Genomic DNA, 41,728 nt, shown 5'->3' with positions numbered 1-41,728 from the left:
GGAGGATCAGTCGCGACTGCGACGGGGGCACGGCGCCCAGAACATGGCCCTCGTGCGCCGCTTCGCCTTCAATATCATCCGCGCCGGACGCGGCAAGCGATCCATCAAGACTACCCGCAAGGTCGCAGGCTGGGACCCCGCCGTCATTGCCCAGCTCATTGCAGACCCGGTTCATTAACCTGGACTCGTTGCCGTGGTCGCGATCCGGTCGCAGCCCTTGGCCGACCCCGCCGCCGACGAGGGGGTGGGATGGGGTACGTCTTCGCAGGGATCGTGTGATACGCTGCCCCGCCGGCCTGTCCGTCGCCGGGTACAGCACGGACACACGGGAGAGGGAAATGGGGTCATGCTGACGCATACCGTCAAGAAAGTTGAAATGTTCATCGAAAAGCCGCAGCTCAAGCAGGTGGTCCAACTCATCCAGGAGTGCGGAGCCAAACGCTATACCGTCATCCCAACCCTGGAGGGGCGGGGCCTGGACGGCGCCTGGCAGGACGACATGCCGGTCGACGCCCAGCACATGGTGCAGGTCGTGGTGCTGACCCGCCCGAAGAAGGCGGAGGCCCTGCTGGAGGGATTGGCGCCGATTCTGGAAAGCTGGCCCGGGGTGGTTTGTGTCTCCGACATCCAGGTGATTCGTCTGGAGCGGTTCTGATCGAGGTCTGTGGACCGGGTGTCTGATCCAGCGAAGACCCGCGTCGGTCCCGCTGGGTCTGCTCCGTCCACGCGATGAACCGCCGGATGTCGTCCTCGCGATACCCCAGCAAGCGACCAAGCTGTGCGCAGACCTCGGCGGCCTCGTCGCACCAGGAGTCGAAGTGTTTCGACGCGAGGGCATGGGCCTCGTCGATCCGCCAGGCCTCTTGGGGCGGGGCGTAGTAGAGATGCCGGACGGTGTGACGGCCATCCGGTGTCTCTGCCAGCATGTCTTTCTGGACCAGTCGGCCCGATGACACATGCGGTTCGAACAGCGCGTCCGGCCATTCATAAGGCGACGGAACGATGTCGCAGAACAGGGCCAGCGGCTTCTCGCCGGACAGCATGAAGTCCAGTTCTCGCCCCTCATGCGGGCCGATCACCTGCGGCAAGGCGGGTGTGGAGGTCATTCCGTCATCCCGGGGGACGGCCCCGCCCCTTCAAGAACGAAACTGGCGCCTGTTGTAGGGCGGCTGGCCGAAGGATAGCCGCCGGGATGTCGATGGGCGGCAGGCGTCCTGGGGCCACCTGTTTCATCGATCAGAGTCGGCGACGTCGGCGGCACCTCTTCCGAGAGATCTTGGATGGGTTCGCGCGCGTCGGTCGCCGCTCCGTGGGTTGGGGCGAGGGGCAACACCCCGAACCCCAACGGATCCGGCCAACGGAGTCGAACGATGTTGGGGTTCGCTCCGCTCACCCCAACCTACGAGCCAGTTTGCCGGATTGCGCACGTTTCAATGGGGCTCCGCGTCAGGCCGAATCCAGGGAGTTTGTCGGCAGGGCCGCCTCCATGCCCCTGGATTCCGTGAAGTCCACGGCCAGAAGGGCCTTGAGGTAATTGTGATCGCGCTGCCAGCGGTTGAGAACCTTGCGGCAGACCTCGGCCGTCATGCGGTCGTACAGGGCCATCACGGACTGATGTTCGTCGCGCAGCACCGTCGCCGAGACCGGCCGAGCCTTGCGCGAGAACAGGAAGATCACCGAGAAGTCCTCGCGCGCCAACCCCAGGGCCTTGCAGGCGATGGCCAGCCCCTCGCCGCCCGGCTCGAACAGCATCCGCTGCACCAGAATCTCCCGCATGCGGGCGGCGCGCGCAAACAGGGTGACAAACAGCGACACCTCGCCGTTCTGCAACGCCGAGATCATCAAGTCGGCGTCGTTGCGCCCGGCCGCGCTCAGTTCGTCCGCCAGACGCTCGGCGGCCGTGGTCGCCCCCGTTTCCGAGTCGGCATCCGCTGAGTCGGGTTCGAGCACCGCCTTTTCGATCATCTCATCGACCTCGATCGGGTCCAGATCGAACCGATCCACGATGGTCTTGCGCAGCGCGGCCGAGACCCACAGCACCATGCGCTTGGCCAAATCCTCCGGCAGTTCACGGCGCGACAGGATGGGCTCCCGATATCCGCCGACCCGCCGCGACTGTTCCACCAGATAGCCCAGGGTGGCCCGGGAGATACGCGCGTCCGGGTTCTTCAGCAGTTCCGTGATGACGGTCTCGTTGCCGGTGTTGACCAGTTCGTCCGACACCGCCTCGCTGACCTCGAAGCGCACGGCGACGGCCAGTTGGTGTTCCAGGGTGCGGTTGCGGATGACCTCGATCAGGTCCGCGTCGCGCAGCACCGGGCTTTGGCTGAGCACCGGATAGGCCACGTCGATCTCGTCGTTGGCCAGGAAGGTCAACAGATCGCGCGGGACGTCCGGCCGGCTGGCGAAGCCGGCGGCGATGCGCCGCCGCACCGAGATCTCGATTTCCTTGAGCACACGGCGCAGGATATCCGCCATCAGCGCGAATTCGCGGTCATTGAGGGTGTCGGCGCCCTTGCCGAACAGGCCGGCGATCACCTCCGCCAGGGCATTGCGTGAGGCCACCGTCTTCTGTCGGGCCAGCGCCAGAAGATAGGGGGCGTCGATCGCCTCGGTCTGCGTTTGCTCGTCGTCGGACGGCGCCATTCCGCGCACCTGTTGTGGGTCAGGGGACGAGACAGTGGGAGCGAAAAGGGGTCGCGCCATGCCTCCGAACCATCGACTATGCCAAAAGATATACGCGAAACCATACTGAAATTTTAACGGCGTGTCGAATGAAGTGCTCCATCGCCCCCGTTCGATCACACCAGTGTCACGAACCCGGGATCGGTTGTGTTGAACTGAACCCCGATCACTCCTATTGTCCGTCCGCTGGCAGTTGGCGGCACAACTCTTCCTTGGGCTCAACCATCCATGACCGACCTTTCGCACATCCGCAACTTCGCCATCATCGCGCACATCGACCACGGCAAATCCACGCTGGCGGATCGCATGATCCAGATGTGCGGCGGGCTGGACGACCGCGAGATGAAGGAGCAGGTGCTCGACAGCATGGACATCGAGCGCGAGCGCGGTATCACCATCAAGGCGCAGACGGTTCGCCTGACCTATCAGGCCGGCGACGGAAAGACCTACGCCATCAACCTGATGGACACGCCGGGACACGTGGACTTCTCATACGAAGTCTCGCGCTCGCTGGCCGCGTGCGAGGGTGCGCTGCTGGTGGTGGACGCCTCACAGGGGGTGGAGGCGCAGACCCTCGCCAACGTCTATCTGGCGCTTGAGAACGATCTTGAGATTGTCCCCGTCCTCAACAAAATCGACCTGCCGGCGGCCGAGCCCGACCGCATCAAGGAGCAGATCGAGGACGTGATCGGCATCGACGCTTCGGAGGCGCTGCCCATCTCCGCCAAGACCGGCCAGGGCGTGACCGACGTGCTGGAGGCGCTGGTCAAGCGCCTGCCGCCGCCCCAGGGCGAGGTGGAAAACCCGCCCAAGGCGCTGTTGGTCGATTCCTGGTACGACCCCTATCTGGGCGTCATCACGCTGGTCCGCGTGATCGACGGCACGTTCCGCAAGGGCATGAAGATGCGCATGATGCGCACCGGCGCGGTGCACCCCATCGACAAGGTCGGCATGTTCACGCCCAAGCTGGTCGAGACGGAGACCCTGTCGGCCGGCGAGATGGGCTTCATCATGGCCGGCATCAAGTCGGTGGCCGACACCCAGGTGGGCGATACGCTCACCGACGACCGCCGGCCGTGCGAGACGCCGTTGCCGGGTTTCCGGCCGTCGGTGCCGGTGGTGTGGTGCGGCCTGTTCCCGGTGGACACCTCGGACTTCGAGACCCTGCGCGACAGCCTCGGCAAGCTGCGCCTGAACGATGCCAGCTTCGAATACCAGATGGAGACCTCGGCGGCGCTCGGCTTCGGCTTCCGCTGCGGCTTCCTGGGTCTGCTGCACATGGAGATCATCCAGGAGCGCCTGAGCCGCGAGTTCGACCTCGACCTGATCACCACCGCGCCCAGCGTGGTCTACAAGATGCACCTGACCAACGGGGATTACCTGGAGCTTCACAACCCGGCCGACATGCCGGACCCGGTGACCATCGACTCCATCGAGGAACCGTGGGTCAAGGCCACCATCATCGTCCCGGACGAGTACCTCGGACCGGTTCTGAAGCTGTGTACCGAGCGGCGCGGCGAGCAACTCGATCTGACCTATGCCGGCGCGCGGGCCATGGCGGTCTACAAGCTGCCGCTGAACGAGATCGTGTTCGACTTTTATGATCGGCTGAAGTCGATCTCGCGCGGTTACGCCAGCTTCGACTACGAGATGTCGGAATACACACCGTCGGACCTCGTCAAGGTCTCCATCCTGGTCAACAACGAGCCGGTGGACGCGCTGTCGTTCGTCGCCCACCGCACCCAGTCGGAGTTCCGCGGCCGCCAGATCTGCGAGCGGTTGAAGGACCTGATCCCCCGGCACATGTTCAAGATCCCGCTGCAGGCCGCCATCGGCGGGCGCGTGATCGCGCGCGAGACCATCTCCGCCATGCGCAAGGACGTGACCGCCAAGTGCTACGGCGGCGACGTGACGCGGAAGCGGAAGCTGTTGGAGAAGCAGAAAGAGGGCAAGAAGCGCATGCGCCAGTTCGGCAAGGTGGAGATCCCCCAGTCCGCCTTCATCGAGGCCCTGCGCATGAAGGAGGGGTGAGGGGCGGACGTCCCTGCGCATTTCACCGCGCGCTCTTGCCACGCGCGGCCGGTCATGTACAAGGTGGGACCGATGTTTACCGGCCAATGAGGGGGTCCCGCCATGCCCGAGCTTCGTTCCCGCACCAGCACGCACGGCCGCACCATGGCCGGAGCGCGCGGCCTGTGGCGCGCGACGGGCATGACCGACGATGATTTCGGCAAGCCGATCGTCGCCATTGCCAACTCGTTTACCCAGTTCGTACCGGGTCACGTTCACCTGAAGGACATGGGCCAGATGGTGGCCCGCGAGATCGAGGCCGCCGGGGCCGTCGCCAAGGAATTCAACACCATCGCCGTTGATGACGGCATCGCCATGGGCCATGGCGGCATGCTGTACAGCCTGCCGTCGCGCGAGCTGATCGCCGACTCCGTCGAATACATGGTCAACGCCCACTGCGCCGACGCGCTGGTGTGCATCTCCAACTGCGACAAGATCACCCCGGGTATGCTGATGGCGGCCATGCGCCTGAACATCCCGGTGGTGTTCGTCTCTGGCGGGCCGATGGAGGCCGGCAAGGTGGTGGTGGACGGCCAGGAGCGCGCGGTCGATCTGGTCGACGCCATGGTGCATGCCGCCGACGCCACGGCCAGCGACGAGGCGGTGGCGGCGTACGAGCGCTCCGCCTGCCCGACCTGCGGATCGTGCTCCGGCATGTTCACCGCCAACTCGATGAACTGTCTGGCTGAGGCGCTGGGCCTGGGCCTGCCCGGCAACGGCACCCTGGTGGCCACGCACGCGCGGCGGCGCAACGTGTTCCTGGAGGCCGGCCGGCGCATCGTCGATCTGTGCCGGCGCTGGTACGACGAGGACGACGCCAGCGTGCTGCCGCGCTCCATCGCCTGCCGCGCCGCGTTCGAGAACGCCATGCGCCTGGACATTTCCATGGGCGGGTCCACCAACACCGTCCTGCATCTGCTGGCGGCGGCGCGCGAGGGGGAGATCCCCTTCACCATGGACGACATCGACCGCCTGTCGCGCTCGACGCCGAACCTGTGCAAGGTCGCACCCTCGGTGCCCGACGTGCATGTGGAGGACGTTCACCGCGCCGGCGGCATCATGGCCATCCTGGGCGAGTTGGGCCGGCTGGGCCTGCTCGACACCACCGTGCCGACCGTGCACAGCGCGACCCTGGGTGAGGCGCTGGCGCATTGGGACATCCGCGTCAGCAACGACGCCGAGGTCCGCGACTTCTTCAAGGCCGCGCCGGGCGGCGTGCGCACCGTCGAGGCGTTCTCGCAGAACCGGTCCTATGACGACCTGGACCTCGACCGCAGCAGCGGCGCGATCCGCGAGGGCGCGCACGCGTTTTCCGCCGACGGCGGACTGGCGGTCCTGTACGGCAACGTGGCCGAGCGCGGCTGCATCGTGAAGACCGCCGGGGTGGATGCCTCCATCCTGCGCTTCTCCGGCCCGGCCGTGATCTGTGAAAGCCAGGAGGAGGCGGTGGCCAAAATCCTGGGCGGCGAGGTCAAGGCCGGCGACGTGGTGGTGATCCGCTACGAGGGCCCCAAGGGCGGCCCCGGCATGCAGGAAATGCTGTATCCGACCAGCTATCTGAAATCGATGGGCCTGGGCAAGAGCTGCGCCCTGGTCACCGACGGGCGTTTTTCCGGCGGCACGTCGGGGCTGTCCATCGGTCACGCCTCGCCCGAGGCGGCGGCCGGCGGCGGGCTGGCCCTGGTGGAGCCGGGTGACATCATCGACATCGACATTCCGGGGCGGACCATCGGCGCGCGCGTCGAAGAGGCCGAATGGGCGCGGCGCCGCGCGGCCATGGAGTCGAAGGGAAGCGCCGCATGGCGCCCGGCGGCACGGACGCGCGCGGTCTCGCCGGCGCTGCGGGCCTACGCGGCCCTAACCACCAGCGCCGATATGGGCGCGGTGCGCGATGTGACGCAAGTGGAGCCGTGAACCGGCGCAAGGCCGAAACCTTTAGGGGCGGAACACTCAGCCATGGCTTATGTGAATTGGGGCAAGGACCTCGAAACCGGAATCGACCTCATCGACCGAGACCACAGGGTTCTGGTGGACCTGCTGAATCAGGCCTACGACTGTATCGGGGCGGAGGAGGAGGCCTCCACCCTGGGGAGCGTTCTGAACACCCTCGTCGATTACACGCAGTACCATTTCGCGCGCGAGGAAAGGCTGATGCAGGCCGCCGGCTTCCCGGAACTGGCCCTGCACCGCGAGATGCACCAGAAACTGTCCCAGCGCGCCCGCGAGAGTCGCAGCGAGTATCTCCGTAATCCCGGTTCGGTGAACGCCCGCGAGGTCATGGAGTTCCTGCGCTCCTGGTTGATCGATCACATCCTGAAGCAGGACTTCCGCTACCGCTCGGCCGTCATCGAACATCCCGAGGCGATGCGCGAGGCCGCCGCCATTTCCTTTGACGCCGTGCCCGACTCCATGGCGCCGCCGGCCAACCAGGATCAGGCCCCTGGGCCGGCGCCGTTGGATTTCTCCTCCATGTCGGTGCTGGTCTTGGATGACAACCAGAACTTCCAGGTCATTCTGCGCACCATCCTGAAGGGGCTGGGCTGCCCTTCCATCACCCTGGTGGACGACGCCCATCAGGGCCTTGCGGCCCTGGCGGAGGCGGTCCCGACGCTGATCCTGGTGGACTGGCGCATGGACGGCATGGACGGGCTGGAGTTCGTGCGCGAGGCGCGCGGACGCGGGGTGACCACGCCCATCGTGATGATCAGCGGGTACGGCGAACCGGGATTCAGTGAGATGGCGAAGGCCGCCGGCGTCGATGCCTTCCTTGAGAAGCCCATCACCGCGCTCAAACTGGTCCAGACAGCAGCGCGGGCGTTGGCGGAACGCTAGTACACTGATCCAGACAAAAGATGCAGCCTGCATTCTTTTGTCTGGATCGAAAGTGCACGAGAAACAATGTTTTGTGCAGCGACGTCTGCATTCTAGGGGAATCCCTTGAATGCGTCGCTGCACTAGAGTGCAATCCAAACGATTTGACTCGGCTGGGTTTCCCCTGGCGGCGCGGATGTGATTCAAGAGTCCTGCGGGGGGGAAGGAGGCCAGCAGGCATGGCGGGATCGCTTTCCGAGGATGGCCGCGTCCGGGTTATCCGTGCCGTTGAAGACGGAGCATCACGACGCCAGACGGCGGCCCGGTTTGGGGTCAGCGTCTCCAGCGCGACCCGATGGGCCCGTGCATGACGGGTGTCCGGCCGGCGGCCAGCACCCTGTGGCGGTTGTTCGCGCGTCACGGCCTGACACTGAAGAAAAGACGGCGCGCGCAGCCGAACAGGGGCGCGAGGACGTAATGGGCCGGCACCTCGCCTGGTTCGAGGCGCACCCCGATCTGGACACGGCCCGCCGCCACGGCCGGTCCCCGCGCGGAGAGCGGTGCCGGGCGGCGGTCCCGCATGGTCACTGGAAAACCACCACCCTGGTCGCGGCGCTCCGGCTGGAGAGCATGACGGCGCCGAAGCCCTCGACGCCGTATCCCCTGCCGAATGCGCCAACGACTTCGTCAAGGCCGGGTATGATCCAGAGTGAACGGAAAGCGCCCTAAAGGCGAGACTGATGCCAGAGACAATGCCGACAGCAACCAGCATGCTTCGGATCAGTTCCTCGAGAGAGAATATGGCTGCCGTTTTTCCTGTTTTTTAGGCTCTCTCACGAAACAACAGGTGCACTGGGGTTTTTCGCCGCGCGAAACTCAGAAAAAAGCTCGGCAATTCAATACCCTTTGCACCGAGTTCCTCTGGTCCACGCTGTACGCCGAACCCGCGTTCAGAACAGTTCGATCGCCGGCGGATCCTCCACGGTGGTGTCCGAGAGGGCTGTCCCGCCATGATGCGCCGCCCGTTCCGCCTCCATGACGTAGGAATGGAACATCGTATCCAGAACCGTGTGCAGCCGGGGGGCGTAGGCGCGCCCGCGATCCGGGCGGTCCAGGGCCGTCGCGATGTCGCCCAGCAGACCTTCAACCGCGACCACGCCCTTGCCGACGTTCTCGAGCTGCTGGCGGGTGATGTCCTGGAACTGGATGGATCCGATCAGGTTGACCACGCTGGGCGCGAGACGCTCGCCTTTTTGCTGGGCCGTCAGCAGGGTTTCCCGTTGGTGGGCGATCAGGTCCTCCAGGGTCGCGGTCAGGTCCGTAATGCCCTCGCTGAGGGTATCCAGCATCGCCTGTTCGGTCGCGATCCGATCAAACACGATGTCGCGGAACGACGCATCCAACTGGGATTCCAGCGTGCGCAGGCCCTCGGAGATGGCCTTGGCCAAATCCGCCGAGCGATGGGCGAGCTCGCGGACTTCGGATGCGATGACATTGAACCCCGCACCGCGTTCACCGGCCCGCGTGGCCTCGATGGCCGCATTGATCGACAGCATGCGGGTTGACTGAGCAATGCCCCGGATGCCCTCGAGATGCGTGTCCAGGCTGGACACCTCGGACCTGATCTCCTCGACGCGGCGCTCCGCCATGTGATTGAGCTCGCTCTCCTTGTCCTGGAAACGGGCAATGTCGTCGCGGTTGGCGGCGGCTTGTTGCTCTGTCTTGCGCAGAACGTCCTCAACGGAATGGGTCGCATCGGTGTTCTGCAGGTGAGCCAGCAGATCGTTGACCTCCGTCTCAATGGCGCGAAGATCCGCAAGGATGTCCATCGCGGCGGTATCGGTGTTGCCGTTGATCCGGTCGATATGCGTCGAGATGATACGGCGGAATTCCTCGAAGCCCGTCAGGTCGGTAATGATCCCACGCGGAGGATCCTGGGTCTCAACCGGCGGACGGACGGCGTCCACGGGAGAAGGGCCCGCATTCCCGACACGAGGCGCGATCCCCCCGGCAGCGCTCCCGGTTGTCAGGCTCTCTGCCGGATCACCGGCCCGCTCCTGGTGTCGCGCGGCCATCCATACCGCGCCCGCGATCAGGGCTGTCGCCGGCAGGGACAGCCAAGCCATCCAGGATGACGCGGCGAGGACCGCCAGAACCTGCAACACCAGACCGGCCACGGCGGCCAGGATCGCGCCGACGGAAACCCGGAGGCCGGCTCCGCCGTTGAGGGCATCGCGAGTCGTCATGCCCCGGGCACCACTTTTCGCACCACGGCCATCAGGTCATCGGGCTTGACCGGCTTGACCAGCCAACCGGTCGCGCCGGCGGCGCGGGCCTCATCCCGTTTGGCCTGTTGCGATTCGGTCGTCAGCATCAGCACCGGCGTGAAGCGGTATGCAGGCAGCTTCCGGATCTCCTTGATCAGCGCCAGGCCGTCCATGACCGGCATGTTGAGGTCGGTGATGATCAGATCAGCCTTGAACCCGTTTAGCTTCCCAAGCGCGTCCTTGCCATCCTTGGCGGTTTCGGCCTTCAGGCCGTTGCGGGTCAGGATATCCGAAACACTGGCCCGGATCGTGTCGGAGTCATCGACCAGGAGAACCGATTTCATGAACAGCATCCTTCTTTATGGCGGGCGCCCAGGACCAGGCGGCGTCAAGTTCCTCGGCCAGCAGGTGATAGTCCAGACCACCCCGGCTGCGGCGGTTGAACACCTGGATCGGTTGTCCGGCACCGAACGCCTCGGCCAGTTTGATGTCCGTTCGAATACCGCGCAGCATCCGCGTTCGTCCGAACTGCCGCTCCAGATCCTGCATCACGGTCCTATGCATGCGCAAACGCGGGTCATGCATGACCGGCAGGATGGCGAAGCGGGTCAGGTCCGGGTTGTGGCGGGTGGCCACCGTATAGAAGAGCTGGCTGAGCTGGCGGATGCCCTCGGCGGCGAGGAAGTCCGGGGGCGACGGGACCAGAATGCCGGTCGCCGCCACGAAGGCGATGAGCAGCGCGGCACCACTGGTTGGCGGCGTGTCGATCACCACGCGGTCAAAGCGAGGCGCGTCCGCCTGTTCCAGGCAGCGTCGGAGGAGGAACGGATCGACGGCGCCCGCGATCTGGCCATCGAAGCCGGGGTCGGCCGGACAGACCGTCAGCCCCTCCACCTCCGTCCGCGAACACAGGGTTTCCAGGGGCACAGCGGGGTCTCGAAACAGATGATGCACCGTCGCCGCCGGGTTGGCCGCACCGTCCACGCCCAGCCCCAGGCCGGTGTGCCCCTGAGAATCCAGGTCGATCACCAACGTGCGCCATCCTTGCCGCGCCCACTCAACGGACAGATTGACGGTCGTGGTGGTCTTGCCGGTCCCCCCTTTCCGGTTTGCCACGGCGACGATGGCTTTGTCCGAGGCCGTCATAACGCGCCCGCGCTCTTCAGCCATGTCGTCAGGTCCGGATCGGTTGGTTCCTTCTGGATCGTTGCCCCGGTGCGCAGGATCACCTGGAGCACAGCCGCGTGAAGATGCTCGCAGTCGGCAAGGTTCAGCTTGCCCTTCGGCGTGGCTTGCAGCCATTCCAGAAGCGGTTCCGCCTCCTGCACCGTGACAGTGCCGGAAAGGTTGGCCACGGTCTTTTTCAGGTCTAGGGCCATTTCAGGATTTCCCGCAGGTTGAGCACGAGGAGGACCCGTCCATCCCCCAGCAGCGCCGTGCCAGAGTAGTGACCGAAGCGGGCCATGATCCCTTCCATGGGCTTGAGGATGACCTCGACGTTCTCCTCGAAGTCATCGACCACCAAGCCCGTGTGACCTGACCCGTCGTTGACCACCAGAACGGCCTCTTCCAGGACGCCGCCGCTATCCCACACGTCGATGACCGTTTCGATGCCAAGCAGGGAGCGCAAGCGCCGCAAGGGCACCACCCGTCCCCGCAGAACGGTGGCTTCGCGGTCCTTGATGTGGTGGATATCGGAGCGGCGGATCCGCACGGTTTCGACCACATAATCCATGGGAATGCCGAACGGCTGATCGGCCAGCGTGGTCATCATCACGCGGCTGATGGCCATGGCGAGCGGCAGGCTGAGACGGACCCGGGTCCCCTGACCAAGCGTGCTGGACACCTTGATGGTCCCCCCGGCCCGTTCCAGCGCCACCCGGACCACATCCATGCCCACGCCCCGCCCGGACAGGTCCGAGACCTTCTCGGCGGTGGAGAAGCCAGGGGCGAAGATGAGATTGAGGGCGTCGGTCTCCGACAGGTCGGCGGCCGCCTCGGCGGTGATGACGCCCTTCTCGATGGCCTTGGCCTTCAGCTTGTCCGCGTCGATGCCGCGACCGTCGTCGTTGACCTCGATCACCACGCGGTCTTCTTCCTGATAGGCGCGCAGTTCAATGGTGCCTTCCTCGGACTTCCCCGCCGCAACGCGTTCGTCGGCCGGTTCCAGGCCGTGGTCGATGCTGTTGCGGATCAGGTGGATCAGGGGGTCCGACAGGTCCTCGATCACGTTCTTGTCGGCTTCGGTATCCTCGCCCTCGACCACCAGGCGGATCTTCTTGTCCAGCTTGCGGGCGTAGTCGCGCACCAAGCGCGGGAAGGCGCCGAACACGGCCGAGACGGGCACCATGCGCACTTGCATGACGGCGCCCTGGAGGTCCTCGACGATGCGGTTGAGGGTCTGGTGCTGTCCCTTGATTTCGCGCGCCAGATCGCGCACGCCGAACTCGACGTCCGCCCGGCGGGCCAGGAACGGCAGCGCGTTCTTGGCCACCACCAATTCGCCGGCGAGATCCATCAAACTGTCGATGCGCTCCTGGTCGACCTTGATTTCCCGCAGTTTCGGCTTCGTGCTACGACCGCGCCGGTCGGCGGTTGACGGCGCCTCGGCCGGCTTGCGGGCGGTCGGCGCCCCCCCGGATGGAACGTTGGCGGGGGCGACGCTGGCGGTCTCAGCGTCCGGTTCGAGCACGCCGAGATCCATCAGCATGTCCCGCGCCACCTCGGCCAGCAGGACCGCATCCTCCTCGCGTCGCGCCTGGTGAACAATCGCTGTCAGCTTTTCCACCGCCTCCATGTTGTCCAGGGCGGTCAGGACCCGCACGAGGGTCTCCTTACGGGACGGCAACTGGGCTAGGCGCTGGTCCGGCGGCATGGGCATCGCCAGCGCCTCCAACTGAGCCATCAGGATATCGGCGGCGGCGGCGGTGGTCGGATCCAGCGCCGGAGCCGGGCGCGGTTCCCCTGGTGGACCGGCCGGCGTGTCGGTGGACGGGTGCATCGGCGCGGGACCGGTCTCGCCCCCCTCGTCGCGCCCGGTGGCGATGGCCATCACCAGACGGTTCACCAGGGCGGGATCGATGGGCCCGCTGTTCAGAACCAGGTCGAGCCAGTCCAGGGCCTGGCCCTCGAACCCGTCCGTTCCGCCGGCGACACTGCGCATCGTCGCCACGGCCGCTCGCAGCCCGTCCCAGTCGGCGGCCTTCACGAGGCCCCTCGCATCCTCCGAGAAGGGCTCGAACACCTTGGCGCCGGCCACCGGCCCGTCCAGGGTCACCAACTCCGCCCGGGCCACCGGGAGCAGGCGCACGTCGTTGATGACATAGGCGAAATGCCGGTCGTAGGCATCGAGCGACGCGGTGCCAAGGCCGCGCATGCGGAGATTGCAGGCAAACGGGTCGAATGCCGCGAGATCATCGTCCCAGGGTTTCGCCGGCTCGACGCCGCGCCACACCAGATCGGGCGCGGTCCGCGCCGTCAACAGCGGGTCGTCACCGACGAAGAAGCACTGCGGATCCGGGACGTATTCGAACGCGATCAGCGCGGCGTCGGGCGCGCTCAGCGCGATATACATGTCGCGGCGGACGCCATGATCAACCAGCCGAAGCCAGTCGCAGTGATCGGCCGACGCGACTGGCGCGGGTGTATCGGCCGCCGCCGCCTCCGGGCTGTCGGCGCGCAATCCGCGCAGGGTGTTCGCGAGCGCGGCGCCGACCCGGCCGGCGTCGTCCGGCAACGCGCCGGTGTCGCCAAGGGCATCCAGCCACTCCCCCACCAGATCCACAGTGTCGAACAGCGGATCCGCGAGATTGGCGGAAAACGAGAGCTTACCCCCCCGGCAGTCATCCAGCAGATCCTCGCCGGCATGAACGGCGCGGGTCAGCGGGTCCAGTCCCTCGACCACGCCCGACGACCCCTTGAGGGTATGCATGCAGCGGAACAGGCTGTTGAGAACCTCCTGGTCGTCCGGTGCCTTTTCCAGCGCCAGCAGATCGGCCGAGGCTTGCTCCAGCAGCCCCCGCGCTTCGCTGATGAATCGGGTCAGAAGCGAGGTCATGCGGCCCTCCGTCCCAACATGACAGCGACGCGGCTTCGAAACACGTCGGGATCCACCGGTTTGACGAGGAAGAGATTGGCTCCGTTCTCCAGTGCCTGGGTCTTGTCGCGAAGTTCGGATTCCGTGGTGATCATGATCGCCGGCACGTCCCGGATGCGGTCATTCTGGCGCGCCATGAACAGGAATCGGATCCCATCCATGGTGGGCATGTTGACGTCTACAAGCCACAGGTCAAAGGGCTGGCGGAGGGCCTTTTCCAGACCCTCCACACCGTTCACCGCCTCGTCCACCTCAAGGTCCATGCCTTCCAGTAGGTGTCGGTGGAAGGCGCGCACCGTCGCGGCATCGTCAATGATCAGGACCCGGGGTTTCGCCATGATCGTCTCCTCCAGGCCGCCTCAGGACAGCGGACGTTGATAGGCAAGGGAATCGGCGAACGTCCGCACCGTGAAAACGGACGAAACCCGGCTCATGGACTCGGAATGCCCCAGAAACAGAAACCCCCCAGGGCGCAGCGCAGAGAAAATATTCTCGACAGCCCTTTTTTGTGACAGGGTGTCAAAATAAATCAACATGTTGCGGCAGAAGACGATATCAAAATTTGACAGTGTAGGAGGTATAAATTTGTCGCATATATTACAGAGCACGAAGTCCACGGCATCCCGAATGTCCTGCTTAATTTCAAGCGTTTCGCCGTCCTTCGGGGTGAAATAGCGATTCAGGATGGACGCCGGCAGGTTCTGCACCGCGCGTGGCCCGTAGAGTCCCCGGCGCGCCTGCAGCAGGGCCGTTTCGTTGATGTCGGCACCGACCAACTCCACGTCTATCTCCCTGAGTTTCGGCCAGCGCTCCAGCAGATAGAGCGCGATGGAATAGATCTCTTCGCCCGTCGAACAGGGCATGGACCAGATGCGCAGGGGACCATGACCCCTGCGATTGACAAGGCACTCCCCAAGTACGTCCTGGACCATGCAATCAAACTGAAAGGCCTCCCGGTAGAAATAGGTTTCATTCACGGTCATGATGTCGACGAGGCGCTGGAACTCGTGCTGACCGACTTCGAACTTCACGAAGGTGAGGTAGGATCGGAACGTCGTACTCCCCGTTTCGTGCATCCTTTGCGCGACGCGCCGGTCTACGAAATAGCGTTTGTTCTCTCCGAACTGGATTCCCGTTTTCCGATAAAAGAACTCCTGGAACCGCTCAAAGTCCACGTCCGAAAGGTGGATGTCTGCAGTAGGCCGGGCATCATGATCCATCAGGCTCGGACCTCCCTTCGATCAGGCGGCGCACCTGGGCAACAGCGGCCGCGACGAAGGGCTGGTCGGGAAACCGGTCCACCAATCGATCAAGGTCCTCCACCATGTCCGGCGTGCCCGTTTCGGCGAGGGCTTCCACCGCCGCCATGCAGACGTTGACATGCGTGTCCGTGCGCAGGAGGGCGCGCAACCATGCGTGGGTGTCGGGATGGGCGAAGTCTTGCAGCAGGTTGGCCGTCAAGATGCGGACGTTGGGGTCGGGATCGGACATCAGAGCCGGCACGAACGCGGCGGTCTCGTCCGGCACCTGTTGAAGCGCCGAGACCGTCTGCACCCGAACCGAAGCATTCTTTGACCGCATCAGGGAAATCAGCGCCTCGACCGTGTCCCGTCGGGCGGCGGAGTCACCGTCCGAGCCCGTCGCGGCGTCCACAAGGGCCGTCATGGCCAACTCGATCACGGCGAGGTTGTCCTCGTCTTCGAGACGGCGACACAGCACCGCCGGGTCCCCCCCGAAATCGACAAACGCCCTGGCCGCGCGGCGCCGCGCGTTGGAGTCCGAATCGCCCAGGTGCTCGCGGGCCTGATCGACGGTGCCGATGCTCTCGGGCGCCTCCGCGCCGGGCGCTTGGCCGCTGTCCGTTCGGCTGAGGGGCATGCGATCTCCTCCAGTCAGGCCGGCGGTCAGAATGACGCCCGGGTCATGCACCAGTCCCGCACACGGCGGGCGATGCGAGGATTGGGCAGGACTTCGGTGGCGCCGCCCTGAGCGACCAGTTCGGCGGGCATACCGTAGACGATGGCCGTTTCCTCGGACTCGGCGATGGTTCGGCCGCCCCGGCCTTTCAGGTCGGTCATGGCCCGCGCGCCGTCGTCGCCCATGCCCGTCAGCAGAACGCCGACCATGTTGGCGGGATCGACATGCTCAAGGGCCGTATCCACCATGCGATCAACGCTGGGGTGCCATGGTACTGATGCGTCAGGCGGCATCGACAGGACCGTTAGGCGACCGGCGCGACGGGTCAGGACGACGTCGCTGCCGCCGCGTCCGATGTAGACGGTGCCGGGTTCCACCGCGCGCGGCCGATCAACCTCGATGACGGTCAGGTCGCAGACGTCGTTCATGCGCCGGGCGTAGGTGTTGGTGAACTGCGGCGGCATGTGCTGGGCGACGACGATGGGCCACGGCAGATCCAGAGGCAACGAGCGGATGATGTCCTCGACCACCGACGGGCCACCGGTCGATGACCCGATCAGGATCAATCCCTCGGCCCGTTGGCGGGCAACGGTCGGGGCCGGTCGCGTCGCCGGGGCGGATCGACGACGAGTCAGGGTCGTGGCCGTGCGGCGCATCAACGCGGACGGCGCCCGGTTTCTGGCCGGACGTGAGCGCATGGCGGCGTGGATCTTGGCGATCAACTCCCGTTCCATGACCTGGGCATTCAGCGACACCGTGCCGTCTGGCTTCGGGATGTAGTCCACGGCACCCATCTCCAAGGCTTCGAAGGTCGCCAGCGCGCCCTTTTCGGTCAGGGACGACACCATCACCACGGGACGCGGGAAGCGCGTCATGATGTGGCTGAGGCAGGTCAGCCCGTCCATGACCGGCATGTTGATGTCCAGGGTCACGACGTCGGGGTCGAACTTCTCGATCTCTTCCAGACCGTCCGCTCCATTGCGGGCGGTCTGGACTTCGGCATCCGGGATTTTGCCTAGGATCTTCCGGAGTTCCCGCCGCATCAGGGCAGAGTCTTCAATCACCAGGACTTTCATGGGCTCAACCGGTTCTAGCTGGTGCGTCCACCCGCATCGTCCTCAACAGGCGTTTTGCGGACCGGGTCGGCTGGCGGGGTCTGCTGCCCACCCGGATCGGCCGGAGCTGCCGTGGGTGACGCCTGGGTTGGAAGGACCACCGGCGCGGGTGGCGGCGCGGGCGGTGGCGTCTTGTCAAGCTGATGGAGGTGTTCGATCTCCCCCTTGTCCAGCAGGCAACGCGGGTCGATCAGCAGGATCATGCGGCCCTGCTTTTTCAGGTTGGCGACCGACCCCATCATGCGGGCCTGCTCGGCCGACATTCTTGGCGCCTCCTCGATCTCCGATCCTTGCAGCCGCAACACTTCAGACACGGAGTCGACCACGAACCCGGTCTGTGCCCCTCCCAGATTGAGAACCATGATCCGTTGTCGGTCATCACGGTCGGCCCGGCGATCCATACCCAGGCGAACCCGCAGATCGACCACCGGCAACACGGCGCCGCGCAGGTTGACCATGCCGTCGATGAAGGCGGCCGTCTTGGGGACCTTGCTGAACTGATCGGGCAGGCGAATGATCTCCTGCACCGAGTTGATCTCGACGCCGTATTCTTCCTCGGCCAACCGGAAGACGACCAACTGGATGTCGTCCTGCGTTGCCCCCGCGGCTTGGTCGGCCGCGTCGTCGGCTTCGATCACCGCCGTGTCTCCCGTCTGCGTCTGCGTCTGCGTCTGAGCCAGTCCCTGCTGCACGGCCGGGTGATGAAACATGGCCTCGACCGACAGGATGGAGACCAACCGCTTTCCCTCATCCAGACGGCAGACCGCCTCGAACTCCCCGTCCGTGCCACCCTGGAAGAGAAGCGGCGGCACCTCATCCAAATCGGCCTGTCGGACACGCAGAACCTCGCGCACCTTGTCGACGATCATTCCCACGGTCTGGGTCGCCGACAATCGAACGACCACGATACGGGTATCCTCGCCGAGTTCGGTATCCGCCAGCCCGAACATACGCCGCAGGCCGAGCAGGGGCAGCAGTCGCTGACGGAGATTGATCAGGCCGAACACGTCCTGATCCGCGTTCGGGACCTGGCTGATGCTGTCGGGCACCCGCACGATCTCCTCGACCCGGGCAATCGGGAAGGCGTACTCCTGGCCGTCCACCAGGAAGCTGACCAGTTGCCGGGTGCTGTCGTCGGCGGCGTCCTCGTCGCCGCGATCCTCGGCCTTGCGGGCCGAACCGGTGTCGTTCGCGGCCTCGGACGAGGCCGCGATGGCGCCGAACTCACCGTCCAGAACCTTGGACGCATCCAGCAGCAGCACAAGGTCCCATCCCTGCTGGTTCTTGACGGCGCCGGCCAGGACATCGGTGTCAAGCGTGGTCTTGATGTTGGTCGCGTCCTCGACATCCGTCCGATCGACATTCATCACGCTGGCGACGCGATCCACGACAAGACCGACCGGACGGCCATGGTCGATGACCAAGACCCGGCTGGCGTCGGTGGCCTCTTTTTCGGTCAGGCCCAACAGGCCGCGCAGGCTGAGCACGGGGATGACGGATCCGCGCAGGTTGGCGAGCCCCATGAGACTGCGGCTTGTCAGGGGAACGGCCACCGTCTCCGGCACGCGAATGATTTCCTGGACCGTTTGCATCGGAAACGCGAAGCATTCCGCGTCAATCGTGAAGTTCACGTACTGTCCGCGTTCGCCATCGTCCGTCCGTTCAGACGCAACGTCGATGGCTTCGGCAGCCTGGGTCATGATCGCCTCCACATCCAAGCCTCAACGAAACATCGCCCCATGCCTTGGGCGGGGTTCCGGGCGGCGGTCATGAATTGCTCTGGAGTTCGTCGGCGATGGAGGCGATCTCCTCGATCGCGGCGGCCAACTCGTCGGCGCCCTGGGACTGCTGTTTGGCGGCGGTGCTGGCCTGCTCCGAGCTCTTGAGCGCCTGTTCGGCGGCGGCGGCGATCTGCTCCGACCCCTTCAGGGCCTGTTCGACGGCCGTGGCGATTTCGGCGGAGGCCTTCTGGATCTCCTGGTTGCCGCGCATCACCGTCTCGGCATCCTGGCCGATGGTCACCAGGGCGTTAGTGGTGGCCTTGGCCTTCTCCACCTCCTGCAGGGAATCATCGGTAATGGACTGAAGGTCGGTGCGCACGGTCTGGATCTGGATCTGGATGGCCTTGACCATGTCCTTGATCTGTTCGGCGTTCTCCATGGCTTCGTTGGCTAGGTTCTCGATATCGGTGGAGACCACCGCGAAGCCCTTGCCGAACTCGCCGGCCCGGGCAGCCTCGACCGCGCCGGTGACGGCCAGCATGCTGGTCTGGATGGCGACGTTGGAGATGCTGTCCACCACCTTGTCGATGCGCTGGCTGATCTCCTCCATCTCCCTCATGGTGGCGAGGTTCTTGCGCCCGTCCTCCAGCGCCTCGTTGATCGTATTGATCATGCCATCGACGCTGGCCTTGTTCTCGGACAACGCGGCGATGACGCGCTGGCCGATGTCGGTGGCCTGCTGGGCACGATCATTGGTCTGGACAGCGGAATCGCGCACACGGGTCAGTACGCGCGACGACTGCTCCGACGCGCTTGCCGCCTGCGACGCGCCGTTATTGATCTGGCCCAGGGCCGTCTGGATCATCGAGGCCGACTTGCTCATTTCCTCCACGGTCGAGGACAATTCCTCGGCGCTGCTGGCGACGTCCTCGGCGCTCTTGGTGATGTTGGACGAATTCTTCAGGTCCTCGGCCAGGGCCTCCAGCGCCTCCGCCGCCTGAACGCAGGCATCCAGGGCCTGGGTCTGTTCCTCCAGGGCCTTCAGGGACTCCTCGCAGGCCGCCGACTGTTCTTCGGCGGCCGAGGCGATCGTCTCAGAGCCCTTCTGCGCTTCCATGGACGCTTCGGCTGAATCGGACGCCACCGCGCTGATGGCGTCGGCACCCTCCTTGAGGGTCTCCATCTCCGCGCGGACCGTGGACAGTTGGCCGATGACCTCCTGCCCCTTTTCCGCCTCCTTCGCCGCGATGTCGGCCGAGCGGGTGATGCCCTCCGTGACGGTCTTCACATTCTCCTGAATGCGGCCGATCTGGTCCTGGATGTTGCCAGCGTTCTTTTCCGAGTTCTCGGCCAGGGTCCGCACCGCATCGGCGACCACGGCGAAGCCCTTGCCGTGCTGGCCGGCCCGGGCCGCCTCGATGGCCGCGTTCAGGGCCAGCAGGCTGGTCTGATCGGCGATGCGAATCACCGAACTGACGGCCTCGTTCACTTCCTGAGCGCGGGTTTCCAACTGGGCAATGATCTTGACGGACTGATTCTGACGGTCGCTGGCCGCGCTGACATTATCAACCATGGCCCCGACTTCGTCCGCGACCGATCCGATCAGGTCCTGTAGCTGGACGGTCTTGGTCCGGGCGGACTCAGAGGTGCGGCCCTGCTCGTCCAGGCTGGCCGAGATCTGGGTGACGGCGCTCAGGCTTTCCTGGGCGGCGCTGCTGGCCTCCTCCGCGCCGGAAGCGATCTGCTCCATGCTGGCGCGCAGTTCCGTGGCGGCGCCGGATTGTTCGTTCAGACCGGCGAGCAGCTCTGTTGAGGCGGACGCGATCTTCTCGGCCGCCTGCTGTTGGCGGGCGAGGGTCCGGGCCTGGCGGCGCTTGGCGTCGGCGTCCTTATTGGCCCGCGCTTGATCGCGCCCGGCTAAGGCGTTTGAAGCGTTTGGTGCGATCTGTGCCAAGGAGTCCCGGGGGGCATGGTCTGTGTCCGCCCCAGAAGCCTGTTTCCGCAACGCCATAACCGCTTCTCCTTATGAACGAAGAAAAAGGGCAAGGCTGAGCATTTTCGATCCGCACAGGTCACACAGTCCACAGACCATGCCTCCTCGCAGGCATGGCGTTCCGTGGCACTTCGCATGAAGGATCGAAAACGACAGGATGCCCCGGATGCCCGCGAACATGATGGCGGTTTTGGGTCTTGGAGTCATTAAATATCGGTCGTCGCATGGCAGCCATTCAATGCCGCAAGAGCCGGAAAAAGGAACAATTGGAGCGGACCCGCACCAATTGTTCTGCATGACAGTTTGGCACACCTTCCCCGATTGCGGCGTTGTTCGCTACCGGGCTGCGCCACGCCGTGATCTGGTTCGGGTGGACGTTGAACTGCTGCGCCAATTCGGCCAGCGTCTTCTCGCCTTTGATCGCCGCAAGGGCCACTTTCGCGTTGAAAGGCGGCGCGTCACGGCCCCGCTCTGCGGGGCCGCTTGGTCAAAGGGGCCGGCGCGGTCGTCTCTCCTCCTGTCTCGGCATCTACGCCGGTCTCAGGCAGACGATCCACGGATCGCCCTGTCCATATGTCCCCGGCGGCCAGTTCTCTTTGGTCGTCCGCATCACATCTTTGTCGATTTGTGAAGCCGCCGATCAACGAACGACTTGAACGTTCGGGCTTCGCTATCGGTCATGTCCAAGCGGATGTGAGTGGCCTGGGCGGTGGTGGCGACGATGATCCCGTTCAGGCGGCCGACGTCGGGAATATCCATAAGGAAAGTTTGGCCGCGTTCGCCGGAGATGGAGCGATCCAGGGTGCCCACCCCGCTGAGAGCGGCATCCTGCAGCAAGCCGGCCTGAAGGGTGCCGGTTCCCATATCCACGGTCACCGCGATGTTGACGGTATGCAGGGCGTTGGCCTCGCGGTCTTCGGCGCTGCCGGCGCGGATGATCCGTTCCAGTGATCGTTGCATCGCCTGGACCCGTTCGAGGACGTCTCCGGCGGCTTGCTGCACCGCCCCGGCGTGCTGCCCGGTGTCAACGGCGTTGGAGGTGACCGCCGCGATGTTGTCGGAGGCATTCTGGGTGCTTTCCGCAGCATGCTGGGCGTTCTCGCTGATTTCGCCGGTGGCCGCCGTCTGTTCCTCCACCGCCGAGGACACCGTGACGGTGATCTCGTTGATCTCGCCAATGACGGCGACGATGCCCTTGATGGCGTCCACCGCATCCCGGGTGGCGGCCTGCATGTCGCCGATCTGGGTGGCGATGTCCTCGGTAGCCTTGGCGGTCTGGTTGGCCAGCGTCTTGACCTCGTTGGCGACCACGGCAAAGCCCTTGCCCGCGTCGCCGGCCCGCGCCGCCTCAATGGTGGCGTTGAGCGCCAACAGGTTCGTTTGCTTGGCGATGTCGCTGATCAGGTTGACCACTTCGCCGATCTTGTTGGCGACATCGGCCAGGCCTTCGATATGGGCGTTGGTGCCCTCGGCTTGCTGCGAGGCCCGGTTGGCGATCTGCGTGGCGCCGACGACCTGACGGCTAATTTCACTGATGGACGCGGCCATTTCCTCAGCGGCCGCGGCCACGGCGTCGACACTGGAGGAGGAGGCTTGCGATGCCGCTGAGGCCGCTTCCGCGCCCATCTCGGTATGCTTGACGGCCTGGGCCATATCGTTGGCGACCTTCTGCATCGTGGTGGATTGCCGATGCACGATATCGATGGCGCTGTGCACTTCTTGTTCGAGCGCGTTGGTCAGGGCGAACATTTCGGTTTGCACGCGGCGAGCGTTGCGGCGATGCGCAGCCTCCTGCTCGGATTGCATGCCCTCGATTTTCTTGCTGTTTTCCCTGAAAACCTCGACTGCGGCGGCCATAGCGCCGATCTCGTCCTTACGATGGGTGTCGGGCACGGTCACCGTCAGATCGCCGGAGGCCAAGCGTTTCATGATGTCTGTGATGGAGACGATCGGTGTGCTGATCCGAAGGGCAAAGAACCAGGACAGTGCAACCGATACGGCGGCCACGATCAACGCCAGCACGATCAGGGTCCAGGTGATTTCATTGACCGCAGCCAGCGCCGTGGCGCGCGGAATGTTGGTGACCACGGCCCAGGTCGAGTCTGTCTCTCCCAGGGAAACCGGCAGGACCACCCGCAACAAGGGCGTTCCATCCAATGCCGTGGCATTTTCGTTTTCAAAAGGCTGTGCGTGCGTAATTGTGGCCAGCGCGTCATCGCCGTATCCGGCGTCGGCGGCATTTTTCCCCAGCATGGCCGGATTGCGGTCGGCGACGATTGTGCCCTGGTCGGTGATCAGCGTGACCCACCCGGTTTCCATGGGACGCAACGTAGAAAGTTGTTTTTGTAGAGCGCCCAAGGAAATATCGACGCCAGCGACGCCGACAACGGCACCTTTATGACGGATTGGCAGAGCAAGGGAGGTGATAAGCGTGTCTTCCCCGGCAATAGGATAGAAATAGGGCTCAAGGACGACTTCGCGATTATCATCACGTGGACGGAGATAGTAATCGCCGACACCGGGTGTTTCGTAATCCAACAAAACCGTGCGGTCGATGCGACCTGCGTCACGATACCAATAGGACATGTACCGTCCACTGGCATCATGACCTTCGGTTCCGGCGAAGGCGGCGTCCTGTCCATCCAACGCATTGGGTTCCCAGCCGCTCCAGACACCCAGCAGGTCGGGGTGTCCCGTCAACAGGTCACGCATCAAGGCGTCATATAGGGCCCGCTCCGTTTGGTTGGCGGCGCGTAACGTTTCTTGTGCCATCGCGTTGCCGCGCGCCACGGTCAAGGCTTCTCCCAAGATGTGATCTATGGTGGTCACACCTGTTTCTGCGGACTGGCGCGACACCTCAAGGGCATTGTCGTGCAAAGCGGCGCGGGTGAACACCAAGGCTGTCCCGGACGCCAAGGTCAGCGACGCCAGGACCATTCCCACCGTGATCAAACTCATGCGCATCTTTAGGCTGAAACGCACCATCATCGCCCCCTGTTTTGCCTGCCGGACAGACATCGCATTGACCTGAAGTGAAAAATTGCAACCCTTTGTTGCCTTTGCCTAATTTTTACTATTAGATTCAATCATTTTCCCAGTTTTCCGCGAGCGGAAATTGTATTGTATATTAGATTGACCTTTAATTTGGCGCAAGCCGATTTGGCGTTGACCAGGACGAAAATCGGTAATCTCTCGGGGGGCGGGGGCAGGCGCGCCGCCATGAGCAGCCTTCGCTCGCAGCCGGTCACGGCCCCGCTCCCGGAGCCGGGCCGGCAGGCGTCGAGATGCCAGGCCAGAAACTCGAGAGCAGCGGCATGGATGAGCAGGGGCGGCGCCGAGTCGTCGTTCATAAGCCGGGCAAGACGCACCGCGGCGTCACGGGCGCGACCGCCGCCGGTCCCTGGAACACAGAATTCCTGACGGAATGCATCCCCCGGGCGGTCCGCGACCCGTGGCGTCCCGGTCGTTATGCGACGGGGGGCATCGACATGCTGGTGTGATCGGCGCTAGCCGAGGCTCGCGATCCAGTTGGTGATGCGATCTTCCGTCTTGCCCGGTTGCTGATCCTGGTCGAGAGCGAGGCCGACGAACCGACCGTCGCGCTCGGCGAAGGACGCGGTGAAATCGTAGCCGCCGGTGTCGGTGAAGCCGATCACGGTGGCGCCGCGTTCGACGACCGTGTCGTAGAGGATGCCCATGGCGTCAACAAAGGTGTCGGGATAGGTGAACTGGTCACCGGTGCCGAACAGCGCCACCCGCTTGCCCGCCAGGTTGGCCTCTTCCAGCAGGTGATAGTGGTCGTCCCAATCGGACTGAAGATCGCCCAACCCGTATGTCGGACAGCCGAGAATCAACAGACTCGCGGTTTCGAAATCCGCGACGGAGGCCGTCTTGATGTCGACGGAGCGGCCCTGAAGGCGCGCGGCGATGCGGTTGGCGACGGCTTGTGTGGCCCCGGCGTCGGAGCCGTAAATCACTGTGACGGTCATCGGTTGGACCTCGCCTCGGGTTGGGACGGACGGAACGGGTGCGGCCCTTTGCGGTCCGCGTTCCACCCAGGCGTTAACGCAAATGCGACGCATCTGCAAATGAGCCCCATCAATCCGATGCGTGTGACGCTCGAATTTTCTGCAAGAGACACAAGCACGAATGTCGGATATTGACCCATCTTTGGACTGGGTTTTGACACGTACCAGATATCCGCCAAATGATTGACTGACTTTTTTGCCAGTTATGTTCTTATACCTTTCTTTACCCAACTCGCACGTTGGGTCTCTTAATTTCGCTTTTTGTCGTGATTGTTCTCACAATCAACATATTTGGTCCAAATTCTGATTGCACATGCGAATGCGGCGCATTATCGCTCGTCACTCTACAGCGCAACGAGGCCCCCTTCCGTCCGAACCGGTGCGGGTCCAGGTTGGAGTGACACTGATGGTCCACAGTCAACGGCCCAGACCTGAGCGTCTGGCCCTGTCCTTGAGCCTTCTGGGCGGTGTCATGGTGGCGTCCCACGCCCACGCCCAGACCACAGACGAGAGCATCGCGACGACCGCGGGGGCGGTGCGCCTGCCGACGGTGTCCGTCACCGCGACACGGAACGAGATCGACCCGTTCGCCTACCCCGGCATGGTCAGCGTGATCGGCCGCGAGGACCTGGGCACCCTTCAGCCCTCGACGCCGGACGATGTCCTGAAGCTGGTGCCCAACGTCAGTTTTTCCGGCGGCCCGCGCCGAACCGGCGAAGTGCCGTCGATCCGGGGCTTTTCCGGCGCCGACGTGGTCATCCTGCTCGACGGCGCTCGCCAGACCCTGGACGGCGGCCACGACGGGCGGTTCTTCCTGGATCCGTCGCTGTTGCGCGGCGTCGAGGTTCTGCGCGGACCCGCCTCCTCCCTTTACGGCAGCGGCGGTACCGGCGGCGTGATCGCGTTTCGCACGGTCGAGGTCGACGACTACCTCGACCCCGGTGAAACGTTCGGCGTGACCACCGGCCTTGGCGGGCAGACTGTCAATGACGAATGGTCCGTGACCACCACGGCCTACGGCCGCCCCCTGGACGGCGTCGATCTGTTGGGCAGCGTCACCCGCCGGACCTCCGGGTCGATCGAACTGGGCAGCGGCGAGACCCTGGACGACGCCGACGATTCTATTCTGTCGGGGCTTCTGAAGGGTGGCATCGACCTGGGGGACCACCGGATCGAGGCCTCGTTCTCACACTTTTCGAATGATGCCGAGGAACCCAACAACGGCCAGGGCGAGGGGCAACAGGGCCTCGTCGAGAAAGCCACGGGCAACGACACCGTCCGCCTTGCCTACAGCTACGACAATCCCGACGACAACCTCATCGACCTCGACGCGGTCGTCTACTACAACCGAACCACGGTGGACGAAGTGCGGCTGGACGGCCTGGGCGCCGGCCCGGTGGGCGAGTTGCTCGAACGGACCGTGGAGACCATTGGTCTGCGCGCCGAGAACCGCAGCCGGTTCGCGTTCGGCGAGGATACCCACCTGACCCTGACCTATGGCGGAGAGGCCTATCAGGACACCCAGGAGGGCGCGACCAACGGCCAACCGCGCGCCGGCGCGCCCGACGCCGAGGCCACATTTGCCGGCGTGTTCGCCCAAGCGGAACTGACCCTGACGCGCCCGCTGGGCCTGCCGGGTGAGGTGTATCTTCTGCCGGGCCTGCGCTTTGATCATTACGACCTGTCCAGCGATGTCGCCGACAGCGACACGGTCGAGAGCCGGCTGTCGCCGCGCTTCGGCGTGACGTATCGGCCCGCCGACTGGGCCATGGTGTTCGCCAACTACGGCGAGGCGTTCCGCGCGCCGACCTTCACCGAGATGTACCTGACCGGCACCCACTTCCAGATTCCGATGGGGCCGACGACGATCGTCAACCGCTTCATCCCCAATCCGGATCTGAAGCCGCAGACCACGCGCACGGTGGAGTTCGGCGCCGGAGTGGATTTTGAGGACGTGTTCGCCCCGCGCGACATGTTGAACGTCAAGGTTTCCCACTTCCGCCAGTGGGGCGAGGACTTCATCGACTTGTCGGTCAATCAGCCGGCCCTCGGTTGGCAGTGCTTTGGTCGTCCCGGCGCCTGCGACGGCACCACCACCTCGACCAACGTTCCGCACGCCTTCCTGTGGGGGACCGAGATCGAGGGCCGCTACGAGACCGACCGCATCCGCCTGAGCCTGGGCTTCGCCTCCATCGACGGCGAGAACAGCGAGACGGGCGAGAAGCTCGGGGCGCTGACTCCCAACACCGTGACCCTCGACGCCGGCGTGAAGCTGCCGGAGGTCGACGCGCTGGTGGGCTGGCGGGCCAAGCTGGCGAGCTACTTCGACAAGGTGGACGACCCGGACGAGGAGCGCGACGCCTACGACGTGCATGACCTTTATGCCGTGTATCAGCCGTCCGACGGACTGTTGGAAGGCCTGCGCGTCGACCTGGGCATCGATAACGTGTTCGACGAGGACTATTCGCGCGTCTACACCGGCGTCAGCGAGGCGGGCCGCAATTTCAAGGCCATGGTCCAGTACAGCTTGGCGTGGTGAGGACAGCATGAGACCTGATCGTCGTACCGGGGGCGCGGTAGCCCGCGCCCTGCTTCTCGCCGCCCTTGTTCTGGGGGTCGGTTCGGTCACCTCGGCGCGCGCGGAGGGGCCGCGCCGGGTCGTCTCGGTCGGCGGCGCGGTGACCGAAATCGTCTACGCGTTGGGCGCCGAGGATCGGCTGGTCGCCGTGGACGCGACCAGCACCCACCCACCGGCCGCCGACGATCTGCCGGACGTGGGGTACATGCGCCGGCTGGCGGCCGAGCCGATCCTGGCGCTTGATCCCGACCTGTTGCTCTTGGTCGAGGACGCCGGCCCGGAGAAGGTGGTGGCCCAATTGCACGACACGGGCGTTCCGATTGTCACGGTGCCCGATGTCCCCAGCATTGACGGTGTGCTTGACAAGGTGCGGCGGGTCGCGACCGCGCTCGACATGGCGGAGGCCGGCGAGACCCTGGCCGGCCAGATCCGGACGGCCCACGACGCGGTGGCGGCGCGCCTGGAGGGCGTCACCAAGCGTCCTCGCGTGCTCGTGATGATTGCCATGGGAAGCGGTGCGCCCCTGGCGGCCGGCGCCGAGACCTCAGCGGCGGCGATCATCGCCATGGCCGGCGGGCGCATCACGCCGGACGACGTCACCGGCTTCAAGCCGCTATCGCCGGAAGCGCTGGTCAAGGCGGCACCGGACGTCATTGTGGTGCCCGAGCACTCGCTGGAGGCGCTGGGCGGGGCCGAGGCTGTCCTCTCCCGCCCGGATCTGTCCACCAGCCCGGCGGCCCGCGACGGCCGCCTCGTGACCATGGACGCGCTGATGCTGCTGGGCTTCGGCCCGCGCACACCGGACGCGATGGCAACGCTGGCCAAGGCGCTGCACCCCGAGCGGATGGCGGCCCGATGACGGGGACCCTGAACGCCAGCCTTGCCATCGACGGCGCGGACACCGATCCGGCGGCCTGGATGCGCCGGCGGGAGGCGCGCACGCGCCTGGCCCTGGTCGGCATGGCGGCCCTTCTGGCGGCCTCTGTCCTGCTGTCGGTCGGGATCGGCGCCTTGGCCATCCCGCCGCTCGACGCTCTGTCGGTTCTGTCCGCGCGGATCGGTCTGGGCGCCCTGACCGATCACACGCCGGTCCAGGAGACCGTCCTGTGGTCGTTGCGATTGCCGAGGGCGCTGCTGGGGATCCTGGTCGGGGCGGCGTTGGCCGTCGCGGGCGCAGCCATGCAGGGCCTGTTCCGCAATCCGCTGGCGGATCCCGGCCTGATCGGCGTGTCCACCGGCGCCGCCCTGGCCGCCGCCGTGGTGATCGTGGTGGGCGGAGCACTGCCGTTCGGACTGGGCATGGTCGGCCGCGACCTGCTCCTGCCGCTGGCCGCGTTCGGCGGCGGACTGGCGGTGACCGCGCTGGTCTACCGCATCGCCAGCCACGACGGCCGCACAGAGGTCGCCACCATGCTGCTGGCCGGCATCGCGCTGAACGCCGTGGCCGGGGCCGCCATCGGCGTTCTGGTCTTCATCAGCGACGACCAGGCCCTGCGCGACCTGAACTTCTGGCTGCTGGGCAGCCTGGGCGGCGTGACCTGGGACCGCCTGCTGTGGGCCGCACCGCTGATGCTGGGGCCGGCGCTGCTGGCGCTGGTGCTGGCCCGGCCGCTCAATGCCCTTCTGTTCGGCGAAACCGAAGCCCTGCATCTGGGCGTGGACGTGGAACGGACCAAGCGGCTGGTGGTGGTGCTGTCCTCCCTGGCCGTCGGAGCGTCGGTCGCGCTGACCGGCGTGATCGGGTTTGTCGGTCTGGTCGTGCCGCACCTGGTACGGCTGACCATCGGGCCGGATCACCGCGTGCTGCTGCCGGCCTCCCTGATGCTCGGGGCGAGCCTGCTGCTCCTCGCCGACCTGTTGGCGCGCACCCTGGTGCTGCCGGCTGAACTGCCCATCGGCATCCTAACGAGCTGTGTGGGCGGACCGTTTTTCCTGTGGCTGCTGCTTCGTCGGCGCGGCCTTGGTCTTTGGTGACGGGGGTCTGTGGTGACGAGGATGTGTGGTGAAGAGGACTCTGACAGGAGACGGGACCGCCATGTTGAGTGCTGACGATCTGACGGTCATCCGCCGTCAACGTGCCATCGTGGATCGCGTTTCGCTGGACCTGCCGACGGGCACGCTGACCGGCCTGATCGGTCCCAACGGCGCGGGCAAGTCGACCCTGCTGCATCTGCTGTCCGGCGCCATGGCCCCCGACGACGGGCGCGTCAGTCTTGACGGCCGACCGCTCGCCGAATGGCCCCGGGCGGCCCTGGCCCGGCGCCGCGCGGTGCTGCCGCAGGCTTCGACGCTGTCGTTTCCGTTCCGCGCCCTGGACGTGGTGCTGATGGGCCGCGCCGCCCATGCCGGCGTCTCCACCGGAGATCGGGACGCAACCGTCGCGCTCGAGGCGCTGCGGGCCATGGATGCGATGCACCTGGTGGACCGGGTCTATCCGACCATGTCGGGTGGCGAGCGGCAGCGGGTCCAGCTCGCCCGCGTGCTGGCCCAGATCTGGCCGGAGGATGCGGAGGCGGGCGCGGGCCGCGTCCTGTTGCTGGACGAGCCGACCAACACGCTCGACCTGATGCACCAGCACGTTCTGATGCGCTTCGCCCGCCGGCTGGCGGACGAAGGGGTCTGCGTGTTGGCGGTGCTGCACGACCCCAATCTGGCCGCCCAGTACGCGGACCGGGTGGTGGTGCTCGACAAAGGCCGGGTGGCGGCGGACGGGCCGGTGGCGGCGGTGATGACCGAAGCCACCATCGGCGATGTGTTCGGCCTGCCGGTCACGGTGGCGCGCCATCCCACGCGCGGCACGCCGCAAATCATGCCGGCCTAGCCTGATCGCAATCACGGAGGCAGACCATGTTCATTGCGATGAACCGTTTTGAAGTCTTGACGGGCGAAGCCGAGGCGTTCGAGGCCGTCTGGCGGACCCGCGAAAGCCGACTGCCGGACCAGCCGGGGTTCGTGTCGTTCCGGCTTCTGCGGCTGGCGCCGGAGTACGCGGACGAAGCCCGCGAGACGGTTCTGTTCGCCAGCCATGCGGTGTGGCGCTCCCAGGCGGACTTCGACGCCTGGACCCGCTCGCAGGCGTTCCGGGACACCCACAAGGAGGGTGGCCGTACCCGCGACATGCTCAAGGGCGGCCCCCGGTTCGAGGGGTTCACGGTGGTCCAGGCCATCCCTGACGGAGGAACCCCGTGACGGCGATCCCCGACGTGGCGCGGGCCCGCATCGGCGGCGACCCGCTGACGGACGCGTTTCCCGAGCGGCGCGGGTCGCACTGGTTCGCGCGCCGCCCGCTGCCGGTGGACGATCCGGCGGCCACCTGGGAAGCGCTGCTGCGCATCCCCCGCTCCGGCAAGACCGTGGCCTATCTGCACGTCCCGTTCTGCGACAATCACTGTCTGTTCTGCGGGTTTTACCGGCACAGTGCCCGGAACGGGTTTTCCGCGTCGTATGCCGCATCGTTGGTGCGCGACCTGCACCGCGAGGCCGACCGTCCCGCCCAGGCGACCGGGCCGATCCACGCCGTCTACCTGGGCGGGGGAACGCCGACCGCCCTCGACGCGGCCGACCTGCACGCGGTGATCACGGCGGCGCGCGCGTCCCTTCCATTGGCCCCGGATTGCGAGATCACCGTTGAGGGCCGGGTGCACGGGTTCGACGACGACAAGGTCGCGGCCTGTCTGGACGCCGGCGCGAACCGGTTTTCCATCGGCATCCAGACCTTCGATACGGCATTGCGCCGCCGGCTCGGCCGCAAGGCCGATCGGGAGACGGCCGAACGGTTCCTCGCCGCCCTGCGGGCGCACGACCGCGCGGCGGTGATCTGCGACCTGATCTATGGCCTGCCCGGCCAAACCCTGGAAAGCTGGCACGCGGACGTCCGCACCGCCATCGACCTGGAGCTTGACGGCGTCGACCTGTACGCGCTGACCCTGGTGCCGCACAGCCCGCTGGCCCTGTCGATCGACAAGGGATCCCTGCCGGCGGCGCCCACGCTGCCGGAGCAGGCGCGCTTCTACGGGACCGGACTGGACCTGCTCGACGCGGCCGGGTGGCACCACCTGAGCCAAGCGCACTGGGCGCGTACCAGTCGGGAACGGAACCTCTACAACCAGTTCGTGAAGGAGCAGGCGACCTGTCTGGCCTTTGGGGCCGGGGCCGGCGGATTGCTGGCCGGCCATCGCTATCGCCTGGATCCAGACGAGGCCGCCTACCAACGCCGCATCGCCGCCGACGAAAAGCCGTTGGCCGCTCTGTTCGCGCCAGCCCCGGAACCGCCGGCCCGCGCCGCCATCGCCGCCAGTCTGGAAAGCGGCCGGATCGCGCCGGAGCGGCTGGCCGCACTGGCCGGCGCCGGGTTCGCCGCCCGGCTGGCGCCCCTGCTGGACCATTGGACCGAGGCCGGACTGGTCACGCCGGCGCCCGGCGGTGTTGCCCTGACCCGGGCCGGCTGGTTCTGGCAGCCCAACCTGATCGGCGCCCTGATGGCGTTGACACGAGACGAGACGACCGAGCCGAAAACGCCACCCGCCCCCACGCCCGCCACCCGAAAGGACTTGACACCCCATGATGACCGAAACCGCGACCCGCACCCCACCGCCGACCGACACCATCGTTCCCCTGTCACCGGATGATCCACGCGCCGACGTCCTGGAGGTCATCCGCGCGCGGTTCCAGGAGTCCACGGACGGCGTCATCGAAGCCATCGCGACCCAGCACGGGCTCACCCCGCGCGACGTCGCCGGCTGCCTGCCGGTGCACACCGGTGCCCGCGTCGACGGCGCGCATTTTCAGGCGGTCATGGACGACGTGGCTGACTGGGGCGAGGTGATGGTCATCGTCCACACGGCCGACCTGATCCTGGAGTGCCGGGGGGCCCTCCCCGTGGGCCAGGAGGGGCACGGATATTTCAATCTGCGCGGCCCGGGGCCGATCGGCGGACACATTCGCCGCGATCGGTGCGGTGCCATTCAGTTTGTCAGTCGGCCCTTCATGGGCTCCGACAGCCACGCGATTATGCTCTTCAACAGGGATGGTGGCGTGATGGTCAAGATCTTCGTCGGACGCGACGAAACCCGCGCGCTGCGGGCCGATCAGGTGGCGCGCTTCGTCGCGCTGCGAGACCGCTTGGCGATGGAGGGCGAGACCGGTCATGACAACGACGCCTGATGCGTCCACGCCCCGTCGCCTGCTCCTGTTCGGCGGCACGCGCGGCACCGGCCTGGAGGTCGCCCGGCTGGCTCGAGAGCGGGACTGGGAAGTCTTCGCGTTGGCGCGCCCGACATCGTCCCTGGAAGGTCTGATGGACCTGGGGTGCACCGTCGTCGTCGGCGACGCCCTGGAGGAGACGCACGTGGCCGGAATGCTCCGGGTCCACGGGACCGGCGCCGCCGTGGTCTGCACCCTGGGCGGTGGACCGGTCGGGGCGTCGGCCGACCACGCGGGCACCGCCAATGTGGTCAACGGCATGGTCGCCATGGGCCTGCGCCGGCTGGTACTGGTGTCCTCGCTGGGCGCGGGCGACAGTCGCGCCTTCGCCTCCGATCGACTGCTGGCGGCCATCGGCGCCGTTCTGGAGGAGAAGACACGGGCGGAAGAGCACGCCCGCGCCGCCGGGCTCGACCTGACGATCATCCGCCCGGGCGGCCTGTTGGCGCAGCCGGCCAACGGGCAGGGCGTTCTGTTCGACGACGCGCGCGTTCATGGGCGCATCGGCCGTGCCGATCTGGCGGCCCTGATCCTGCTGTGCCTGGAGACGCCCGGCAGCATCGACCGCACGCTCTCGGCCCTCGACCGCACGACCCTCACCGGCCCGCCCGACCCGGTGGAGGCGTTTCGGGTGCCGGTGGAATAGGACACCGCGATGCCCGGTTCGGTCTCGACGCGCGTCACTCGGCGGCGAGGAGGCGCGCGGGGTCCGGGCCAGGGTCGACATCCAGGTCGGCATCCAGATCGCCATCAAGGTCATCATCCGGATGCCACCGGGTCTCGGACGCCGGCCCGGGACGCCAGCGCGTTCAGCAGTCCGGCCGCGCCCATCCGTCGGACGATGTCGTCAGGGAAGGGAGTGTCGGGGAATCGAGCGTCGGGAAACGGGTCACCCGGAGTGGACGGGCGCCGCTAGGCCCGGGCGGCGTCCAGCAGAACACGGGCGTGGCGGCCCGGCTCGCCGCCTTGGCGGGGAAAGGGAACGACGGCGAGAGCCATGATTAGGTCTCCGCGTGGATCGGCGGCAACGTCGGGACTGGACCGAACAAGGCCGCAAGGCCGGTTCATGCGCGGCTTCCACCCCCACCATTCCGAGGGCCGTAGAGGGTCGTGTGCCAGTAGGAGGCACCCAGCAGGGCGACGCCGGCCACCATGTGAGCCATGCGGGCGGAGTCGGTGTCGCGCCGGCTGCCCCGGGCGCACAGATATCCGGTGAAGACCAGCGCCCCCAGGGACACCACCATGGCGTTTTTGGCCCGAGTCTTTTCGCGCTGTCGGGTCCTGGCCTCCGCCTTGGGGTCGATTGCGCGAGAAGCGGGACGCGTCTCCTGTTGGCGATGTGACGCCGGATGAACCCTGACGTTGGATGGTTCCGTTGAAGACGGCAGAGGGCGGTGCGATGGCGGGACGTCGGTCATCGGGGGGCGGCTCCTTAGGTCCTGTCGGATCGGGATCAAACCGCGACACCGGGAAAAGGCGGCGACCGGGCCGAAGGTCCTTTGAGACCCGGTCGCCGAAGGGGGGGTTCCGGTTTCACGGAAGGACGTGACGGAGTCTCCGGCGCCACATCCCTAAACGCCGTGACGGTATTCGATTTGCGAGTTAGTCGCAATAGCACGCATGCGGGACACGGCCGACCCTTCGCCGCAAAACCACCAGATGTGGATCGGCTCGTCGCATCCCTTCATCTGGGCAGCCAGAGGCTCGAGGGCGAGCCGAGCCAAATGCGGCGGGCTTTCGTCATCCTCGCATTCGATCAGCGCGAGACGGGTCCGAACGCCTCTCGGCGAGGGATCGGCGCACCGAGCCACAAATATCAATTACTCTAACGTAAAAATACTGAAAGTGGACGAGGCGCGTTAGCGAATCCGCAACGGACCAGATCGATCCTCGCCGAGGCCTTGCCTCGGCCGACACACATCTCAAAGAGTTGCGTTCGGTCAGAAACAACCGAAACGGGACGGACCCATTCCGTTCAAGGAGTTACCCATGTTCGACGAAACGTTCATTGAGTTGTCGAGGTGGCAGTTCGCCCTAACGGCGATGTACCATTTTCTTTTCGTTCCGTTGACGCTCGGACTATCATGGATCGTCTTCATGATGGAGGCCGTGTATGTGATGACGAACAAGGTCATCTATCGCGACATGGCCCGTTTTTGGGGAAAATTATTCGGTATTAACTTCGCTCTTGGCGTGACAACCGGGCTGACGATGGAATTCCAGTTCGGCACCAACTGGGCCTACTACTCCCATTATGTCGGCGACGTGTTCGGGGCACCCCTGGCGATCGAGGGCCTGATGGCCTTCTTCCTGGAAAGCACCTTCATCGGCCTGTTCTTCCTGGGCTGGGACCGGCTGTCCAAGCGCCAACACCTGACGGTCACCTTCCTGACCGCCTTCGGGTCCAACCTGTCGGCGCTGTGGATTCTGGTCGCCAATGCCTGGATGCAGAACCCGGTCGGGGCCGAGTTCTCGGCCGAAACCATGCGCATGGAGATGACGAACTTCGCCGAGGTGGTGCTGAATCCCGTGGCCCAGGTGAAGTTCGTGCACACCGTCGCCGCCGGGTATGTCACCGCAACCATGTTCGTGCTGGGCATCAGCGCCTGGTACATGCTGAAGGGCCGCGATCTGGCGTTTGCCAAACGGTCGTTCTCGGTGGCCTGCGCGTTCGGTCTGGCCTCCATCCTGTCGGTGATCGTGCTGGGCGACGAAAGCGGCTATGAAATGGGTGACGTCCAGAAGGTCAAGCTGGCGGCCATCGAAGCGGAGTACGACACGGCCGAAGCGCCGGCGCCGTTCACGCTGTTCGGCCTACCCAACGACGAGACCATGACAAAGGACGTCGAGGTCCAGGTCCCCTGGGTGCTGGGCCTGATCGCCACCCGCTCGGCGACCGAGGAAGTGACCGGCCTGAAGGACCTGATGGCCGAGCACGAGGAGCGCATCCGCAGCGGCATTCTGGCCAGTCAGGCGCTGGACGAGATCCGGGCCGGCACCGCCTCCGGCGAAACCCTGGCTTTGTTCGAGGAACACAAGAACGACCTTGGATATGGTCTGCTGCTGAAGCGCTACGTCGCCGACCCGGCCGACGCCACCGACGCTCAGATCGCTCAGGCCGCGCGCGACAGCATCCCAGCGGCGGCACCGCTGTTCTGGACCTTCCGCATCATGGTCGCCCTCGGGTTCCTGATGCTGGCGCTGATCGTGCTGGCGTTCTGGTTCAACATGCGCCGCACCATCCACAAACAGCGGTGGCTGCTGTGGACCTTGGTCTTTTCCATTCCGCTGCCCTGGATCGCCTGCGAGGTGGGATGGTTCGTGGCCGAGTACGGGCGCCAACCCTGGGCGATCGGTGAGGTGCTCCCCACCTTCCTGGCCACCTCCAGCCTGACGACGGGCGACCTGATCTTCAGCATCAGCGGCTTCCTGCTGTTCTACACCGGCCTGCTGGTGATCGAGATGGTCCTGATGGTGTACTTCGCCCGCAAGGGTCCGGCCACCTTGGGGACGGGCCGTTACCACGGCGAGACCGGCCCGGCCTCCGGCGCCCCGGTCCATCCCGGCGCCCAGCCGGCGGAATGATACGGACGAAGGAAAGGGACCGGTCATGATTCTCGATTACGAAGTCCTCAAATTCATCTGGTGGCTGTTCGTCGGCGTGCTGCTGATCGGCTTCGCCATCACCGACGGCATGGACATGGGCGTGGGCACTCTGCTGCCCTTCGTCGGCAAGACCGACGGCGAGCGCCGGGTGGTCATCAACACCGTGGGTCCGCACTGGGATGGCAATCAGGTGTGGCTGATCACCGCCGGGGGCGCCATCTTCGCCGCGTGGCCAGCGGTTTACGCGGCCGTGTTCTCCGGCTTCTACATGGCCATGCTGCTGGTGTTGTTCGCCCTGTTCTTCAGGCCCGTGGGCTTCGACTACCGGTCGAAGCTGACAAGCCAAAAATGGCGCAAGACCTGGGATTGGGGGCTGTTCGCCGGCGGTGCCATCCCCGCCCTGATCTTCGGCGTGGCCTTCGGCAACCTGTTGCAGGGCGTGCCGTTCCATCTGGATGCGCTGCTGCGGCCCCATTACGAAGGGTCGTTGCTGACCGCCCTGCTGCCGCTGCTGAACCCGTTCGCCCTGCTGTGCGGCGTGGTCAGTCTGGCCATGCTGGTGATGCACGGGGCGGTGTGGCTGCAAATGCGCACCGACGGTGCCGTGGCTGAGCGGTCGCGCACCGCCGGCCTGATCGCCGGGGCGGTGACGGTCGGTGCCTTCGCCCTGGCGGGGCTGTGGGTCGCCTTCGGCATGGACGGCTTCCGCATCGTCAGCCAGCCGCCGCTGGATGCCCTGCCCAACCCGCTGGCCAAGGAGGTCACCACCGTCCCCGGCGGGTGGATGCGCATCTACACCGACTATCCGGCCGCCATCCTGGCCCCGGTGGTCGGCTTCGCGGGGGCCCTGGGCGCCATGGCCCTCAGCCGCATTGGCCGGCCCGGGCTGGGTTTCGTGTCTAGTTCGCTGTGCCTGACCGGGATCATCTTCACCGCCGGAGTGTCCATGTTCCCGTTCATCCTGCCGTCCACCACCGATCCCGGCTCCAGCCTGACGGCGTGGGATGCCACCTCCAGCCACCTGACCCTGACGGTGATGTTCTGGGCGGTGGTGATCTTCCTGCCGCTGGTCCTGATCTACACGGTCTGGTGCTACGCCCGCATGTGGGGCGTGGTCACCGAGGACGACATCGAACGCCGGGGGTCCGGCGCGTACTAAGACACGCCCTTGCGGAGGAGGTTATTCCCATGTGGTACTTCACGTGGTTTCTGGGCCTGAGCACGGCCCTGGCGGTCGGCATCATCAACGTCATGTGGCTGGAGGCCGAGGAAACCGACGCCGGGCCGCTGGATCCGTGAGTCCGCGCCGGACGGGCACCAGTTCATCGGCTGGTGCCCGTCCGTGTCCGACCCGTTGATCTGGCCCGTAAGTCTTCCCTGTTCCCTTCCGTCCACCCGAGAGGCGGGATGTCATGACCCGCGCCCCGGAACCCCTCGTCGGTCTGCTGCCCGCCGTCAGGGGCCGCCTGATCGCCGTTTACGCCCTGAACGCCCTTGCCGGCGGGCTGATGATCGCCAACGCCGCGCTGTTGGCCGGGGCGCTGCATCGGCTGGTCTTCGGCCACGGCGCCCCCGATCCCACGCTGTGGATCCTGGCCGCCGGGCTGATCGCCGGGCGGGCGCTGGCCACCTGGGCCGCCGGCGTCGTCGCCGCCGACCTGGGGCTGGCGGCGCAGGCGCGCGTGCGCCGGGACCTGTTCGCCACGCTCACCCATCCCGCCCCGACGGCCGACGGGTCCGCCGGTCGGCTGGCCCCGGCCGAGGCCGCCACCCTGGCCACCGATGGGGTGGAAGCCCTCACGCCCTACCTGTCGGGCTATCTGCCGGCCATCGCCCAGGCCGCCGTCCTGACCTTGGCGATCCTGGCCGTGGTGCTGCCGCTGGACTGGATATCGGGCCTCACTCTGGCGGTCACGGCGCCCTTGATCCCGCTGTTCATGATCCTGATCGGCGCCGGCGCCGAACGCCTGAATGTGGCCCAGTGGGCGGTCCTGACGCGCCTGTCGGGCGCCTTCCTGGACGCCGTGCAGGCTTTGCCCCTGCTGCGGCTGTTCGGGGCCACCGCCCGCGAGGGGATGCGCATCGCGCGCGCCGCCGAGGGCTACCGGATCGCCACGATGAAGGTGCTGCGGGTGGCGTTTCTGTCGGCCCTGGCGCTGGAGATCCTGGCCACGCTGGGGGTCGCGTTGGTGGCGGTCTTCCTGGGCTTCCGGCTGCTGTGGGGCATGGTGGACTACGACCGGGCGCTGTTCATCCTTTTGCTGGCACCGGAGTTCTACCTGCCGCTGCGCGCGCTGGGCGCCCAGTACCACGCCCGCATGGACGCGCTGGCCGCCGCCGAGCGGCTGGCTCCGGTGCTGCGGGGCACACCGGCCACACCGCCGGAGACCATTGCCGCCGCGCCCGTGACCGGGGCCGCCCCGCGCGTGGTCCTGGAGCATGTGTCTTTCGCCTATGCCGCCGCAGAAACGGCGCCGATCCTGACGGACCTCTCCGTGACGCTGGAGCCCGGGACCCTGACGGCCCTGGTGGGGGCCAGCGGCGGCGGCAAGAGCACCCTGCTGGCTCTGTTGCGGGGGGTACTGCATCCCACGGGCGGGCGCATCCTCGTCGACGGCGATCCGCTTGATCCCCGGCGGCACCGGCCGGCCTGGGTGCCCCAGGCTCCGCGCCTGTTCGCCGGCACCATCGCCGACGCCTTGCGCCTGGGCGCCCCCGATGCCCCCGACGCCGCGCTGTGGGAGGCGCTGCGCCGGGTGGGCGCGGAGGCGGTGGTCTCCGCCCGCCCGCTGGGCCTCGCGACCCCCCTGGGCGAGGGCGGTCGTGGTCTATCCGGCGGCGAGATCCGCCGGCTTGCGCTGGCCCGCGCCCTGCTGGCCGACGCGCCGCTGGTGCTGATGGACGAGCCCTCGGCCAGCCTGGACCACGCCAGCGAGGAGGCCCTGATCCGGGCGCTCAACGGTCTGCGCGCGGACCGTACGGTCGTCATCGCGGCGCACCGCCTGTCCACCCTGCAAGGGGCGGACCGCATTCTTGTGCTGGAGGGCGGACACATCGTGGAGGAGGGGTCCTTTGCGAACCTCTCCCAGGCGCGCCAGGGCGCCTTCGCCCGCCTGATGGGCGCCAGGTCGCCGCTGGTCGCGGCCGCGCTGGCGGCCCCGTCGGGGAAGGGGACCAGGCCATGACGCGCCTTGGGTTCCTGGTGCGGTTCACGCGCGGGCATCGCCTGTGGATCCTGGCCGGCCTGGCGCTGGCCATGGTCACCGCGCTGGCGAATGTGGTGTTGCTGGCGGTCTCGGGCTGGTTCATCACCGGCATGGCCCTGGCCGGCGCGGCCGGGGCGTCGTTCAATTACTTCCTGCCGTCGGCGGTGATCCGGGGCTGCGCCATCCTGCGCGCGGGCGGACGCTATGCCGAGCGGCTGGTCACCCACGAGGCCATCCTGCGCCTGATCGGCCGCACGCGCGCCGACCTGTTCGCCCACCTGAGCCGGCGCTCGCCGCAGGATCCGGTTTTTCCGCGCGGGGCCGACGCCGCGACCCGCCTGGGCAGCGACCTGGAGACCCTGCAAGGCGCCGTGCTGTCGCTGTTCAGCCCCATCGTCGTGGCCCTGGTGATCGCCCTGGCCGTGATCGTCCACACCGCCGGGATCGCGCCGCCGGTGGCGGTGGTGGTGGCTCTCGGGCTGGCGGTCGGGGGCGGAGCCGTGCCGGTCGGTCTCGCGTTTGCCGGTCGCCGGCCGGGGCGGGAGGCGATCACGGCCCGCGCCGCGTTGGCCATGGGTCTGGCGGATGTGGTCGAGGGGCGGGACGAGGTGTTCGCGTTCGGCGCGTTGGCGCGCACCCAGGCCGCCCTGACCGCGCGGGACGCGGCTCTTCGGCAGGCGCGGCGTCGTGCCGCCCACCAGGACTCCCTTGGCCTCGCCCTGCTGCCCGTGACGGCCCACGTGACGCTGTGGGCGGTGGTCGTGGCGGGAGCCCCCCTGGTGATCGGCGGGACCCTGGCGCCCGATGCGCTCGTGATGCTGGCCTTCCTGGGATTCGCCGCATTCGACCCGCTGTCTCCCCTGCCCCAGGCGCTCCAGCGGGTGGGCGCCGTGACGGCGGCCCTGGACCGCGTGCGGGCGCTCGCCGGCCCCACGCCGAAGGCCAGCCCTCCCGACGCGAGGACCGAGCCTAGGGGCGAACCGGCCCCGATCCGCCTGACCCGCGTGACCGCGCGCTGGCCGGGCGCCAGCCGCCCTACCCTGGAGGACGTCTCCCTAACGCTGGCCCCTGGGGACCGGTTGGGGTTGGTCGGCGCCAGCGGCGCCGGCAAGTCCTCCATCGTCTCGATCCTGGCCGGGGACCTGCGACCGGACACAGGCACCATCGAGGGCACGACAGGCCTGCGGCTCGCCGTGGCGCCGCAGACCCCGGTGCTGCTGTCCGAGACCCTGCGCCACAATCTGACGCTTGGCGATCCGGCGGTAACGGAGGTCGCGCTTCGGGACGCGCTGGCCACGGCCGGATTGGTGGACTGGCTCGCGGCCTTGCCCCTGGGCCTGGACGAGCCCCTGGGACGCGGCGGACGCCCCCTGTCCGGGGGCGAGGCGCGGCGCCTGGGGATCGCCCGCGCCCTGCTGTCCCCGGCGCCGGTCCTGGTCCTGGACGAACCCGGCGAGGGATTGGACCCGGCCGCCGAGGCGGCCGTTCTTGACCGCGTGCTGGCCACCGCCGAGGCCCGCCGGCAGGCCGTGGTCCTGATCACCCACCGGCCGGCCGGGCTGGACCGCATGGATACGGTGCTGTACCTGGATGGCGGCCGGGTGCTGGAGGCGGGCAATCCCTGGGCACTGACCCGAACCGAGGGTCCCTTCCGTCACTTCCTGGAACGCTGCGCCGTTTGACCGGCAACGGGGGACCGTGAGGGGGCCGCGTTTCCTGACCGCTGAAACAGCAGGGGGTCGACACTCTTTCCGATACCCGCAAGCGTCATCGGGGCCAACGTCCGGGCGATCCGCCCAAACTCAAATCGTTAGACCCGGCTCCGTCACCGGGTTTTGGGCGGATCAGGGCTTTGTGAGCGATAACAGGGTACTATCGTGGATTTTGGCAACCGGGGCAGAAATGCGGGCGGTGGCTGCGTCGCGACTCACATTTGGTTGCGCGAACTTGCGGTTCGTGATTCGCTGCGGGCATGGTCACGCCGCCCTTCGACATTGATGCGCTTTCCCGCAGGCGATGCACGGCCGGTTATCCCCGTCACCGCGATGAATGGGGCTTCTGACGGGTGTTTCGGGACGTCCTTCCGCCCCCGAGTGCATTCGCCCAGACGCGCTCGTTAAGGGCGTTTTCGTGCGGAATAAAGAAAAACCGCCCGAGGGCGGCTGCTATATCTTTGATTTTATTGGCGTCCCCTAGGGGATTCGAACCCCTGTTGCCGCCGTGAGAGGGCGGTGTCCTAGGCCTCTAGACGAAGGGGACCCAAGGCCGGCCGGATCGCGCCGGGGCACCGTGTCTAGCCCATTCGACGACCGGCTGGCAAGGGGTTTCTGCTCCGAAACCACGGCAACGAGTCCAGGTTAATGAACCGGGTCTGCAATGAGCTGGGCAATGATGGCGGGGTCCCAGCCTGCGACCTTGCGGGTAGTCTTGATG

General features: G+C 66.4%; 32 protein-coding genes, 1 tRNA gene and 1 pseudogene. 18 read left to right on the top strand and 16 right to left on the bottom strand.

What is annotated here, in order from left to right:
• Window positions 1-346: 346 nt before the first annotated feature.
• A complete protein-coding gene (locus tag BLS85_RS17070) occupies window positions 347-655 on the top strand; it encodes a P-II family nitrogen regulator (protein WP_092787949.1) in 309 nt (102 codons plus the stop codon).
• Window positions 656-1,446: 791 nt separating this feature from the next.
• Here BLS85_RS17070 and BLS85_RS17065 read toward each other — a convergent pair.
• Window positions 1,447-2,646 carry a DUF2336 domain-containing protein gene (locus tag BLS85_RS17065; protein ID WP_092787948.1) on the bottom strand — a complete coding sequence of 400 codons (1,200 nt, stop codon included), beginning with the start codon at window positions 2,644-2,646 and terminating at the stop codon, window positions 1,447-1,449.
• Between the two features lie 267 nt (window positions 2,647-2,913).
• Here BLS85_RS17065 and lepA point away from each other — a divergent pair, with 267 nt between their 5' ends.
• The 4 genes and pseudogenes from lepA to BLS85_RS19515 form a co-directional block, all read left to right on the top strand.
• Window positions 2,914-4,716: a translation elongation factor 4 gene (lepA, locus tag BLS85_RS17060; RefSeq protein WP_092787947.1), complete on the top strand. Its 1,803-nt coding sequence runs from the start codon at window positions 2,914-2,916 to the stop codon at window positions 4,714-4,716.
• Window positions 4,717-4,818: 102 nt separating this feature from the next.
• Window positions 4,819-6,669: a dihydroxy-acid dehydratase gene (gene ilvD, locus BLS85_RS17055; protein WP_092787946.1), complete on the top strand. Its 1,851-nt coding sequence runs from the start codon at window positions 4,819-4,821 to the stop codon at window positions 6,667-6,669.
• Between the two features lie 42 nt (window positions 6,670-6,711).
• On the top strand, window positions 6,712-7,587 hold the full coding sequence (locus BLS85_RS17050) for a bacteriohemerythrin (protein WP_092787945.1): 876 nt from the start codon (window positions 6,712-6,714) through the stop codon (window positions 7,585-7,587).
• Window positions 7,588-7,805: 218 nt separating this feature from the next.
• Window positions 7,806-8,205 (top strand): annotated as a pseudogene (locus BLS85_RS19515) (helix-turn-helix domain-containing protein); the annotation flags it as partial.
• 311 nt (window positions 8,206-8,516) lie between these two features.
• On the opposite strand, the gene BLS85_RS17040 reads toward BLS85_RS19515, so the two are convergent.
• From BLS85_RS17040 to fldA, 13 genes are all read right to left on the bottom strand, one after another.
• Entirely contained in the window at window positions 8,517-9,812 is a 1,296-nt protein-coding gene (locus BLS85_RS17040) for a methyl-accepting chemotaxis protein (protein WP_092787943.1), read from the bottom strand.
• On the bottom strand, window positions 9,809-10,177 hold the full coding sequence (locus BLS85_RS17035; protein WP_092787942.1) for a response regulator: 369 nt from the start codon (window positions 10,175-10,177) through the stop codon (window positions 9,809-9,811). Before BLS85_RS17035 ends, BLS85_RS17040 begins: the two co-directional genes overlap by 4 nt.
• Window positions 10,152-11,003 (bottom strand): ParA family protein, encoded by an 852-nt coding sequence (locus tag BLS85_RS17030; RefSeq protein ID WP_245699276.1) that lies wholly within the window; start codon window positions 11,001-11,003, stop codon window positions 10,152-10,154. Before BLS85_RS17030 ends, BLS85_RS17035 begins: the two co-directional genes overlap by 26 nt.
• Window positions 10,976-11,212, bottom strand: a complete 237-nt coding sequence (locus BLS85_RS17025; RefSeq protein ID WP_092787940.1) for a hypothetical protein — start codon at window positions 11,210-11,212, stop codon at window positions 10,976-10,978. Before BLS85_RS17025 ends, BLS85_RS17030 begins: the two co-directional genes overlap by 28 nt.
• The gene (locus BLS85_RS17020) at window positions 11,203-13,890 is read right to left on the bottom strand and encodes a chemotaxis protein CheA (RefSeq protein WP_092787939.1); all 2,688 of its coding nucleotides are present in this window, start codon (window positions 13,888-13,890) and stop codon (window positions 11,203-11,205) included. Before BLS85_RS17020 ends, BLS85_RS17025 begins: the two co-directional genes overlap by 10 nt.
• Window positions 13,887-14,267 carry a response regulator gene (locus BLS85_RS17015; RefSeq protein WP_092787938.1) on the bottom strand — a complete coding sequence of 127 codons (381 nt, stop codon included), beginning with the start codon at window positions 14,265-14,267 and terminating at the stop codon, window positions 13,887-13,889. The genes BLS85_RS17020 and BLS85_RS17015 overlap by 4 nt, the downstream gene beginning before the upstream one ends.
• A 21-nt stretch (window positions 14,268-14,288) precedes the next feature.
• Window positions 14,289-15,149 (bottom strand): CheR family methyltransferase, encoded by an 861-nt coding sequence (locus BLS85_RS17010; protein ID WP_092787937.1) that lies wholly within the window; start codon window positions 15,147-15,149, stop codon window positions 14,289-14,291.
• Window positions 15,139-15,807, bottom strand: a complete 669-nt coding sequence (locus BLS85_RS17005; RefSeq protein ID WP_092787936.1) for a HEAT repeat domain-containing protein — start codon at window positions 15,805-15,807, stop codon at window positions 15,139-15,141. Before BLS85_RS17005 ends, BLS85_RS17010 begins: the two co-directional genes overlap by 11 nt.
• A gap of 26 nt (window positions 15,808-15,833) precedes the next feature.
• Window positions 15,834-16,922 (bottom strand): chemotaxis-specific protein-glutamate methyltransferase CheB, encoded by a 1,089-nt coding sequence (gene cheB / locus BLS85_RS17000; RefSeq protein ID WP_092787935.1) that lies wholly within the window; start codon window positions 16,920-16,922, stop codon window positions 15,834-15,836.
• A 14-nt stretch (window positions 16,923-16,936) separates the two neighbouring features.
• Window positions 16,937-18,661 (bottom strand): chemotaxis protein CheW, encoded by a 1,725-nt coding sequence (locus BLS85_RS16995; protein WP_143027238.1) that lies wholly within the window; start codon window positions 18,659-18,661, stop codon window positions 16,937-16,939.
• 67 nt (window positions 18,662-18,728) lie between these two features.
• Window positions 18,729-20,693 carry a methyl-accepting chemotaxis protein gene (locus tag BLS85_RS16990; RefSeq protein WP_092787933.1) on the bottom strand — a complete coding sequence of 655 codons (1,965 nt, stop codon included), beginning with the start codon at window positions 20,691-20,693 and terminating at the stop codon, window positions 18,729-18,731.
• Between the two features lie 591 nt (window positions 20,694-21,284).
• Window positions 21,285-23,693, bottom strand: a complete 2,409-nt coding sequence (locus BLS85_RS16980) for a methyl-accepting chemotaxis protein (protein WP_092787931.1) — start codon at window positions 23,691-23,693, stop codon at window positions 21,285-21,287.
• A gap of 488 nt (window positions 23,694-24,181) precedes the next feature.
• Window positions 24,182-24,664 carry a flavodoxin FldA gene (gene fldA, locus BLS85_RS16970; protein WP_092787929.1) on the bottom strand — a complete coding sequence of 161 codons (483 nt, stop codon included), beginning with the start codon at window positions 24,662-24,664 and terminating at the stop codon, window positions 24,182-24,184.
• 445 nt (window positions 24,665-25,109) lie between these two features.
• On the opposite strand from fldA, the gene BLS85_RS16965 reads away from it, so the two are divergent.
• From BLS85_RS16965 to BLS85_RS16930, 8 genes are all read left to right on the top strand, one after another.
• Window positions 25,110-27,242, top strand: a complete 2,133-nt coding sequence (locus tag BLS85_RS16965) for a TonB-dependent hemoglobin/transferrin/lactoferrin family receptor (RefSeq protein WP_176793859.1) — start codon at window positions 25,110-25,112, stop codon at window positions 27,240-27,242.
• Between the two features lie 7 nt (window positions 27,243-27,249).
• On the top strand, window positions 27,250-28,140 hold the full coding sequence (locus BLS85_RS16960; protein WP_092787927.1) for a heme/hemin ABC transporter substrate-binding protein: 891 nt from the start codon (window positions 27,250-27,252) through the stop codon (window positions 28,138-28,140).
• Window positions 28,137-29,255 carry a FecCD family ABC transporter permease gene (locus BLS85_RS16955; RefSeq protein WP_218128485.1) on the top strand — a complete coding sequence of 373 codons (1,119 nt, stop codon included), beginning with the start codon at window positions 28,137-28,139 and terminating at the stop codon, window positions 29,253-29,255. The genes BLS85_RS16960 and BLS85_RS16955 overlap by 4 nt, the downstream gene beginning before the upstream one ends.
• Window positions 29,256-29,316: 61 nt before the next feature.
• Window positions 29,317-30,102 carry a heme ABC transporter ATP-binding protein gene (locus BLS85_RS16950; protein ID WP_092787926.1) on the top strand — a complete coding sequence of 262 codons (786 nt, stop codon included), beginning with the start codon at window positions 29,317-29,319 and terminating at the stop codon, window positions 30,100-30,102.
• Window positions 30,103-30,128: 26 nt separating this feature from the next.
• Window positions 30,129-30,470, top strand: a complete 342-nt coding sequence (locus BLS85_RS16945) for an antibiotic biosynthesis monooxygenase family protein (RefSeq protein ID WP_092787925.1) — start codon at window positions 30,129-30,131, stop codon at window positions 30,468-30,470.
• Window positions 30,467-31,909, top strand: a complete 1,443-nt coding sequence (gene hutW / locus BLS85_RS16940; protein ID WP_218128484.1) for a heme anaerobic degradation radical SAM methyltransferase ChuW/HutW — start codon at window positions 30,467-30,469, stop codon at window positions 31,907-31,909. The genes BLS85_RS16945 and hutW overlap by 4 nt, the downstream gene beginning before the upstream one ends.
• The gene (hutX, locus tag BLS85_RS16935) at window positions 31,842-32,444 is read left to right on the top strand and encodes a heme utilization cystosolic carrier protein HutX (protein WP_245699275.1); all 603 of its coding nucleotides are present in this window, start codon (window positions 31,842-31,844) and stop codon (window positions 32,442-32,444) included. Before hutW ends, hutX begins: the two co-directional genes overlap by 68 nt.
• Window positions 32,428-33,129 (top strand): NAD(P)H-binding protein, encoded by a 702-nt coding sequence (locus BLS85_RS16930; protein WP_092787924.1) that lies wholly within the window; start codon window positions 32,428-32,430, stop codon window positions 33,127-33,129. The genes hutX and BLS85_RS16930 overlap by 17 nt, the downstream gene beginning before the upstream one ends.
• A gap of 418 nt (window positions 33,130-33,547) precedes the next feature.
• Here the strand turns inward: BLS85_RS16930 and BLS85_RS19510 are convergent, their stop codons facing one another.
• Window positions 33,548-33,727, bottom strand: a complete 180-nt coding sequence (locus BLS85_RS19510; RefSeq protein WP_092787923.1) for a hypothetical protein — start codon at window positions 33,725-33,727, stop codon at window positions 33,548-33,550.
• A 745-nt stretch (window positions 33,728-34,472) separates the two neighbouring features.
• Between BLS85_RS19510 and BLS85_RS16920 the strand changes: the two genes are divergently transcribed.
• The 5 genes from BLS85_RS16920 (at window position 34,473) to cydC (ending at window position 40,977) form a co-directional block, all read left to right on the top strand.
• Window positions 34,473-36,068 (top strand): cytochrome ubiquinol oxidase subunit I, encoded by a 1,596-nt coding sequence (locus BLS85_RS16920; protein ID WP_092787922.1) that lies wholly within the window; start codon window positions 34,473-34,475, stop codon window positions 36,066-36,068.
• Window positions 36,069-36,093: 25 nt separating this feature from the next.
• Entirely contained in the window at window positions 36,094-37,248 is a 1,155-nt protein-coding gene (cydB, locus tag BLS85_RS16915; RefSeq protein ID WP_092787921.1) for a cytochrome d ubiquinol oxidase subunit II, read from the top strand.
• A 29-nt stretch (window positions 37,249-37,277) separates the two neighbouring features.
• Window positions 37,278-37,388 carry a cytochrome bd-I oxidase subunit CydX gene (gene cydX / locus BLS85_RS16910; protein WP_092787920.1) on the top strand — a complete coding sequence of 37 codons (111 nt, stop codon included), beginning with the start codon at window positions 37,278-37,280 and terminating at the stop codon, window positions 37,386-37,388.
• A gap of 113 nt (window positions 37,389-37,501) precedes the next feature.
• Complete coding sequence (gene cydD / locus BLS85_RS16905) at window positions 37,502-39,274, top strand: thiol reductant ABC exporter subunit CydD (protein WP_092787919.1); 1,773 nt, start codon at window positions 37,502-37,504, stop codon at window positions 39,272-39,274.
• Window positions 39,271-40,977 (top strand): thiol reductant ABC exporter subunit CydC, encoded by a 1,707-nt coding sequence (gene cydC / locus BLS85_RS16900; RefSeq protein WP_092787918.1) that lies wholly within the window; start codon window positions 39,271-39,273, stop codon window positions 40,975-40,977. Before cydD ends, cydC begins: the two co-directional genes overlap by 4 nt.
• A 501-nt stretch (window positions 40,978-41,478) precedes the next feature.
• On the opposite strand, the gene BLS85_RS16895 is transcribed toward cydC, so the two are convergent.
• Window positions 41,479-41,554, bottom strand: a tRNA-Glu gene (locus BLS85_RS16895).
• Between the last annotated feature and the right edge of the window lie 174 nt (window positions 41,555-41,728).

It is taken from the genome of Rhodospira trueperi (assembly GCF_900101965.1).
In the GTDB taxonomy this organism is placed as follows: domain Bacteria; phylum Pseudomonadota; class Alphaproteobacteria; order Rhodospirillales; family Rhodospirillaceae; genus Rhodospira; species Rhodospira trueperi.
This window is presented reverse-complemented; position numbering and strand designations above follow the sequence as displayed.

Excerpts from the sequence above, each read along its gene's own strand:
- BLS85_RS16960 (WP_092787927.1), top strand. The coding sequence starts at position 27,250 with ATGAGACCTGATCGTCGTACCGGGGGCGCGGTAGCCCGCGCCCTGCTT.
- cydD (WP_092787919.1), top strand. The coding sequence starts at position 37,502 with ATGACCCGCGCCCCGGAACCCCTCGTCGGTCTGCTGCCCGCCGTCAGG.
- BLS85_RS16955 (WP_218128485.1), top strand. The coding sequence starts at position 28,137 with ATGACGGGGACCCTGAACGCCAGCCTTGCCATCGACGGCGCGGACACC.
- BLS85_RS19510 (WP_092787923.1), bottom strand. The coding sequence starts at position 33,727 with ATGGTGGTGTCCCTGGGGGCGCTGGTCTTCACCGGATATCTGTGCGCC.
- BLS85_RS16965 (WP_176793859.1), top strand. The coding sequence starts at position 25,110 with ATGGTCCACAGTCAACGGCCCAGACCTGAGCGTCTGGCCCTGTCCTTG.
- BLS85_RS17005 (WP_092787936.1), bottom strand. The coding sequence starts at position 15,807 with ATGCCCCTCAGCCGAACGGACAGCGGCCAAGCGCCCGGCGCGGAGGCG.
- BLS85_RS16990 (WP_092787933.1), bottom strand. The coding sequence starts at position 20,693 with ATGGCGTTGCGGAAACAGGCTTCTGGGGCGGACACAGACCATGCCCCC.
- BLS85_RS16950 (WP_092787926.1), top strand. The coding sequence starts at position 29,317 with ATGTTGAGTGCTGACGATCTGACGGTCATCCGCCGTCAACGTGCCATC.
- BLS85_RS17050 (WP_092787945.1), top strand. The coding sequence starts at position 6,712 with ATGGCTTATGTGAATTGGGGCAAGGACCTCGAAACCGGAATCGACCTC.
- cydC (WP_092787918.1), top strand. The coding sequence starts at position 39,271 with ATGACGCGCCTTGGGTTCCTGGTGCGGTTCACGCGCGGGCATCGCCTG.
- hutX (WP_245699275.1), top strand. The coding sequence starts at position 31,842 with ATGATGACCGAAACCGCGACCCGCACCCCACCGCCGACCGACACCATC.
- cheB (WP_092787935.1), bottom strand. The coding sequence starts at position 16,922 with ATGAAAGTCCTGGTGATTGAAGACTCTGCCCTGATGCGGCGGGAACTC.
- cydX (WP_092787920.1), top strand. The coding sequence starts at position 37,278 with ATGTGGTACTTCACGTGGTTTCTGGGCCTGAGCACGGCCCTGGCGGTC.
- BLS85_RS16980 (WP_092787931.1), bottom strand. The coding sequence starts at position 23,693 with ATGTCTGTCCGGCAGGCAAAACAGGGGGCGATGATGGTGCGTTTCAGC.
- BLS85_RS17065 (WP_092787948.1), bottom strand. The coding sequence starts at position 2,646 with ATGGCGCCGTCCGACGACGAGCAAACGCAGACCGAGGCGATCGACGCC.
- cydB (WP_092787921.1), top strand. The coding sequence starts at position 36,094 with ATGATTCTCGATTACGAAGTCCTCAAATTCATCTGGTGGCTGTTCGTC.
- fldA (WP_092787929.1), bottom strand. The coding sequence starts at position 24,664 with ATGACCGTCACAGTGATTTACGGCTCCGACGCCGGGGCCACACAAGCC.
- BLS85_RS16930 (WP_092787924.1), top strand. The coding sequence starts at position 32,428 with ATGACAACGACGCCTGATGCGTCCACGCCCCGTCGCCTGCTCCTGTTC.
- BLS85_RS17015 (WP_092787938.1), bottom strand. The coding sequence starts at position 14,267 with ATGGCGAAACCCCGGGTCCTGATCATTGACGATGCCGCGACGGTGCGC.
- BLS85_RS16945 (WP_092787925.1), top strand. The coding sequence starts at position 30,129 with ATGTTCATTGCGATGAACCGTTTTGAAGTCTTGACGGGCGAAGCCGAG.
- BLS85_RS17070 (WP_092787949.1), top strand. The coding sequence starts at position 347 with ATGCTGACGCATACCGTCAAGAAAGTTGAAATGTTCATCGAAAAGCCG.
- BLS85_RS17020 (WP_092787939.1), bottom strand. The coding sequence starts at position 13,890 with ATGACCTCGCTTCTGACCCGATTCATCAGCGAAGCGCGGGGGCTGCTG.
- lepA (WP_092787947.1), top strand. The coding sequence starts at position 2,914 with ATGACCGACCTTTCGCACATCCGCAACTTCGCCATCATCGCGCACATC.
- BLS85_RS17035 (WP_092787942.1), bottom strand. The coding sequence starts at position 10,177 with ATGAAATCGGTTCTCCTGGTCGATGACTCCGACACGATCCGGGCCAGT.
- ilvD (WP_092787946.1), top strand. The coding sequence starts at position 4,819 with ATGCCCGAGCTTCGTTCCCGCACCAGCACGCACGGCCGCACCATGGCC.
- BLS85_RS16920 (WP_092787922.1), top strand. The coding sequence starts at position 34,473 with ATGTTCGACGAAACGTTCATTGAGTTGTCGAGGTGGCAGTTCGCCCTA.
- BLS85_RS17040 (WP_092787943.1), bottom strand. The coding sequence starts at position 9,812 with ATGACGACTCGCGATGCCCTCAACGGCGGAGCCGGCCTCCGGGTTTCC.
- BLS85_RS17030 (WP_245699276.1), bottom strand. The coding sequence starts at position 11,003 with ATGGCTGAAGAGCGCGGGCGCGTTATGACGGCCTCGGACAAAGCCATC.
- BLS85_RS17025 (WP_092787940.1), bottom strand. The coding sequence starts at position 11,212 with ATGGCCCTAGACCTGAAAAAGACCGTGGCCAACCTTTCCGGCACTGTC.
- BLS85_RS16995 (WP_143027238.1), bottom strand. The coding sequence starts at position 18,661 with ATGACCCAGGCTGCCGAAGCCATCGACGTTGCGTCTGAACGGACGGAC.
- BLS85_RS17010 (WP_092787937.1), bottom strand. The coding sequence starts at position 15,149 with ATGGATCATGATGCCCGGCCTACTGCAGACATCCACCTTTCGGACGTG.